This is a genomic window from Martinezella multihospitum, from assembly GCF_900094585.1.
GTDB lineage: Bacteria > Pseudomonadota > Alphaproteobacteria > Rhizobiales > Rhizobiaceae > Rhizobium > Rhizobium multihospitium.
The window spans coordinates 620,185-675,326 of sequence record NZ_FMAG01000003.1 but is presented as its reverse complement, the minus strand read 5'-3'; the positions used below and the strand labels follow the sequence as shown (position 1 = coordinate 675,326).

The 55,142-nt window shown below is 60.6% G+C and carries 58 protein-coding genes and 1 other RNA gene (2 of these 59 only partly in view); 33 read left to right on the top strand and 26 right to left on the bottom strand.

The window, feature by feature from the left end; all coding sequences use genetic code 11:
- The 4 genes from GA0061103_RS14895 to GA0061103_RS14880 form a co-directional block, all read right to left on the bottom strand.
- Positions 1–536, bottom strand: partial view of an RNA polymerase sigma factor gene (locus GA0061103_RS14895; RefSeq protein ID WP_092712350.1) — the 5' portion only. It extends 712 nt beyond the left edge of the window; the window shows 536 of its 1,248 coding nt (coding positions 1–536); it begins with the start codon at positions 534–536; its stop codon lies beyond the left edge, outside the window.
- A gap of 5 nt (positions 537–541) precedes the next feature.
- Positions 542–880, bottom strand: a complete 339-nt coding sequence (locus GA0061103_RS14890) for a YciI family protein (RefSeq protein ID WP_092712348.1) — start codon at positions 878–880, stop codon at positions 542–544.
- Between the two features lie 251 nt (positions 881–1,131).
- A complete protein-coding gene (locus GA0061103_RS14885) occupies positions 1,132–1,320 on the bottom strand; it encodes a YegP family protein (protein ID WP_068400257.1) in 189 nt (62 codons plus the stop codon).
- Positions 1,321–1,428: 108 nt separating this feature from the next.
- On the bottom strand, positions 1,429–3,249 hold the full coding sequence (locus GA0061103_RS14880; protein WP_425349507.1) for an ABC transporter transmembrane domain-containing protein: 1,821 nt from the start codon (positions 3,247–3,249) through the stop codon (positions 1,429–1,431).
- A gap of 175 nt (positions 3,250–3,424) precedes the next feature.
- On the opposite strand from GA0061103_RS14880, the gene rpmE reads away from it, so the two are divergent.
- Entirely contained in the window at positions 3,425–3,646 is a 222-nt protein-coding gene (gene rpmE / locus GA0061103_RS14875) for a 50S ribosomal protein L31 (protein WP_034503571.1), read from the top strand.
- A gap of 74 nt (positions 3,647–3,720) precedes the next feature.
- Here rpmE and GA0061103_RS14870 read toward each other — a convergent pair whose 3' ends face one another.
- The 4 genes from GA0061103_RS14870 to GA0061103_RS14855 form a co-directional block, all read right to left on the bottom strand.
- Positions 3,721–5,658 (bottom strand): elongation factor G, encoded by a 1,938-nt coding sequence (locus GA0061103_RS14870; RefSeq protein WP_092712344.1) that lies wholly within the window; start codon positions 5,656–5,658, stop codon positions 3,721–3,723.
- 275 nt (positions 5,659–5,933) lie between these two features.
- Positions 5,934–6,449: a protease adaptor protein RcdA gene (gene rcdA, locus GA0061103_RS14865; RefSeq protein WP_069611865.1), complete on the bottom strand. Its 516-nt coding sequence runs from the start codon at positions 6,447–6,449 to the stop codon at positions 5,934–5,936.
- Positions 6,450–6,833: 384 nt separating this feature from the next.
- A complete protein-coding gene (locus tag GA0061103_RS14860) occupies positions 6,834–7,025 on the bottom strand; it encodes a DUF1192 domain-containing protein (protein ID WP_092712342.1) in 192 nt (63 codons plus the stop codon).
- 29 nt (positions 7,026–7,054) lie between these two features.
- Positions 7,055–8,329: an MFS transporter gene (locus GA0061103_RS14855; RefSeq protein WP_092712340.1), complete on the bottom strand. Its 1,275-nt coding sequence runs from the start codon at positions 8,327–8,329 to the stop codon at positions 7,055–7,057.
- Between the two features lie 227 nt (positions 8,330–8,556).
- Here GA0061103_RS14855 and GA0061103_RS35040 point away from each other — a divergent pair, with 227 nt between their 5' ends.
- The gene (locus GA0061103_RS35040; RefSeq protein ID WP_092712338.1) at positions 8,557–8,718 is read left to right on the top strand and encodes a hypothetical protein; all 162 of its coding nucleotides are present in this window, start codon (positions 8,557–8,559) and stop codon (positions 8,716–8,718) included.
- 48 nt (positions 8,719–8,766) lie between these two features.
- Here the strand turns inward: GA0061103_RS35040 and GA0061103_RS14845 are convergent, their stop codons facing one another.
- From GA0061103_RS14845 to tkt, 8 genes are all read right to left on the bottom strand, one after another.
- Positions 8,767–9,684 carry a PhzF family phenazine biosynthesis protein gene (locus tag GA0061103_RS14845; RefSeq protein WP_092712336.1) on the bottom strand — a complete coding sequence of 306 codons (918 nt, stop codon included), beginning with the start codon at positions 9,682–9,684 and terminating at the stop codon, positions 8,767–8,769.
- 144 nt (positions 9,685–9,828) lie between these two features.
- Positions 9,829–11,013 carry a serine hydrolase domain-containing protein gene (locus GA0061103_RS14840; protein ID WP_245304753.1) on the bottom strand — a complete coding sequence of 395 codons (1,185 nt, stop codon included), beginning with the start codon at positions 11,011–11,013 and terminating at the stop codon, positions 9,829–9,831.
- Between the two features lie 516 nt (positions 11,014–11,529).
- A complete protein-coding gene (locus GA0061103_RS14835; protein WP_092712332.1) occupies positions 11,530–12,555 on the bottom strand; it encodes a class I fructose-bisphosphate aldolase in 1,026 nt (341 codons plus the stop codon).
- Positions 12,556–12,768: 213 nt separating this feature from the next.
- On the bottom strand, positions 12,769–13,971 hold the full coding sequence (locus tag GA0061103_RS14830) for a phosphoglycerate kinase (protein ID WP_092712330.1): 1,203 nt from the start codon (positions 13,969–13,971) through the stop codon (positions 12,769–12,771).
- A 71-nt stretch (positions 13,972–14,042) separates the two neighbouring features.
- Positions 14,043–15,893: a potassium/proton antiporter gene (locus tag GA0061103_RS14825; RefSeq protein WP_092712328.1), complete on the bottom strand. Its 1,851-nt coding sequence runs from the start codon at positions 15,891–15,893 to the stop codon at positions 14,043–14,045.
- 670 nt (positions 15,894–16,563) lie between these two features.
- The gene (locus GA0061103_RS14820) at positions 16,564–17,148 is read right to left on the bottom strand and encodes a putative glycolipid-binding domain-containing protein (protein WP_092712326.1); all 585 of its coding nucleotides are present in this window, start codon (positions 17,146–17,148) and stop codon (positions 16,564–16,566) included.
- A 2-nt stretch (positions 17,149–17,150) separates the two neighbouring features.
- On the bottom strand, positions 17,151–18,161 hold the full coding sequence (gene gap / locus GA0061103_RS14815) for a type I glyceraldehyde-3-phosphate dehydrogenase (RefSeq protein ID WP_092712324.1): 1,011 nt from the start codon (positions 18,159–18,161) through the stop codon (positions 17,151–17,153).
- Between the two features lie 63 nt (positions 18,162–18,224).
- Entirely contained in the window at positions 18,225–20,207 is a 1,983-nt protein-coding gene (gene tkt, locus GA0061103_RS14810; RefSeq protein ID WP_092712322.1) for a transketolase, read from the bottom strand.
- A 404-nt stretch (positions 20,208–20,611) separates the two neighbouring features.
- Here tkt and GA0061103_RS14805 point away from each other — a divergent pair, with 404 nt between their 5' ends.
- From GA0061103_RS14805 to ssrS, 3 genes are all read left to right on the top strand, one after another.
- Positions 20,612–20,887: a DUF4164 domain-containing protein gene (locus GA0061103_RS14805; protein ID WP_015341018.1), complete on the top strand. Its 276-nt coding sequence runs from the start codon at positions 20,612–20,614 to the stop codon at positions 20,885–20,887.
- A 47-nt stretch (positions 20,888–20,934) separates the two neighbouring features.
- Positions 20,935–21,312, top strand: coding sequence for a cell division protein ZapA (locus GA0061103_RS14800; RefSeq protein ID WP_092712320.1), 378 nt, complete (start codon positions 20,935–20,937; stop codon positions 21,310–21,312).
- 66 nt (positions 21,313–21,378) lie between these two features.
- Positions 21,379–21,537: non-coding RNA, 6S RNA (gene ssrS / locus GA0061103_RS14795), on the top strand.
- Between the two features lie 94 nt (positions 21,538–21,631).
- On the opposite strand, the gene GA0061103_RS14790 is transcribed toward ssrS, so the two are convergent.
- Complete coding sequence (locus GA0061103_RS14790; RefSeq protein ID WP_092712318.1) at positions 21,632–23,431, bottom strand: chloride channel protein; 1,800 nt, start codon at positions 23,429–23,431, stop codon at positions 21,632–21,634.
- Positions 23,432–23,659: 228 nt separating this feature from the next.
- On the opposite strand from GA0061103_RS14790, the gene GA0061103_RS14785 reads away from it, so the two are divergent.
- Positions 23,660–24,097 carry a MarR family winged helix-turn-helix transcriptional regulator gene (locus tag GA0061103_RS14785; protein ID WP_092712316.1) on the top strand — a complete coding sequence of 146 codons (438 nt, stop codon included), beginning with the start codon at positions 23,660–23,662 and terminating at the stop codon, positions 24,095–24,097.
- Between the two features lie 39 nt (positions 24,098–24,136).
- Here GA0061103_RS14785 and GA0061103_RS14780 read toward each other — a convergent pair whose 3' ends face one another.
- Together GA0061103_RS14780 and GA0061103_RS14775 are read right to left on the bottom strand one after the other, a co-directional pair.
- Positions 24,137–24,850, bottom strand: coding sequence for an SDR family oxidoreductase (locus tag GA0061103_RS14780; protein WP_092712314.1), 714 nt, complete (start codon positions 24,848–24,850; stop codon positions 24,137–24,139).
- A gap of 44 nt (positions 24,851–24,894) precedes the next feature.
- Positions 24,895–25,710 (bottom strand): SDR family NAD(P)-dependent oxidoreductase, encoded by an 816-nt coding sequence (locus tag GA0061103_RS14775; RefSeq protein WP_092712818.1) that lies wholly within the window; start codon positions 25,708–25,710, stop codon positions 24,895–24,897.
- A 101-nt stretch (positions 25,711–25,811) separates the two neighbouring features.
- Between GA0061103_RS14775 and GA0061103_RS14770 the strand changes: the two genes are divergently transcribed.
- Complete coding sequence (locus GA0061103_RS14770) at positions 25,812–26,675, top strand: helix-turn-helix transcriptional regulator (RefSeq protein ID WP_092712312.1); 864 nt, start codon at positions 25,812–25,814, stop codon at positions 26,673–26,675.
- Positions 26,676–26,709: 34 nt separating this feature from the next.
- Here the strand turns inward: GA0061103_RS14770 and GA0061103_RS14765 are convergent, their stop codons facing one another.
- On the bottom strand, positions 26,710–27,033 hold the full coding sequence (locus GA0061103_RS14765; RefSeq protein ID WP_092712309.1) for an ArsR/SmtB family transcription factor: 324 nt from the start codon (positions 27,031–27,033) through the stop codon (positions 26,710–26,712).
- A gap of 73 nt (positions 27,034–27,106) precedes the next feature.
- Between GA0061103_RS14765 and GA0061103_RS14760 the strand changes: the two genes are divergently transcribed.
- The 8 genes from GA0061103_RS14760 to GA0061103_RS14725 all read left to right on the top strand — a co-directional run bounded on the left by GA0061103_RS14760 (position 27,107) and on the right by GA0061103_RS14725 (position 36,309).
- Complete coding sequence (locus tag GA0061103_RS14760) at positions 27,107–27,589, top strand: SRPBCC domain-containing protein (RefSeq protein WP_092712307.1); 483 nt, start codon at positions 27,107–27,109, stop codon at positions 27,587–27,589.
- 468 nt (positions 27,590–28,057) lie between these two features.
- On the top strand, positions 28,058–30,667 hold the full coding sequence (gene mprF / locus GA0061103_RS14755; protein ID WP_092712305.1) for a bifunctional lysylphosphatidylglycerol flippase/synthetase MprF: 2,610 nt from the start codon (positions 28,058–28,060) through the stop codon (positions 30,665–30,667).
- Positions 30,664–32,061, top strand: coding sequence for a virulence factor (locus GA0061103_RS14750; protein WP_092712303.1), 1,398 nt, complete (start codon positions 30,664–30,666; stop codon positions 32,059–32,061). Before mprF ends, GA0061103_RS14750 begins: the two co-directional genes overlap by 4 nt.
- Before the next feature lie 191 nt (positions 32,062–32,252).
- Positions 32,253–32,927, top strand: coding sequence for an HAD family hydrolase (locus tag GA0061103_RS14745; RefSeq protein ID WP_092712302.1), 675 nt, complete (start codon positions 32,253–32,255; stop codon positions 32,925–32,927).
- Between the two features lie 105 nt (positions 32,928–33,032).
- Positions 33,033–33,620 carry a 5-formyltetrahydrofolate cyclo-ligase gene (locus GA0061103_RS14740; protein ID WP_092712300.1) on the top strand — a complete coding sequence of 196 codons (588 nt, stop codon included), beginning with the start codon at positions 33,033–33,035 and terminating at the stop codon, positions 33,618–33,620.
- Positions 33,621–33,623: 3 nt separating this feature from the next.
- Positions 33,624–34,448, top strand: a complete 825-nt coding sequence (locus GA0061103_RS14735; protein ID WP_069611843.1) for a TIGR00282 family metallophosphoesterase — start codon at positions 33,624–33,626, stop codon at positions 34,446–34,448.
- Between the two features lie 125 nt (positions 34,449–34,573).
- Entirely contained in the window at positions 34,574–35,428 is an 855-nt protein-coding gene (locus tag GA0061103_RS14730; RefSeq protein WP_092712298.1) for an MBL fold metallo-hydrolase, read from the top strand.
- Between the two features lie 134 nt (positions 35,429–35,562).
- Complete coding sequence (locus GA0061103_RS14725) at positions 35,563–36,309, top strand: YebC/PmpR family DNA-binding transcriptional regulator (protein WP_092712296.1); 747 nt, start codon at positions 35,563–35,565, stop codon at positions 36,307–36,309.
- A 54-nt stretch (positions 36,310–36,363) separates the two neighbouring features.
- On the opposite strand, the gene GA0061103_RS14720 is transcribed toward GA0061103_RS14725, so the two are convergent.
- Both GA0061103_RS14720 and GA0061103_RS14715 read right to left on the bottom strand, forming a co-directional pair.
- On the bottom strand, positions 36,364–37,167 hold the full coding sequence (locus GA0061103_RS14720; protein WP_092712294.1) for an anti-sigma factor family protein: 804 nt from the start codon (positions 37,165–37,167) through the stop codon (positions 36,364–36,366).
- The gene (locus GA0061103_RS14715) at positions 37,164–37,940 is read right to left on the bottom strand and encodes a sigma-70 family RNA polymerase sigma factor (protein WP_245304752.1); all 777 of its coding nucleotides are present in this window, start codon (positions 37,938–37,940) and stop codon (positions 37,164–37,166) included. The genes GA0061103_RS14720 and GA0061103_RS14715 overlap by 4 nt, the downstream gene beginning before the upstream one ends.
- 323 nt (positions 37,941–38,263) lie before the next feature.
- Between GA0061103_RS14715 and GA0061103_RS14710 the strand changes: the two genes are divergently transcribed.
- The 3 genes from GA0061103_RS14710 (at position 38,264) to GA0061103_RS14700 (ending at position 40,269) form a co-directional block, all read left to right on the top strand.
- Positions 38,264–39,238, top strand: a complete 975-nt coding sequence (locus tag GA0061103_RS14710; protein ID WP_092712290.1) for an MBL fold metallo-hydrolase — start codon at positions 38,264–38,266, stop codon at positions 39,236–39,238.
- Positions 39,239–39,263: 25 nt separating this feature from the next.
- The gene (locus GA0061103_RS14705; protein WP_092712288.1) at positions 39,264–39,725 is read left to right on the top strand and encodes a tetratricopeptide repeat protein; all 462 of its coding nucleotides are present in this window, start codon (positions 39,264–39,266) and stop codon (positions 39,723–39,725) included.
- Positions 39,726–39,831: 106 nt separating this feature from the next.
- Positions 39,832–40,269, top strand: coding sequence for a DoxX family protein (locus GA0061103_RS14700; RefSeq protein WP_092712287.1), 438 nt, complete (start codon positions 39,832–39,834; stop codon positions 40,267–40,269).
- A gap of 79 nt (positions 40,270–40,348) precedes the next feature.
- Here GA0061103_RS14700 and GA0061103_RS14695 read toward each other — a convergent pair whose 3' ends face one another.
- Positions 40,349–41,347: an LLM class flavin-dependent oxidoreductase gene (locus GA0061103_RS14695; RefSeq protein ID WP_092712817.1), complete on the bottom strand. Its 999-nt coding sequence runs from the start codon at positions 41,345–41,347 to the stop codon at positions 40,349–40,351.
- A gap of 191 nt (positions 41,348–41,538) precedes the next feature.
- Between GA0061103_RS14695 and ruvC the strand changes: the two genes are divergently transcribed.
- The 8 genes from ruvC to GA0061103_RS14655 all read left to right on the top strand — a co-directional run bounded on the left by ruvC (position 41,539) and on the right by GA0061103_RS14655 (position 46,584).
- The gene (gene ruvC / locus GA0061103_RS14690) at positions 41,539–42,051 is read left to right on the top strand and encodes a crossover junction endodeoxyribonuclease RuvC (RefSeq protein ID WP_092712285.1); all 513 of its coding nucleotides are present in this window, start codon (positions 41,539–41,541) and stop codon (positions 42,049–42,051) included.
- Between the two features lie 55 nt (positions 42,052–42,106).
- Positions 42,107–42,370, top strand: a complete 264-nt coding sequence (locus GA0061103_RS14685; RefSeq protein WP_092712283.1) for an AbrB/MazE/SpoVT family DNA-binding domain-containing protein — start codon at positions 42,107–42,109, stop codon at positions 42,368–42,370.
- On the top strand, positions 42,348–42,767 hold the full coding sequence (locus GA0061103_RS14680) for a type II toxin-antitoxin system VapC family toxin (protein ID WP_092712281.1): 420 nt from the start codon (positions 42,348–42,350) through the stop codon (positions 42,765–42,767). The genes GA0061103_RS14685 and GA0061103_RS14680 overlap by 23 nt, the downstream gene beginning before the upstream one ends.
- 12 nt (positions 42,768–42,779) lie before the next feature.
- On the top strand, positions 42,780–43,394 hold the full coding sequence (ruvA, locus tag GA0061103_RS14675; RefSeq protein WP_092712280.1) for a Holliday junction branch migration protein RuvA: 615 nt from the start codon (positions 42,780–42,782) through the stop codon (positions 43,392–43,394).
- A gap of 154 nt (positions 43,395–43,548) precedes the next feature.
- Positions 43,549–44,589 carry a Holliday junction branch migration DNA helicase RuvB gene (gene ruvB, locus GA0061103_RS14670; RefSeq protein ID WP_092712278.1) on the top strand — a complete coding sequence of 347 codons (1,041 nt, stop codon included), beginning with the start codon at positions 43,549–43,551 and terminating at the stop codon, positions 44,587–44,589.
- Positions 44,590–45,492: a metallophosphoesterase gene (locus tag GA0061103_RS14665; RefSeq protein WP_092712277.1), complete on the top strand. Its 903-nt coding sequence runs from the start codon at positions 44,590–44,592 to the stop codon at positions 45,490–45,492.
- 6 nt (positions 45,493–45,498) lie between these two features.
- Positions 45,499–46,008 carry an NUDIX hydrolase gene (locus GA0061103_RS14660; RefSeq protein WP_208603515.1) on the top strand — a complete coding sequence of 170 codons (510 nt, stop codon included), beginning with the start codon at positions 45,499–45,501 and terminating at the stop codon, positions 46,006–46,008.
- Between the two features lie 12 nt (positions 46,009–46,020).
- The gene (locus GA0061103_RS14655; RefSeq protein ID WP_092712276.1) at positions 46,021–46,584 is read left to right on the top strand and encodes a DinB family protein; all 564 of its coding nucleotides are present in this window, start codon (positions 46,021–46,023) and stop codon (positions 46,582–46,584) included.
- Here the strand turns inward: GA0061103_RS14655 and GA0061103_RS14650 are convergent.
- The 3 genes from GA0061103_RS14650 to GA0061103_RS14640 are packed head-to-tail and all read right to left on the bottom strand — an operon-like array spanning position 46,529 to position 49,562.
- On the bottom strand, positions 46,529–47,482 hold the full coding sequence (locus GA0061103_RS14650; RefSeq protein WP_092712275.1) for an NAD-dependent epimerase/dehydratase family protein: 954 nt from the start codon (positions 47,480–47,482) through the stop codon (positions 46,529–46,531). The genes GA0061103_RS14655 and GA0061103_RS14650 overlap by 56 nt on opposite strands.
- A complete protein-coding gene (locus tag GA0061103_RS14645; protein WP_245304762.1) occupies positions 47,479–48,342 on the bottom strand; it encodes a glycosyltransferase in 864 nt (287 codons plus the stop codon). Before GA0061103_RS14645 ends, GA0061103_RS14650 begins: the two co-directional genes overlap by 4 nt.
- Positions 48,342–49,562, bottom strand: a complete 1,221-nt coding sequence (locus GA0061103_RS14640) for an NAD-dependent epimerase/dehydratase family protein (RefSeq protein ID WP_092712274.1) — start codon at positions 49,560–49,562, stop codon at positions 48,342–48,344. The genes GA0061103_RS14645 and GA0061103_RS14640 overlap by 1 nt, the downstream gene beginning before the upstream one ends.
- 136 nt (positions 49,563–49,698) lie before the next feature.
- Between GA0061103_RS14640 and ybgC the strand changes: the two genes are divergently transcribed.
- The 7 genes from ybgC to pal all read left to right on the top strand — a co-directional run.
- Positions 49,699–50,154 carry a tol-pal system-associated acyl-CoA thioesterase gene (gene ybgC / locus GA0061103_RS14635; protein ID WP_092712811.1) on the top strand — a complete coding sequence of 152 codons (456 nt, stop codon included), beginning with the start codon at positions 49,699–49,701 and terminating at the stop codon, positions 50,152–50,154.
- A 417-nt stretch (positions 50,155–50,571) separates the two neighbouring features.
- The gene (gene tolQ, locus GA0061103_RS14630; protein ID WP_047629119.1) at positions 50,572–51,294 is read left to right on the top strand and encodes a protein TolQ; all 723 of its coding nucleotides are present in this window, start codon (positions 50,572–50,574) and stop codon (positions 51,292–51,294) included.
- A gap of 27 nt (positions 51,295–51,321) precedes the next feature.
- The gene (tolR, locus tag GA0061103_RS14625) at positions 51,322–51,780 is read left to right on the top strand and encodes a protein TolR (RefSeq protein ID WP_069611827.1); all 459 of its coding nucleotides are present in this window, start codon (positions 51,322–51,324) and stop codon (positions 51,778–51,780) included.
- Positions 51,781–51,789: 9 nt separating this feature from the next.
- On the top strand, positions 51,790–53,016 hold the full coding sequence (locus GA0061103_RS14620; protein WP_092712272.1) for a hypothetical protein: 1,227 nt from the start codon (positions 51,790–51,792) through the stop codon (positions 53,014–53,016).
- 17 nt (positions 53,017–53,033) lie between these two features.
- Positions 53,034–53,450: a TonB C-terminal domain-containing protein gene (locus GA0061103_RS14615; RefSeq protein ID WP_141694434.1), complete on the top strand. Its 417-nt coding sequence runs from the start codon at positions 53,034–53,036 to the stop codon at positions 53,448–53,450.
- Between the two features lie 20 nt (positions 53,451–53,470).
- Positions 53,471–54,775, top strand: coding sequence for a Tol-Pal system beta propeller repeat protein TolB (gene tolB, locus GA0061103_RS14610; RefSeq protein ID WP_092712809.1), 1,305 nt, complete (start codon positions 53,471–53,473; stop codon positions 54,773–54,775).
- 153 nt (positions 54,776–54,928) lie between these two features.
- Positions 54,929–55,142, top strand: the 5' end (the start) of a protein-coding gene (gene pal, locus GA0061103_RS14605; RefSeq protein ID WP_092712268.1) for a peptidoglycan-associated lipoprotein Pal. The gene runs 320 nt beyond the window's last position; the window shows 214 of its 534 coding nt (coding positions 1–214); its start codon is at positions 54,929–54,931; its stop codon lies off the right edge, out of view.

The following is a 55,142-nucleotide window of genomic DNA, read 5'->3' as shown; positions in this document are numbered from 1 at the left end:
AACACGGACCGCTCGGGAACGATAAACGGAATATGTGCGTCGCGGATCTTGATTTTTGCCCGCACCAGCCGCTGGCTCATGGCTTGCGGCGAAACGAGGAAGGCCTTGGCTATGGTTGCGGCATCGACGGCCAGCACGGACTGCAGCATCAGCGGTGTGTGAGACGAGCGATCCAAAGCCGGATGGGCGCAGACGAAGAGGAGCTTCAAGCGCTCATCCGGAAAGGTGGAATTGTCGGCATTCATGCGTTCCTCCGCTTCTTCGAAGGCCATCATGATTCTGTCGCGCGCTCCGGCCCTTACGTTCTCGTGCCGCACCCGGCGAAGGAGGTTACGCCTGGCCGCAACCAGCAGCCAGGCTTCTGGATTGTCGGGGATTCCGCGTTCCGGCCAGGTACTCAGCGCTGCCGCGATCGCATCGGACAAAGCATCCTCGGCCGCCGGCACGTCGCGGAAGCGCGCGGCGAGAAAAGCAATCAGCTTGCCGTAGGATTGACGCGCCGCTTGCTCGGCAGCGCGTCGGGCATCCGATGCCATGATGGCTACATCTGCAATCGCGGCCGTATCTCGACCGAGCCTTGCTGGGAGATCGGAATGCGCAGCGCCCATTCCAGCGCGGCATCGAGATCCGGCACCTCGATCAGGTAGAAGCCACCAAGCTGCTCCTTACCGTCAGGGAAGGGGCCGTCCTTTACCTCGTGGTCCTCGCCCTGGCGACGGACGACCGTTGCGGTCTCCGGCGCAGTCAATCCCGCGCCTCCCGTCATGATGCCGGCCTGGATCAGCGCCTGGGTGTAGGCAATCCAACCGTTCTTATAGGTCGGATCGGAGCGACGGCCAAAATCCTCGGCTGATTCACGAATGATCAAAGCATATTGCATGAGATAAGTCTCCCATTTGCAGTTTTGACGACGGCCGGACGGCGTAACCCCGGAAAGCTGAATTCCGGAATATACAACACCGCTGGCAAAACGGCTTCCTGCCGCTTCGACATAATGAACCGCGAGCCCGCGTGAATTCGACACTGGCGGAAAGATTTTTTGAAGCGCGTAGCTGAAAAACCAAAACGGCCGGCGTGCCCGATGGGCAGCCGGCCGTGAGTGGCTTTACAGCAAATACGTGACGCGAAGGATTATGCGGTGGCGATGGTCTGGTCGTCGATGACGGCACCGCCGACGTGAGCCTTGATCGACTCGATGGCATGCAGGGCCGAGGCCTTCGCCTTATAGCCTTCCGAACCGAACATGGTTTCGCCGTTCGAGGCCTTGAAGCGGAAGCGAAACTCGCCGGCCTTGTCCTTGTAGACTTCAAATTTATACATGGTTCTCGTCTCCTAGAATCGCGTCAGCGCGGGATAACGCTGAAAATCTAGCTCAACTTTGAAACTATTTCCACAAGGTTGTATTTGGCACGATTTGCCCGGTTATCGCTATTTCGCGATGAGCATATGTTCCTCGATGCCGGCATCGAATTGCAGGCGGGCGAGCTTCGCATAGATACCGCCGTGGCGGATCAGGCTCTGATGCGTGCCTTCCTCGACGATGCGGCCCTGATCCAGCACCAGAATGCGGTCGGCCTTGAGCACGGTCGCCAGGCGATGGGCGATGACGAGCGTCGTGCGCGCCTCCATCAAACCCTCCAGAGCCTTCTGAACAAGGGTCTCGCTTTCGGCATCGAGCGCGGAGGTTGCTTCGTCGAGCAGCAGGACCGGTGCGTTCTTCAGGATGGCGCGGGCAATGGCGACGCGCTGACGCTGGCCACCGGAAAGGGTGACGCCGCGCTCGCCGACCTCGGTGTCGTAGCCCTTTTCCAGGCGGGAAATGAATTCGTCCGCCTGTGCGGCGATGGCAGCGGCGCGCACGTCGTCGCGCGAGGCGCCAGGGCGACCGAAGGCGATGTTGTCATGGATGGAGGCGGCAAAGATCGTGGTGTCCTGAGGAACGATGGCGATGCGCTCGCGCAGCGCATCCGGCAGGACGTCGCGCGCATCGACGCCATCCAGGGCGACGCGGCCCTTCTGCGGATCGTAGAAGCGGAGCAGCAGCGAAAAGATGGTGCTCTTGCCGGCACCCGACGCGCCGACGATCGCGACCGTCTCCCCCGGCTTCACGGAGAAGGTGAGCCCATGCAGCGCCGATCTGTTTGGTCGCGACGGGTAAAAGAAGTGAACATCGGAGAATTCCACGCGGCCCTGCGCCGGCTGCGGCAAGGGCAGGGGATTGGCGGGGGCGGCGATGGGTGAGACTTCGGCAAGCAGCTCGCCCAGGCGGTCGGCAGCACCGGCAGCCTGCGACAGCTCGCCCCAGACTTCAGACAGCGATCCCAGCGACGAGCCGGCAATGACCGAATAGAGCAGGAACTGGCCGAGCGTGCCGGCCGACATTGTGCCGGCAAGCACGTTCTGCGCACCGACCCAGAGAACCGCGACGATGCTGCCGAAGACCATGGCAATGGCGAAGCCCGTCAGCAGCGAACGGGATTTGATCGCCGCGCGCGCCGCCTGATAGGCATCCTCGACGGCACTGCCATAGCGCTGCGCCGCAGCGTCCTCGCCGTTATAGGCTTGAATGGTGCGGTTGGCCGCGATGGTCTCGTTGGCATAGGCCGATGCCTGCGCCAGCGTCTCCTGTGCGGCGCGCGAGCGCTTGCGCACCGAACGGCCGAAACTGACCAGCGGCAGGACAATGATCGGGATTGCGATCAGGACGATGCTCGAGAGTTTCGGGCTGGTGACGATCATCATGATCACGGCGCCGAGACAGAGGATGAGGTTGCGCAGTGCGACGGAGGCCGTGGCGCCGACCGCGGACTTGATCTGTGTCGTATCGGCCGTCAGCCGCGAGACGATCTCGCCCGACTGGTTGACATCGAAGAAGGAGGGCGACAGGCGCGTCACGTGGTCGAAGACCTCGCGGCGCATGTCAGAGACGATGCGCTCGCCGATGGAGATGACGAAGTAATAGCGCAGCGCGCTCGCTGCCGCGAGCAGCAGGGCCATGATCATGATCGCCACGAAATAGCTGTCGATCAGACCGCGGTCGGCCTGATCGAAGCCGTGATCGATCATGCGGCGGACGGCGACCGGCAGAGCAAGCGAGGTAACGGCAGCGATGACGAGCGATATGATTGCCCCGGCCACCATGCCCCGATATCGTCTGAGGTATGGCGTCAGTCGTCCGAGAGGGCGGATCGAACGGTTTTTCTTTTCCTCAGCCTGGCCAGTCTCTGACAAGTCGTCTCCAATCCCCATATCAGCAAGGGGCTTGACGTTTTCGCCCCTTGTTATCGCCGCTGCCTTCATGTATAGGCACGCCATCTTAATTGGAAGCCGTGGCCTTTAACGGACTGCGGCTTCATTTATTCAATCGGTTCGGTTGCCGCAATGGCTTGCGACAAATGGACCCTGGCATGACAGGAAGATTGTTATGAAGGCCAACATCCATCCCGACTACCACACCATCAAGGTGGTCATGACCGACGGCACCGAATACGAAACCCGCTCGACCTGGGGTTCCGAAGGCGCTGTCATGAACCTCGAAATCGACTCCAAGTCCCATCCGGCCTGGACCGGCGGCAACCAGCAGATGATGGACCGTGCCGGCCGCGTTTCGAAGTTCAACAAGCGCTTCGGCGGTCTCGGCATCTAATCGCTCCGCGATTTGCTGTTTGAAAAGAGCCCGGCTTGGCCGGGCTTTTTTGCATTGATACAGTGTGCGGCACCTCATCGGATGCGCCGCAGGTAATCGGCACGGTCGAACGGATTTGCTGCTGCGCGCTCCCGTACATGGTGCGGACCCGATAGCGGCGCATAGTGATCGAAGGCGTGATCCAGGATCCCCGCTCCACCCGACAATCCCGGCAATTGCCTTTGGATGGTCTGGATCATCGATGATGCCACCGTGCCTTCCAGCCGGGCCAATCCATCATCGATCAGCGATTTTCTCATCGATGCGCCGGATTTCGCGAGCAGGCTGTGCACGCCAGCCAATGCCGTTGCCGGTATCTCGACGTGAAAATGCTCGATGGGCTCGCATAGGATCGTCTGCGCGGATGAAAGCGCGGATGCGAGCACCAGCGGCGTCAGCTTGCGGAAATCGACCGCCGTGCTCGCCGGCGAACTTTGCCGCGCCACCGTCATGGCAACATGGCAGTCGATAATCTGCCAGCCGAAAAGACCTTCCCTGAGCGTTTCGAACGTGGCTTCCTCGACCGCCCGGTAAAAGCTTGCAGGCATCTGGCCGACATCCACCTCCAGGGCAAAGCTGTTGCCGGCGCCTTCCGGCCGCGGCTCGACGCGCAAGCCGACCGTTGCGAGAAACGGATTGGGCTCCTTGAATATCAGCTCGACCGCGCTTCCCGTTCCAGCTAGCCTCTCGACATAGATGACGGTGCTTTCCTCGAAGGCGATGTCGAGGCCGAACTCACTTAAGAGGGTTGCCTGAATGACCTCCTTCTGCACCTCGCCGTAGAGCGAGACATATATGTCGCCCGTTTCCTCATTGGTGCGCAGGTTGATGAGCGGATCCTGCTCTGTGAGTTGACCCAGAGCCAGCCAGAGAGCTGCATTTTCCGAAAGGCGCATCGGGCGGATGCGGGTTTCCAGGGTGGGTGGCGCGAAGTGGCGGAGCGTACCGGGTGGGCTTTCGATGCCGATCCAATCGCCGATACGGACATTCGAGAGGCCGGCGACCTTGACGATCTGCCCCGCGTGGACCTGCGCCACCTTGTCCGCCCTGCCGTCCCTGAAAAGTTGAAGACTGCCGATCTTTGCCGGGCCGTGGCGAGTTTCGATGTCATCTCGAAGGTTGATCGTGCCCGATGCCAGATAGAGATAGGCGAGCTTCTCGCCGCCCCAGCCGCGTTCGATCTTGAAGATCGTCCCGGCAACCGGACCGTCATGGTTCGGTTGCCGGCTCGGCAGCAGGGTTTCGATTGCCGACATCAGGGCAGAGATCCCGAGACCCCGCGTCGCCGCACCGGCAAATGCCGGATGGATCGAGGACTTCGCTACCTGATCGGCTAAGGCTTGCTCCAACCTTTGCCGTGTCAGGCGCTCGGAAGCCAGAACGTAATCTTCCAGCAAAGCCTCGTCGTTGATTGAAAGTGCTTCGCACAGGCGCGAGAAGTGGGGATCGCTCCCGATATCGGCAGCTTCCACGCTAGCGAGTCGGCTGCCGGCGTCGCTGATATCTGACATTGCAATAGTGCGGACTGCCAGCTGGGTCGCAATATCCGCAAGCACCTCATCATAGCGTGCGCCGAGGCGATCGACCTTGTTGATGAAGAATAGGAAGGGTATGGCGAGGCGTCGCAAAGCCCTGACAAGCACGCGGGTCTGCGATTGCACGCCCTCGACTGCCGAGACGACGACCACGGCCGCATCGAGCAGCTGCAGCACCCGTTCGATCTCGGCAATGAAGTCCGGATGGCCCGGCGTGTCGATGAGGTTCACCGTCACACCGCCGATGGTAAAGGAAACCACCGCCGCGGCGATGGTGATGCCGCGTTGTCTTTCGAGTTCGAGACTATCGGTCTGCGTGTTGCCGGCGTCGACGCTGCCGAGCCTGTCGATTATGCCGGTATCAAAAAGGAGCCGTTCCGTAAGGCTAGTCTTGCCCGCGTCTACATGGGCGAGAATGCCCAGATTCAATGTGCGCATGGTTCATCATCTTCTCAGAATTTCGGATTTGATTTTCGTGAGAAGTGAGTCGGCGCATTGGGTCCTCCACGCACATTCGATATCGGCTTGCCCATCCCTTGAGAGAGACAGGCACTCTTTTTTACAGAGGTTTCGCGGAATTCGTCAAGTTTTGCCCGGCTTCAACTTCAGGCCTAACTCTGCACATGGCTTTTCTGAGGGCTGGACGATTGCTCAAAACAAAACCGGCCACGTCAGGCGCGGCCGGTTCAAATTCATTGCGGATTGTCTAAAGCTCAGTTGCCGCCAAATGCGGTCTGCAGCAGGGTCAGCTGCGCCTTGACGCTGTTCTGGTTGTCCGGAACGATGGCAGCTTCCGTCGGACGGTAGATTTCGCGATCGAGAATGGCGACGCGGTTCTGCAGGCGCAGCGAACGCTCGACGAGATCACGGAAGGATTCCGGCAGGTCATTCCAGCCTGGTGCTGTGCGGTCGACGTTGAAGCCGTCGAGGCGAACCTTGTTCTTTTCGGCCAATACCTGATCGCGCGACATTTCGCCGTTGTTGACGGCGCGCTGCAGCAGCAACCAGGAGGCCATCTGCATGAGGCGGGTGGTCAGCCGCATGGATTCGGCGGCGTAGAGTACGGAGGCCATGCGCGGCAGAACCTTGGAAGCGGCGCGGCCCTGACCATCAAGATAACCGGCAGTTTCCTCGACCAGCGACATGCCTTCAGAATACAGTGCCCTGAACTGCGCCGACGATGCGGCGTGGCCAGCAAAGCTGATCGTGTTCAACCCAAGTTCCGACATCGAATAAATCCCTGCTTCACGCAACACTTTTGTTCAGGAAAAGCCGGTCAAGTCCCTAAGAGCTTTCGGCATCCGCTTTTATGACTTTAAGATGGTTGTTTTAACTGAAATTCGCAAGGCGATTCTTAAGAAAGGGTTAATCTCCACAGTTTCGGCGAGGTCCGCGATACAGGACAAAAAAGAAGAGCCGCAAAAGCGGCTCTCAAGGTAAAACAGGGAGAAAAATCAGACCAATTCGCCAAGTGGAGGAACTGTCTGAGTCCAGAGCGAATCTGGATGGTCATAGTAATATGTCGTAAAGCTTAATATTCGGTTGAGCATGCCTTAATCCTGGACTGCACCGCACAGATTTTGTGCTGCGGCCAAGCACCTTGGAACAGCGCTTCAGAAGCGGAAAAGACTATCCGCCGCCTTTCGGCCGGAGGCCTTGGTGGCGATTTCCTCTTCCAGCCGGGCGATCTCGCCCTGGAGCAGTGCTACGCGGCTTTTCAGCTCGTCCACGGATAGCAGCGACAGATCGCTGCCGATCTCGTGGGCAGATGGCTGCTTGGGACGATCATCGTCGAAAATGCTCATTTCGGCTCCTCCTTTCCCTTGTCGAGGGATCAGGTGCCGTAATTTACAGTTATATCGTCCTTTTTTGAAGTCTCGCTTCGCGCAAGCGCCATGCTCTCCGGCGTGATCATCTGCGCATTGGCCGACGGCATGGTCGTATAGGAATCGCGATCGCCTGCCGGCTTGGCGGCGCGGCGGCGGCTGCGGAAGATCGAATAGGACGTAATCAGCACATGGGCGATGGCGGTGACGAAGAACAGCGAGTAGGGGCCGATGGAGGACATGACCGGGCCGCTCAGCGTCGGGCCGATGATCGTGCCGATACCGTAGAGCAGCAGCAGGCCGCCCGACACCTTGACGAAATCCTCCGGCGCGGCGAAGTCATTGGCATGGGCGACGGCGATCGGATAGAGCGTGTTGGCGACGGCGCCATAGACGACGACCATGCCGATGAGGAAGACGGGGCTGCCGGGCTTCAAAAGAAAAAGCAGAATGCCATCGATCGCTGCGATCGCGGCCATGCCGGCTAGCACGTAGCGGCGGTCGATGCGATCGGACAGGCGGCCGGCCGGCAGCTGCATGACGGCGCCGGCAAAGATGGTCAAGCTCATCATCAGCGCGATATCGCTCTCGGAAAGGCCGGCATTGGCGCCAAAGACGGCGCCGAGCGTGCCGTATGCGCCGTTAGCGATGCCGACGAGCAGGATGCCGATCGAGGCGACCGGCGAATTGCGGTAGAGCGCCTTCAGATCGAGGCTGACCGCCTTTAGCGGCTGTGGGGAGGCGGCGGTCGACAGCGTGGTCGGCAGCATGGCGACGCAATAGCAGATGCCGCACATCATGAAGAGGATGGGCGTGTGAATGTCGGCGAAAGGCACCATCATCTGGCCGGCGACGGCGCCGATGAGGGTGATGCCGATATAGAGCGAGAAGATCGCGCCGCGGCTTTCGTTGGTGGCACGTTCGTTGAGCCAGCTCTCGATAATCATCGAGGTGCCGGCGGTGCAGAAGCCGGTCACGGCACGCAGCACCACCCACCAGGTCGCATCGACGATGATGCCTGTCAAAAGCGCGATGATGGCGATGACGGAGATGAAGCCTGAAAAGGCCCGGACATGGCCGATGCGTCTGACGAGCTTCGGCGCGGTCAGGCAGCCGAGCACGAATCCGGTCGCCCAGGTGGTGCCGAGCAGGCCGAGCGTTGTCGTCGCATAGCCTTCCGCCGTGCCGCGTACTGGCAGCAGCAGGCTGTGCAGGCCGTTGCCCGTAAACAGGAACAGCGTGCCGAACAGCAGAGCGAGTACCGGCAATATGTTTCTTTTCATGCTCCCCACCTTCATGCGGCTCCATTTTTGGGAGCCGATAAGACAGGATCCCGCCCTGCCTGTTTTCGCTATTGATTGTGTCCCGGATTGCCGCTATCGGCCTGTAGAAACAGTCTGTTGGCGCGGAAAAATGTCCGTCCTATGACGATTAGAGCATGATCGCGAAAGCCGTGCAGCGGTTTTTGGTCGCGGCTGCCCTCACTCTTGCATAAACGGGGAAAAATAGCGTGACAAAAGCCATAGCGCTGCTGCTCCTGCTCGCCATGGCGGTGCATATCATCAAGCCTTTGGGGCTGCCGGGCCTGAAGCGCAGGGCCGATTTCTGGAAGATCGCCATCTTCGCCTTCGCCATCTGGACCGTGGCGCTTGTCATCAACGAGGCGTTTTAGCGCATTTCAGGCTGGATTCAGGGCTTCAGCGCCGCCACACGCGGATGCCTAAAGTTGGATCTCTCCGCGCATGACGGAGACGCTGCTGCCCGACAGCAAGACTTCGTTTACCGTGCCGGCAGATTTCCTGACATCAACGCCGATAAGGCTGCGTCTTCCCATCTCCACGCCCTGTTCGATGGTGATCTTTACCCCCGCATCCTGCGCCGGCAGCAGGGAAGTCAGATAGGCGCTGATCGCGGCGGAGGCGCTGCCTGTCGCCGGGTCTTCCGTCACATTGTCGAGCGGGGCAAACATGCGGGCGCGGATATGCCAGGGATTTTCCGTCGAGCGGACGTAGAGGAAAAGTGAGAAGCCGGTCTTGTCTTCCTTGTGCCGGGCTGCCGCCTCGCTGAAAATGGCCGCATTCGGCCACGCCTTGCCAAGCGTTTCGAGGCTGTCCAGCTCGGCAAAGGCGAAGGGCAGGCCGACGGATGCGAAGGTCGGCACATGGGTTGTGTGGCGGATCGATCGCGGATCGATCTGCACGCAAGCGGCAATCAGTTCGTCGGCAATGGTCTCGCCGATCGTAAGCCTGCCCGGTGCGCGGATGCTTGCGCCGGAGACGCCGCCACCGTCGCGCAACAAAGTGACCTCCACGAGCCCGGCTTCCTCTTCGAAGATCAGCCTGTCGCCTGTCGGTTTTCCGAAGATCGCTTGCTGCTGGCCGAGAACGAAAGCGGTGCCGACATTGGGATGACCGGCAAAGGGGATTTCGGCCGTGGGCGTGAAGATGCGGACGCGCGCCGTATGGCTGGGATTCTCTGGCGGCAACACGAAGGTCGTTTCCGAATAGCAGAATTCAGTTGCAATCTTCTGCATGGCGTCGCTGCTGAGACCGCGGGCATCAGGGATGACAGCCAGGGGATTGCCGACGAAGCGTTCGGATGTGAAGACGTCAACGGTGACGTAGGCGACGGCGTTCATGGTGGCTCCCGGCAGCTTTGATGGAACTACCAGGATTTAGCCGTTGCTTGACCAGGCATGAAAGCTGGAACTTGTGCCCCTGACAAGTTTACCGGCGACCTTTACCCCCCGCCTTGCGAGTTTGCGGCCTTCATGGTGATCGCTTCAATTGCTCTGGAACTGCTTGAGCACGCCGGACCAAAGTTCGACGAGCTCGGCACTGCCGACATCGCCGGGCTTCGCACGTACCGCAGTGTGTACGAGGACCAGATGTGTTGTTGGATCGACCAGGATGCGCTGGCCGGCTTTGCCGTCCAGGAAAAACGTTCGGCGCGGACCGGGCATCAGCCAGGTTTGATAGCCGTAGCCCCAGGGGTTCGTTTCGTGATTGACCGCAAGAAACGAGCCCTGCTTGACCGGCTGCGTCGCATCGAGCAGCCATTGGCGGGGTATGATCTGCCGGCCGTTCAAGGCACCGTCATGCGCGAGCAGCAGGCCAAAGCGGGCATAATCGCGGAGTGTCGCGCTGAAGCAGCAGTAGCCGACCTCCTGGCCGGTGCTGTCGACCTGCCAGTTCGCGCTGGCTTCCGCCCCCATCGGCTGCCATATCCGGGACTGGAGATAGTCCGACATGCTCATATGTGTGGCATGGGTCAGGACCAGGCTCAGCCCTTCGGTATCAAGATTGCTATAGTGCCAGACCGTATCGGGAGGTGCGACCCGCTTGTTGAACCGCGATATGGCCATAATGGGGTCGAGCTTTTCAGGGCCGAGCAATGAATTGCTGAGCCGAACGTTATCGTCGGGATTGCCGAAGTTCTCGGTGAAGGCAATGCCGGAGGCCATATGCAGCAATGCGCGGATCGGCGTGACGCCCATCTCTGTGCCCTTCAGCTCCGGCACATAGGTCTCAACCGTATCGTCGATCGAATGGATGGCGCCCTCGGAAATCGCGATCCCGATCATCATGCCGGTCAAGGTTTTCGCCATGGATTGCGAGACAAGGTGGTCGCGGTCGGTGCGGCCATATTGGTAATGTTCGAACAGGATCGTGTCGTTGTGGGCAATCAGCAGGCCCGTGGTGGGATTGGTGTCGAGATATTTCGACAAGGAGCCGGTTTCAGTGCCGAAGGTGAACTTGACCGAAATCTCGGATGGGGCGCGCAAGAGCGGTAGCGGATGCTCGGCGGCGGCGATCGTATGAGTTGGCGCAAGCTTATCGGCGTGACTGAAGTTGCCGATCATGTTGCGTTGTTCGCTCAGCGGCAGACCGACGGGGTAGCCGAGCTTCTCACCGTAAGCCTCTGCGTCCGGTCCGGTTGAGGAAAAGACGGGAACGGCCGTCTGCAACTGTTGGGCGCGAGCAATGTCTGTTTGAGCAACTAAGACTACAGATAGAACAGCAACAAAACTGCGCCAAGCAAGCATATGGCAACCCCTCTATTTAGCCCCTTTTATTATAAGTGGGACAACCTAGTGCCGTGTTTTCGTAACATCCATTTGACATGGCTTGTTTTCCGATATCACAGCAAACCTATTCTTGTCATTGTGACAGATGTGACTTGCTCTGTTCTGAATGCTCGGCTGGCTAGAGCATTTCCGCTTTTCTTCGAATCGCGAAAACGCTCTATCTTCTTGTTTATTTACGCATTCCGGACGAGAAGCCGCCGCGCATTTTTCCTGGAACTACTCTATTGTCCAAAAGCAAAAAGCCCTGGTCACATCGCGACCAGGGCTTTTCGTTCATTCGAATACTCGAGCAGCTCAGCTTTTCACGGAGTCATTGAACTGCTCCATCCTCTTGTTTCCACGCAATTCCGGACGGAAAATTGCAGTGCGCTTTTCCTGGAATTGCTCCAGCTGATATCAGGCGGCCTGCTCGCGATCCTTCGTCCAGCTGCCCTTGGCGGCGAGATAGTTCATCTCGGCGCGATGGGTGAAGGCGCGCTGGCCGGCGGCGACGTTTTCCGGCTTGCCGCCCCATGCCTTCAGCGCGCTGTCCTGCAGAGCGCGGCCGTAGGAGAAGGTCACCTTCCAGGGCAGGTCATAGCCGGAGTTGATCGCGGAGAGATGGGCGGTCGCTTCTTCGGTGGACTGGCCGCCGGAGAGGAAGGCGATGCCGGGAACGGCTGACGGGACGGTTTCCTTCAGTACCTTGACGGTGCGCTCGGCGACCTGCTCGACCGAGGCCTTGCGGACCTTTTTGCCGTCGATGACCATGCTCGGCTTCAGGATCATGCCTTCGAGCTTGATGCGGGCTTCTGCGAGTTCCTGGAAGACGATCTGCAGCGTCCAGCGGGTGACTTCCTCGCTGCGGTCGAGGCTCTGCGTGCCGGGTTCGCCATCCATCAGCACTTCCGGCTCGACGATCGGAACGATCTTGGCCTGCTGGCAAAGGGCGGCATAACGGGCGAGTGCGTGGGCGTTGGCCTTGATGGCGCCATAGGTAGGCAGCGTATCGGAAACGGCGATCACGCCGCGCCACTTGGCGAAGCGGGCACCGGCGTCATAATATTTGGCCAGGCGGTCGGCGAGGCCGTCGAGGCCTTCGGTGACGGTTTCGCCGGGGAAGCCGGCGAGCGGCTTGGCGCCGACATCGACCTTGATGCCGGGAATGCTGTCGGCAGCCTTGATGATATCGACGAAGGGAGTGCCGTCCGCGGCCTTCTGGAAGAGGGTTTCCTCATAGAGGATGACGCCGGAGATGTACTTCTTCATTGCGTCGTCGGAGCGGAAGAGCATTTCGCGATAGTCGCGGCGGCTCTCTTCCGTTGACACGAGAGAGATGGCGTCGAAGCGCTTCTTGATCGTGGCGGTGGATTCGTCCGCCGCCAGGAGGCCCTTGCCACCAGCAACCATCTTTACGGCAATGTCTTCAATTCGTTCGCTCATTTTGTTTCTCCAAGGCGATTTCATTCGGCGACAAGAACAATATAGATCGGCGATAACAGAAGTGTAGAAGGAGGGAAATGGCAGGCTAACTAATTGAAACGATTGAAATGATTTCAACCGTTTGAAAGTCTTTCATGTAATCCTAGCACTCATGGAAAAGCCGCGAAAGCTTTAGCTTTCGCGGCCCGTATCATTCATGGCGATAAGGCTTGATTACTTGCTGGCCTGCAGAACTGCGACACCCGGCAGGACCTTGCCTTCCATCCATTCGAGGAATGCGCCGCCAGCCGTCGAGACATAGGTGAAGTCGTCGGCAACGCCGGTATGGTTGAGCGCTGAAACCGTGTCGCCGCCGCCGGCAACCGAGGTCAGCTTGCCGGTCTTGGTGCATTCGGCGGCATATTTGGCGACTGCGACGGTCGCGGCGTCGAAAGGCGCGATTTCGAAAGCGCCGAGCGGGCCGTTCCAGACCAGCGTCGTGGCACGGCCGATCCAGCCGTTGATCGCTTCGACCGACTTCGGGCCGACATCGAGCACCATGGCATCGGCGGGGATCGCTTCGATCGCGACGACTTCGTTGTCGGCACCGGCCTTGAATTCGCGGGCGACGACGCCGTCCTCAGGCAGCACGATCGCGCAACCGGCTGTGGCGGCTTCGATCATGATCTGCTTGGCGGTATCCGCAAGGTCATGCTCGCAGAGCGATTTGCCGACATTGGTGCCGCGGGCGGCGAGGAAGGTGTTGGCCATGCCGCCGCCGATGACAAGCGCGTCGACCTTCTTCACCAGGTTGGTCAGGAGATCGATCTTGGTGGAGACCTTGGCGCCGCCGACGATGGCAACGACCGGGCGGACCGGATTGCCGAGGCCCTTTTCCAAAGCTTCAAGCTCGGCCTGCATCGTGCGGCCTGCATAGGCCGGCAGCAGGTGGGCAAGGCCCTCGGTCGAGGAATGGGCGCGATGGGCGGCCGAGAAGGCGTCGTTGACGTAGATATCGCCATTGGCGGCGAGCGCCTTGGTGAAGGCCGCGTCGTTCTTTTCCTCTTCCTTGTGGAAGCGGGTGTTTTCCAGCAGCAGGATATCGCCGTTGTTCATCTTGGCAACGGCGTCGGCGGCCGGAGCGCCGATGCAATCGGAGGCGAAGAGAACCGCGTGGTCCAGAACTTCCTCGACGGCCGGCACGATGAGGCCGAGGGAGAGGTCCGGGGAAGGGCCGTCCTTCGGGCGGCCGAAATGGGCAAGCAGAATGACCTTGGCGCCCTTTTCGGACAATTCGAGAATCGTCGGGGCGACACGCTCGATGCGGGTCGCATCGGTGACCTTGCCATCCTTGACCGGCACATTGAGGTCGACACGCACGAGCACGCGCTTGCCGGAGATGTCGGTGAGATCGTCGAGAGTTTTGAAGGTTGCCATGGGAGGGTCCAATGTTGTTGGTGGCGAAAATCGCGCCGACCATACTACGGATGATCGGAGACGCAAGGCGTTCAGACGTCGTTTTTGCCTGTACTTGAATCGTCCGAAACAGCTTCATGCGCGCGCTCGCGACGCTTCTGAAGATAGGCATGGATGCTCTTCAAAATATCATGGAGATTGATGAAGATCGGCATGATGACAGGCGGTTCCACGGCCTCCAGCGACATTCCGACAGATTGGATATGGTCGTTCTCGTCGAGATCGCGGACGATGAGGATGATCTCGCCCAAGCGAACGCGGTCGGCATAATCGGCCTTGCCGCCAAGGCGATGGCGCATGAGCTCGGCGATGGTGAGGCCCTTTTCCTGTTCGGTCAGCAGGCCAGGCCCATAGGCGGCATCGAGATCGGCGGCGGGGCGCAGCGGCGAGATCGAGAAGGCGCCGAAGAATTCGGCGTCCTCGGGATCAACCGGCGCGCGGCTGGCGAAAAGGCGGTCGAGCAAGCGCGAATAATTGGGGGAGACGAAAAGATAGACGATATCGTTTTCGCGCAAGCGGCCGGCATATTGATAGCGCATGGATTTACCATCGCGAACGATGAGCGATGGTGTCGCCCAGCGCGGGATGCGTTCGCCACGCAGAACCGGGCTGTCTTTCACAACGCGATAGGAGAGGAGTTCGTGGTTGACGGTGCCCGGCAGGTCGACTTCGACCTTGTCGATCGCTCCCATGCGCGGGGGAACGATGAGGCCCAGGCGGCGCGCCATCGGCTTGATGGTCCAGCCCTGAACGAGCAGCGAGACCAGCACGACGATGAAGGCGACGTTGAAATAGGTTTGGCCGGCCTGCAGGCCGCCGAGGATCGGCATGATCGCCAGAAGAATGGAGACCGCGCCGCGCAGGCCGACCCAGGCGACGAAGCCGGTCTCCCGCTGCGTATAGTCGAAAGGCAGGACGCAGAGCCACACGGCGATCGGTCGTGCAATGAAGATCAGGAACAGTGCCAGCGCGACGGCGGGAATGGCGATCGCCGGAAATTCCGATGGGGTCGCAAGCAGGCCGAGCACGAGGAACATGATGATCTGCGCCAGCCAGGTCATGCCGTCCTGGAAACGCTTGATCGAGGCGGATGCGGGCAGCTTGCGGTTGCCGGCATAGATGCCTGCGACATAGACGGCCAGGAAGCCGCTGCCGCCGACGGCGCCGGTAAACGAGAAGACGAGGAGTGCCAGCGCCAGCACGAAGATAGGCGTCAGGCCGCGATCCGTTTCCAGGCGGCTGACGATGAGGACGATCATCATGCCGCCGAGCAGGCCGAGGATGACACCCAGTCCCATCTGCTGGACGAAGGTCGCAAGCATGGCAAGGTTGATGCCGGCATAGCCTTCACCACTTGCCAATAGCTCGACCAGGGCGAGGGTCAGGAAGATCGCCATCGGGTCATTGGTGCCGGATTCGACTTCCAGCGTCGAACGCACCTTGTCGCGGATATTGATGCCGCCGATGCGCAGCAGGAAGAAGACGGCGGCCGCATCCGTCGAGGCGACGATGGAGCCGAGCAGCAGGCCCTGCAGCCAGGTGAAGCCGAGCAGCCAGGTGGCGGCGAGGCCGAACAATGCGGCCGTTACGATGACGCCGACGGAAGCGATGGTCAGCGCGGGTGCTGCAGCAAGCTTGAAGGCCTGGATCGGCGTGCCATAGCCGGAATCGAAGAGGATGATGGCTAGCGCCAGGGAGCCGAGAATGTAGGCGAGATAATTGTTGGAGAATTCAATGCCGAGCCCGTCCGTGCCAGCGGCAAGGCCGATCATGAGGAAGAGCAGCAGCAGGGGTGCGCCGAAGCGGAAAGCAAGAAGGCTGGAGAAAGCCGCAATGAGAATGAGAACCGTGCTGATCAGCACGATGACGTAAAATGCCTCCACCTTTTCTTCCCCTTTTTCCGTGCGCCGCTGCTGGGGCCAAAAAGCCCGGAATGCGGAAATCCCTTCGTCATCCCATCATGCAGTCCTGCCGGCCATATTGGCAAATATGGCCTTAATCAGAGGAGAGCTTTACGACTGAGCCCGCCCTGACGATTGCAACAGCATGGTGTGATGCGCTTTTGCCAGAACGGCGAAGCGGCTTGGAATACACTGGGAGACTTCCTGCTCAAAATTTATTGGTAAATCTGGACCATAGCAGGGCAGGGAGAGCAAAGATTGGGGCTTTTGAAGGGCAGTTGCGATGGGGCTACTGAAACCCCAGAATGCATTTCAAAATCGACAATAAGTTGTCCTACCATCCGAAACCGTAGAGAGAGAATGAAGTGCTCATAATGCCTCCGGGCCACACCGAAGGGCTTGTGTGTGGATCCTCGGGTCAAGCCCGAGGATGACAGCTCTTGAGGATGGGTTAAAGACACAGCGACTTTGGAGATGTATTTCGCTGATTAACCGCGTGGGGATAGTGAATTTTTGTCTAAGAAAACTATCGTTTGCCCGCGGCCTACCCCAAAACACCGTCATCCTCGGGCTTGACCCGAGGATCCATGCACAAGCGCGCATGATTTCATGCAAGGCATAAATGGGTAGGAGCCGTCAGCATGGGCGAAGCTCAAACATCCACGCGCCTGAAATAGATCGGGTAGTCGATCACCAGCCCATCTTCGTCGACCGGAAGATCGACGGTGAAATCCCGGTCTTCGGCCGCGTATCGATAAAGTTTCTCCGGCACGATGCAGGTATAGTGCTGACGGTCGCGCACCGGCTCGAAGGTGTCGAACGGGATATAGAGCATGGAGAGCTTGGCGGTTCCGTCCTTTGGCATCATCTCCAGCCGGCGGATCGGTAGGCTGTTGGTGAAGGGCGAGCCATAGAGATCGATATCGACGCAGCCATCGAACTGCGGAAGGGCCACGCCATCCTCGGTGCGCCAATGTCCCTTGCCGTCCGACCTCAGCGCCAGGCGGCGGCCGTCGGTGGTTTCGACGGAGAAGGAAAGAACAGCCCAGCCGGCGGAGCAATCGATGCGGTAGGAGACGCCATAGGGCGTGCCGCCGCGGGCACCAATGATAATGCCGGCGGCGCGGATGACCGCAGCGCCGGCATTGTCGATAGGAGCGATCGTGAGGTGCTCCAGCCCGTCTCCTTCCATGGGACGCCAGCGGACTGTCGTCGGAAGGAGCGGGCGGAAGGCCATGATCAGATCAGCTTGGCGAAGGCGACTGCCGTGTCCGACATGCGGCTGGAGAAGCCCCATTCGTTGTCGTACCAGGACAGGACGCGCACGAAGTTGCCTTCCATGACCTTGGTCTGGTCGGTCGCGAAGATCGACGAGTGGCTGTCATGGTTGAAGTCGCGGGAAACCAGCGGCTCGTCGGTATAGCCGAGGATGCCCTTCAGCTTGCCGTTCGATGCAGCCTTGATGGCTTCGTTGATTTCGCCAACCGTCGTTGCCTTCTTGGCCACGAACTTGAAGTCGACAACCGAGACGTTCGGCGTGGGAACGCGGATCGACGTGCCGTCGAGCTTGCCCTTGAGGTGCGGCAGAACGAGGCCAACGGCCTTTGCGGCGCCGGTCGACGTCGGGATCATGGACAGGGCTGCGGCGCGGGCGCGATACAGGTCCTTGTGCATGGTGTCGAGTGTCGGCTGGTCACCGGTGTAGGAGTGGATGGTCGTCATGAAACCGTGGTCGATGCCGACGGCGTCATCGAGAACCTTCACGACCGGCACCAGGCAGTTCGTGGTGCAGGACGCGTTGGAGATGACCAGGTGCTCCTTGGTGAGCTGGTCGTGGTTGACGCCGAAGACGACGGTCAGGTCGGCACCGTCGGCCGGGGCCGAAACGATGACGCGCTTTGCGCCGGCCGTCAGGTGAGCGGCGGCCTTGTCGCGGGCGGTGAAGATGCCCGTGCATTCCATGGCGATGTCGACGCCGAGATCGCGGTGCGGCAGGGTTGCCGGGTCCTTGATGGCGGTGACCTTGATCGGCTTGCCGCCGCCAACGATGATCGTGTCGCCTTCGACCTTCACTTCGGCCGGGAACTTGCCGTGGATGGAATCGTAACGCAGCAGGTGCGCGTTGGTTTCGACCGGGCCGAGGTCGTTGATGGCAACGACTTCGATATCGGTGCGGCCGGATTCGACGATTGCGCGCAGAACGTTACGGCCGATACGGCCAAAGCCGTTGATGGCTACTTTTACAGTCATGAATGTCACTCCCTTTCACTCAGGGTGTTTATCTATTGGATTTGAGAGCGCTTGTCAGCGCCCTCAGGAAAGCTTTGCCTCAGCGGCGGCGACAACAGCCTCGGTGGTGATGCCGAAATGCTTGTAGACGTCCTTGTACGGAGCGGAAGCGCCGAAGCCCTTCATGCCGATAAAGGCGCCTTCCGGTCCGATGAAGGCATCCCAGCCTTCGCGAACGCCGGCTTCGACGGCGACCTTGACCGGCGAGTTGCCGATGACTTCCTTGCGGTAGGCGTCCGGCTGCTCGAAGAAGAGTTCGGTGCAGGGGACGGAAACGACGCGCGTGGAGACGCCCTTGCCTTCGAGAACGGTGCGGGCGGCAACAGCAAGTTCGACTTCAGAGCCCGAAGCAAAGATCGTCACCTTGGCATCGGCATTGCCGGCCAGCGTATAGGCGCCGAGTTCGCAGAGGTTCTTCTCGCTGTATTCGGTACGAGCGGCCAGCAGGTTCTGACGGGTCAGCGCAAGGCCGGACGGACGGTTGGTCGTCTTGATGGCGATCTGCCAGCATTCGGCCGTTTCCGTGGCGTCCGCCGGGCGGAACAGCTGGAAATTCGGGATGGCACGCAGGCTGGCGACCTGCTCGACCGGCTGGTGGGTCGGGCCGTCTTCGCCGACGCCGATGGAATCATGCGTCAGAACGTGGATGGCGCGGATGCCCATCAGGGCGGCGAGGCGGAGCGGCGGACGGCAATAATCCGAGAAGATCAGGAAGCCGCCCGAATAGGGGATGAGACCACCGTGGAGCGCGATACCGTTCATGGCAGCAGCCATGCCGTGCTCGCGGATGCCCCAGTGCATATAGCGGCCGGAGAAATCGGTCGGGGTGATCGACTTCATCTGGCTGGTCTTGGTGTTGTTCGACGGCGTCAGGTCGGCGGAGCCGCCGAGCGTTTCCGGAATGAAGCCGTTGATGACTTCAAGCGCGTCTTCCGAAGCCTTGCGGGTTGCGACCGTCGGCTTGGTTTCGGCGAGCTTCTTCTTGTAGTCGCTGATGGCGGCGTCGAAGCCGGCAGGCAGCTTGTGATCGAAGCGGCGGGTGAACTCGGCCTTCTTGGCAGCGTCGGCTGCGGCGAGGCGGCCTTCCCAGGCTTCGCGGATGCCGATGGAGCGTTCGCCGGCAGCGCGCCATTCACCGAGGACGTCGTTCGGGATGACGAAGGGTTCGTAGGGCCAGTTGAGCGCAACGCGGGTCGCGGCAATTTCCTCGGCGCCGAGCGGCGAGCCGTGGACCTTGTGGGTGCCCTGCTTGTTCGGAGCGCCGAAGCCGATGATCGTCTTGCAGGCGATCAGCGTCGGGCGGTCGGACTTGTGAGCGGCTTCGATGGCGGCGCTGATGGCGGCTTGGTCGTGACCGTCGACTTCGATCGTGTTCCAGTGAACGGCCTTGAAGCGCATGATCTGGTCGGTCGAGTCCGAAAGCGAGACGGCGCCGTCGATGGTGATGGAGTTGTTGTCCCAGAACAGGATCAGCTTGTTGAGCTTGAGGTGGCCGGCAAGGGCGATCGCCTCATGGCTGATGCCTTCCATCAGGCAGCCGTCGCCGCACATGGCGTAGGTGTAGTGATCCTGAAGTTCCGAGCCGAATTCCTCGCGCAGCTTGCGTTCGGCGATCGCCATGCCGACGGCATTGGCAATGCCCTGGCCAAGCGGGCCGGTGGTGGTTTCGATGCCGGTGGCGTGGCCATATTCCGGATGGCCTGCGGTCTTGGAACCGAGCTGGCGGAAGCGCTGGAGCTCTTCGACCGTCATGTCCGGATAGCCGGTGAGGTAGAGAACCGAGTAAAGCAGCATCGAGCCGTGGCCGGCCGACAAGACGAAACGGTCACGGTCCGGCCAAAGCGGGTTCTTCGGGTCGAAACGCAGATATTTGCTAAAGAGAACGGTGGCGACATCAGCCATCCCCATCGGCAAACCGGGGTGACCGGAATTGGCCTTCTCGACAGCATCCATGGCAAGGAAACGGATCGCATTCGCCATCCGGTCGTGTTGTTCGCGAGAGTTCATGGGTTTTTCCGCAGTGTTCCGGGTTCTCGGGGGATGGCCACACGCCTGGGAGGGAGGGCCATCGGTTGAAAGGCGGGTGAAGGGGAGACGCTCTTCCGAACGCCATTTTCAACGTCGCCTCAGGCGGTCGAGACATAGCAGTTAGGGCGAGCAAGTCAATAAATCGAGGACCCAATACGGGCCTCTCGGGGCAATTTTTTGACATTTGCCCGTTCACTTTTACAAAAGACGACAATCATGCGACAAGGCCTGTGGGATCGGCAAAGGCGGCATTCATCCACAGAATAGGGGGGCTGCCACATGACAGCCTTTATTGACGTGCTGTTGCCGAGTTGAATATTGTTGCGAAATCAGACAAGTGGCCGGATGTTTTGATTCGGGCCTTGCGCGGAGATGCGAAGGGTATGACACCTTCAGGCAAAACGGTGGACGCGGCGCTCGCCCAATTGCGCCAGGCGCTTTCGACGTTGGAGAGCGCGGTTGACGGACGGTTCGAGCGGGAACGGGCGCAGAGCGATATAGAAGGCGAGGTCCGCAGGGTTCACGCCGATCGGTCCCGTCTTGCCCAGGAGTTGGACCAGGCCGAGTTCCGCGCGAACCGGCTGGAAGAGGTCAATCGCGAAGTGTCGCGCCGGCTCGTCACGGCGATGGAAACCATAAGAGCCGTGCTGGACCGCTGATCCCTCGGGAAGCAGCCGTCGCAGCGCGGCAATGATCGGAAAGTCGAATGGCACAAGTAACGGTAACGATCGACGGCAAAGCCTACCGGATGGCCTGCGAAGAGGGTCAGGAAGACCATCTGACGGATCTCGCCAATCGTTTCGACCGCTACGTCATGCATTTGAAAAGCCAGTTCGGCGAGATCGGCGATCTCCGGGTCACCGTCATGGCCGGCATCATGATCATGGACGAGGTGAGCGAATTGACGCGGCGCGTGTCCTCGCTGGAGGCCGAGCTGGAAACCCTGACCAGCACCCGTGATACGACCGTGGCAGCCAATGCGCGGGCTGAGGAAACGCTGGCAAGCGTCATCGACGAGGTGACGATGCGAATTCACGGCATTACCGAAAAGCTACTGGAGCGGCCGGGCGTCGAGCAGGCTTGAGTTTATTTCTGCGGATGCCCGTGAGCGCCCTCTGGTAGAAAGCTTCAAAGCTCTTTATATAGTTCAGGCGGTCTGCGCTTCCCGACAGGAACCACAATCCCTGGGGCCATACTCGATCCAAAGGGAGCTGTCCCTGACCAGGCCCGTGGGCCTGGACACACGGTGCCCACCTACGTTTGTAGGCACCCAGGATCGTAAACATCCATCGGTCGTCGTGGATCGCTCTTAAATCTTCCTGGCTGATTGCCAATTTTCTGACAGTTGGCCAAGGAAGGCGCCGCGCAGTTCTTCCGCCGCGCTGACGCCACTCCTCCTCCCCTTAACTTTTCGACCGTAGGTAAGCACCGCGTTCGAGCTCGGCGCGGTTGGTCGCGCTGCGCAGCCGCAGCAGGTCCTTGCGGGCGATGAGGCCGATGAGGCGGCCGGTCTGTGGCTCGACGACGGGAACACGTCCCGTATCGGCATGGATCATGATATCGGCAACACGTCCCACAGTATCTTCGGCATGGGCAACCGGAAGAGACGTATCCGAGATCACGTCATAGAGCGATTGATCCATGAGGTCCGGTTCGCTCTGCCAGCGCAGGGCATCGGCGCGCGAGATCATGCCGACGAGACGGTCATTCTCGCCGACGACGGGATAGAAGCGGTGCGCATCCGGCCGATCCGTCATCTGCTGCAGCGCTTCCGACAGGCGCATGGAGGCTGGCAGCGTGTCCACCTTGGCGATCATGATGTCGCGGGCGCGGGTCAGCTCGAACGGGTCGATGCCATATTCGCGGGTAATGTGCTGGCCGCGACGGGCGATCTTTTCGGTCAGAATCGATCGTTTCAAGAGCAACACGGTGACGGCATAGGCCGCGACGGTTGCCGCCAGCAGCGGCACCAGCGCACTCGTGTCTCCCGTCAGCTCCACGGCGAAGAAGGTGCCCGTCAGCGGAGCACGCATGGTGCCGCCCATCATCGCCGCCATGCCGAGCATCGCCCAGAAGCCGGGATCGCCTGGCAAGGCAAGGCCGACGAGCCAGCCGAGTGCGCCGCCGAGAATGAGCAACGGCGCCAGGACGCCGCCCGAGGTGCCGGAGGACAGCGCCACCAGCCAGATGCCCGCCTTGACCAGCAGGATCGCCAGGACAGCGCCGACAGCGATGCGGCTATGCAGGAGATCGGCGATGATGTCGTAACCGACGCCAAGCGCACGCGGCTCGATCAGGCCGCCGAGCCCGACGACGAGGCCGCCGAGCGCGGGCCACCACATCCAGTGGATGGGCAGTTTTTCGAAGGCATCTTCGATCTTATAGAGCAAAGTCGTCAGCAAGCCGGATTGCAGGCCGGAGACGATGCCGAGGCCGGCGGCGAGCAGAATGCCCCACCAGGAGAGCGACATCTCGAAATGCGCGGGGAAGAGCGCACCGCTGCCGATCAGCAGCGGTCGCCAGATAACGGAAACGCAGGCTGCGACCGCGACCGGAATGAAGCTGCGCGGCTTCCATTCGAAGAGCAGCAGTTCGACGGCAAGCATGACGGCCGCGATCGGCGTGCCGAAGACCGCGGTCATGCCGGCTGCCGCGCCAGCGACGAGCAGGGTCTTTCGTTCGGCGGCGCTCAGGTGGAAGAGCTGGGCGAAGAGCGAGCCGATGGCGCCGCCGGTCATGATGATCGGACCTTCCGCGCCGAACGGTCCGCCGGAGCCGATCGAGATCGCCGATGACAGGGGCTTCAGCACCGCCACCTTCGGCGACATGCGGCTGCCGCCGATCAGGATCGCCTCGATGGCTTCAGGGATGCCGTGGCCGCGGATCTTCTCCGAGCCGAAGCGTGCCATCAGGCCGATCACGATGCCGCCGAGAATGGGCGCCGCCACCATCCATGGCGAGCGCGCTATCATGGTGAAGGAGAGCGGCTCGGTGCTGATCTTGAACAGCCAGACGGCGTTGCTGACGAGCGCGATGAGATTGATGAGCACCCAGGCGGCGAAGGCGCCGCCGGTGCCGACGACGAGCGCCATGGCAATCAGCATTAGGACGCGCTTGTCCGTGGTGAAATCGCCATTGTCCTTGCGGGAAGCCCCGCCGGAGAAATCGTGACTGTGACTTTGTGAGGTGCTGGTGTCCTGCATGGGAGGCCTTCTGTTCCAAGCGTGCGCGGCAGTTCTTCAGCCGGTCCCCGCTTCGAGATGGCAAATATATCGTAATGCGATATAAATCAACTGACGCGCATTGCGATCTGCAAGATTCGTTTTCGGCACTTTTGGTCCTTGATCCGGAGCATGGGGTTGCCGCAAAACCGCTGAAGATTTTGCGCGACATGCTTTAGGACCGCGAACAGCGGCAATGGGGACGATTTGATGGTGCGACGTTTGGATGAAGCTCTTTCGCAGGCTGACTATGAGGCGCTGGCGACGCTGCGCTACACCCTGCGCAAGTTCATGGATTTCAGCACGTCGGCCGCGCAGGAGGCAGGCCTGCCGCCGCAACAGCATCAGGCGCTGCTGGCGATCAAGGGCAATGGCGTCGCCGAGGCGATGACGATCGGCATGCTCGCGGAAAAGCTGCTGATCGCACCGCATACGGCGACGGAACTCGCGGGACGGCTGATCGACGGTGGCTATGCGACCCGCCATCCCGATCCAACGGACAAGCGCCGGCAGACGCTGCAGTTGACCGAAAAATCCGAAGAGGTTCTGCAAACATTGAGCTCGATCCATCTGGTGGAAATCCGCGAGATGGCGCCGCGACTGATCGAGATCCTGACCCAGCTTCAGGCTGAGGTCCGCAATGACTGAGGGCGCCATTGCCTGGTGATACCAGCAATGGCGCGGGGATTATTGGCCCAAGCGGATGCCGCCGTCGCAGATCAGCGTGTGACCGCTGGTGAAGCCGTTACCGATCAGGAAGGCGATGGCTTCCGCAATCTCCAACGGGCGGCCGACGCGGCCAACGGGGGTGCGTGCCGCGAATCCGGCAAAGGTCTGCTCTCTTTGCTCCGCGGTGAAATCCCACCAAGGGGTATCGACGACGCCGGGGGACACGCAATTCACCCGGATCGGCTTGAGCTCGACGGCGAGAATCGGGGCCAAGGCGGCGATGGCGGCGTTGATGGCTCCGAGCCCTGCGGTTCCGGGCATTGCCGCCTGCGCCGATACGGCGGAGACGAAGGTGATGCTGCCCTCTCTCGAAAGATGCGGAAGACAGGCCTGGGCACAGGCAAAATGCGCCATGGTCTTCTGCTCGAAACCTTTCCTTAGATCGGCGAGGTCGACGGTGGCGAAGGGGCCTGCGCCATTGCCACCGCCCAATGCCAGGACGAGATGATCGACCGGTCCGATTGCTCGGAAGACGTCGCCAAGGCTGGCAAAGTCGGCAGCATCCATGGTGACGGTGGCAATATCACCGTTGAGGCTTTGCCCGGCCGCCTGAAGTTTGGCGGCATCGCGACCCGTGATGGTGACGCGATATCCTTTTTCGAGTAGATGGGCGGCGGTCGCAAGACCGATGCCGGAGGAGCCGCCGATAATGGCGACGTGTTGAGACGACATAGGTGTCTCCTTTCTGGGGTAGGGGAGTGGTGGGAGGTGACGGTTCAGGAGAGGCCGGTAAGGCTTTGGCTGAGTGTTCGCAGGTGCTGTCGCGCGGCCGCATCATAGGCTTGGGCGGCAGCGCGGGACGGACGCAGGCCGTCGTAATAGAGGCCGGTGTGCCCCTCCAAGGCAGTGCCGGCGGCAAGATTGAGGATAGCGTCGGCACCTTGCTCGACGGAGCTTATGGGTGCGACGCCCGCCTGGCGCACCATGGTCGTGTCCATATAGGTCGCCGGGTGCAGGCAGTTGGCGGTGACGCCGGAGCCGGCAAGCTCCTCCGCCAGATCGAAGGTGAACATGATCTGCGCCAGCTTGCTCTGGCAATAGGCGCGCACGCCGCTATAGCCGCGCGTCAGCATGACATCGGAGAAATCGATCGCCTGTTGGCCGACAGAGGACACGTTGACGATGCGGGCGGGCGCGCTTGCCTTCAATAGCGGCAGCAGGCGGCGCGTCAGTAGAAAACCGGCGAGATAGTTCACTGCAAAGCGCAGCTCGTGCCCGTCTTGGCTTACCTGGCGCCCAGCGCCGCCACTGGTGCCGATGCCGGCATTATTGATCAGGAGATCGAGGCGATCATGATCGCGCTCGATGGCGTCGGCCAGGGTGCGAACCTCGTCCAGTGAGGAGAGGTCGGCAAGATAATAGGTTGTTTTGCCACCATTGTCCCGGATTCGGGAGACCAGTTCCTCGGCGCGGGCCTTGTCGCGGCCGTGAACGATCACCGTCGCACCTGCCGCGGCAAGTCGCTCCGCAACCCGGCGTCCGACACCGTCCGTCGAGCCTGTAATTAGGACTGTCTTGCCGTTCATATCCATAGCAACCGCCTTCTCGTTGTCTGCATGGCGATATTTGACAGCTTGCGGAAATGCCAAACAGTTCCGACTTTATCCTAGTATTGATCCTGCTATGATAGGTCATGACCATCAATCAGAGCCAGACCATCCTTGAGGCCAGGCGTCGCGAGTTCGGCGCGTTCCTGCGCTCCCGCCGGGAAAAGCTGACGCCAGCCGGTGTCGGACTTCCGGACGGATTTCGGCGGCGGACGCCGGGGCTCAGGCGCGAAGAGGTGGCGCTTCTCGCCGGCGTCGGCACCACCTGGTACACATGGCTGGAGCAGGGCCGGGACGTCCGCCCCTCCGCAGAGGTTCTGTCGGCGCTGGCTGATGCGCTGCGCCTCGATCCGGCGGAGCGGCGGCATCTCTTCACCCTCAGCGATCGGCCATCTGTTGACGCCCCGTCGCGCGGGCCTGAGGAGGTGCCGGAGGCTCTGCTGCGCATGCTTGCAAGCCTCGCCGGCCAACCGGCCTATGTTCTCGGAAGGCGTTGGGATGTGCTGGCCTGGAATGCCGCCGCGGTCGCACTTTTCGGCGATTATGCCCTGTTGCAGGGGGATGCGCGCAACAGCGTCCATCGGGTGTTTACCGACCTTGCGCATCGGCAGCTGCTCGTCGATTGGGAGATCGTGGCCGCGAATTCGCTGGCGATGTTCCGCGCCGACAGTGCCCGTTATGCCGGCGATCCCGATTTCGAACGGCTGATCGCCACCTTGACGCAGGCGAGCCCAGAATTTCGTGCCTGGTGGCCGAGGCAGGATGTGCTGCGGCCGCTGACAGGTCACAAGCGTCTGCGCCATCCGGAGGGCGGCTTGATGACGTTTGAATATACAGCCCTTGCCGTCATGGATCGCGCCGACATGAAGCTGGTGGTCTATACGCCGCTCGAAGAGGACGGGACGAGCGACAGGCTGAAACGGCTGTTGGGCCACGCCGGTACGGCTTGATGCGGCCTCCTTCGGCTGCAGTCATCCCTTTCTTTTAGTCTTCCAGATCGTTCTTCAACTGATCGAGAATGGAGAGGGCGTGGCCGGCATAAGCGCTGATCCAGCGATCATGGATCTGCTTGATCGGCAGGCTGTTCAGATGGTTCCAGCGCTCGCGCCCTTCCTTTTTGGCGATCACGAGGTCTGCGTCTTCAAGCACTTTCAGATGCTGCATCACGGTGCAGCGGTCCATATCCACGAAAGTCTCGCAGAGCATGCCGGTCGTGCGCGGTGCATCCTTGAGCATGTCCAGGATTTCGCGCCGGCGACGATGCGCGAGAGCCTTGAAAATGAGGTCGCTGTCTGATTCGTTTGACATGTTATATTTTTATAACATAATAGGTGCATTCGCAATGGAGCGATAACGGCAGACAAATGATGGAGGAGACACCATGGCATTGAATGTTCGGATTTCAGGACGGATCGGCCGCAAGGTCGATGAAGTCTTCGATGCGGTCGTCAACCCGAAGAAGCTTTCGAGCTATTTCACGACAGTCGGCGGCGCGAGCGCGCCCCTTGTGGCGGGAACGACCGTCATCTGGTGGAAGAACGCCCCCGTCGAGGTCAATGAAGTGGAGGAAAACAAGCGCATCGTCTTTCACTGGGAAGGGGGCACCGGCGAGGACGGTATCCGCTACAGGACCAAGGTGGAGATGACCTTCGACGCGCTGGAGGATGGCGGTACGCTCGTCATCATCGAGGAATCGGGCTGGCGCGAGGACGAGGCTGGCCGCCGCGGCACCTATCTGAACTGCGAGGGCTGGACGCAGATGCTCTGCTGCATGAAGGCCTTCGTCGAATACGGCATCAACCTGCGCGAAGGGTTCTTCCTGAGCGAGATGCGTGGCGAGCCGGCGGAGGCGCCGGATCGCTGAGTCCCATCAATCCGTATCGACGGTCAGAGCCTTCCCGATCACATTGTTTGATATCATTTGGTGGCCCGGTGCCGATTTCGGCGTCGGGCCTATCGGCTTTCGGATTCAGCCACTCAGAGACGCGGTTGATGCCGCGCGATGGATATCCATCTCACGTTGTAGTAGGCTTCGGATAATCGGAAGAGGCGCAGTCTCGGGGGTGGGGCATTCAAGATGGGATGGGAAGATCACTTTTGTGTGTGGATAAGCTCAAAAGCCGGGTGAATGACAAAATCCTTTAAATAATAACAGATTCATTGCTGGCGAGACGGGGCCTGCGCCAAAATTGCCTAAATTCAGAACGATGGGAGCGCGCGTCACAACGGGCTTGTCGAAAGAAGTGTATACGGCAATTCGAAGACGCGTCGTCGATATTACTGAAGATCCGAACAGTCGGAACCGGCGAAGATCACTATAAACAGGTAGAGCATGTCGAGCCCAATCGATCTGGAAAATGCCGATGAGGAATTGGAAGAACGTGGCGGTATCGTCGGTCTGTTGAACCGCTACCGGGCGCTGATCGTCGCTCTCCTCACCGTCGCCGTCTTCTGCATCGCCGCCTATGCGATCTACGACCTGACGACCGAGGTGCGCTATGACGACGTCGTCCACGCCCTGACGACGACGAAGATCTCCTCGGTGCTGCTGGCTCTGCTGTTTACAGGCCTGAGCTTCGCCTCGCTGATCTTCTACGATCAGAATGCACTCGAATATATCGGCAAGCGGCTGCCGTTTCCGCATGTGGCGTTGACCTCCTTCAGCGCCTATGCGGTCGGCAACACAGCCGGCTTCGGCGCGCTCAGCGCCGGTGCGATCCGTTATCGCGCGTATACCCGGCTCGGGCTGTCGCCCGACGACATCACCCGTGTCATCGCTTTCGTCACGCTCGCCTTCGGTCTCGGCCTGGCCGCCGTCGGCGCTATCGCGCTTCTGGTCATTGCCGACGAGATCGGCCCGCTGATCGGCGTCGATGGCTTGTGGCTGCGGCTGATTGCCATCGCCATTCTCGCGGCGCTTGCTTTCGTGGTCTATGCCGGCCGCAACGGCCGTGAGGTGCGCATCGGGCCGGTCGAAGTTCGGCTGCCGGATTCGCGTACATGGTCGCGGCAGTTCCTGGTTACCGCATTCGATATCGCCGCCTCGGCCTCCGTGCTCTATGTGCTGCTGCCGGAAACCTCGATCGGATGGCCGGGCTTCTTTGCCATCTATGCCATCGCTGTCGGCCTCGGCGTGCTCAGCCACGTTCCAGCAGGCTTCGGTGTCTTCGAGACGATTATCATCGCCTGGCTCGGCAGCTCCGTGAATGAAGACGCCGTCCTGAGCTCGCTGGTCCTCTATCGCGTCATTTATAACGTCATCCCGCTCGTCATCGCGATCGCCGCGATCTCGGTGGCGGAGCTGCGTCGCTTCGTCGATCATCCGGTAGCTTCCAGCATGCGCCGCATCGGCGCCCGCGTCATGCCGCAGCTGCTTTCGGCCTTCGCGCTGCTGCTCGGCATGATGCTGGTCTTCTCGAGCGTCACGCCGACGCCGGATCAGAACCTGATCGTGCTGTCCGACTATCTGCCGCTCTCGCTGGTCGAAAGTGCGCATTTCCTCTCGAGTCTTCTCGGGTTAGCGATCATCGTGGCCGCGCGCGGCCTCAGCCAGCGCCTGGACGGCGCCTGGTGGGTATCGAGCTTTTCGGCGCTGCTTGCCCTGTTCCTGTCGCTGCTGAAGGCCATTGCCATCGTTGAGGCGGGGTTGCTGGCCTTCTTCGTGTTCAGCCTCGTCGTCAGCCGCCGCCTGTTCAAGCGGCCGGCCTCGCTGCTCAACCAGACGCTGACGGCCGGATGGCTGACGGCCATCGCCGTCATCTGCATCGGTGCGATCGTGGTGCTGTTCTTCGTCTATCGCGACGTTGGATACAGCAATCAGCTCTGGTGGCAGTTCGAATTCGCCGACGAGGCGCCGCGCGGGCTTCGCGCAGCCCTCGGCATTTCCATCCTGTCGTCGGCGATCGCGATCTTCAGCCTTCTGCGTCCCGCGACGAAGCGGCTGGAGCCGGTGTCCGACGATGCGGTGACGCGTGCCGTCGAGATCGTCCGCAGGCAAGGCATCGCCGATGCCAATCTGGTGCGCATGGGCGACAAGAACATCATGTTCTCGGAAAAGGGCGATGCCTTCATCATGTACGGCAAGCAGGGCCGCTCGTGGATCGCATTGTTCGATCCTGTCGGTCCGCGTCAGGCGCTGCCCGATCTCATCTGGCGTTTTGTCGAGGCGGCGCGGGCGGCGGGTTGCCGCTCGGTGTTCTACCAGATCTCGCCGGCGCTTCTGTCCTACTGCGCCGATGCGGGCCTGCGTGCCTACAAGCTCGGAGAATTGGCCGTGGTCAATCTTGCCAATTTCGAGCTCAAGGGCGGGAAATGGGCCAACCTCAGACAGACGGCCAGCCGCGCGGTTCGCGATGGACTAGAATTTGCCGTTATCGAACCTCAAGATATACCCGAAGTCATGGATCAGCTTGCCCATGTGTCCGACACATGGCTTGCCGATCACAATGCCAAGGAAAAGAGCTTCTCGCTTGGCGCGTTCGATCCGGACTACGTGTGCTCGCAGCCGATCGGCGTGTTGAAAAAGGATGGTAATATCGTCGCTTTTGCGAATATCCTGATGACGGAGACCAAGGAGGAGGGGTCCGTCGACCTGATGCGTTTTTCGCCCGATGCCCCGAAGGGTTCGATGGATTTTCTGTTCGTGCAGATCCTCGAATACCTCAAGGGCCAGGGCTTTCAGCGTTTTAACCTCGGCATGGCACCGCTATCGGGCATGTCGAGACGGGAATCGGCGCCGGTTTGGGACAGGGTCGGGGGGACTGTCTTCGAACACGGCGAACGTTTCTATAACTTCAAAGGGCTTCGTGCCTTCAAATCCAAGTTCCATCCCGAATGGCAGCCGCGCTACCTGGCTGTTTCGGGAGGTGTAAGTCCAATGATCGCGTTGATGGATGCCACATTCCTCATCGGGGGCGGACTTAAGGGGGTCGTGAGGAAATGATCTTGAAATACGCAATGTCATTGGCTTTCGCAGGCATGGTGTCGATGGGCCTGCTGGTGTCGGGTCCGGCACGGGCGGAAGCCGACGACGCCAAATACGATCTGGGCATGATCCCGGCGCCGCATATCATGCGCCCGCAGGGTAAGGTTTCGAACGAGGTCGTGCTGATTTCCGATCTCGCCGGCTGGGGCGACAAGGAAAAGGCAGTTGCCGACAAGCTGGTCGCCAACGGTTCGCTCGTGATCGGCATCGACTATCCGTCCTTGCTGGATTCGCTCAACAAATACGACGTCAAGCAGAACGACGGCTGCATCTATATCGTCTCGGATCTGGAATCGCTGAGCCAGCAGGTGCAGCGCTCCTTTGCCGACAGCACCTATCAGCTGCCCATCATCGCTGGCGTCGGTGCCGGTGGTGCCATGGCGCTGACGATCGCCGCGCAGACCCCGGATGCGACGGTTGCCGGTACGCTGGCCGTCGATCCGACTGCCGGCATCGGCTTGAAGCAGGAACTCTGCACGCCGGCTGAGAAGAAGACCGATGGCGATATGGTGTCCTTCGGCCTGCAGGAAGGCGCCTTGCCGAACCCGATCCTCGTGACCTTCACGGCCAATGCGCCGAAGGACGGACGCGACCATGTCGAGGAGATCCAGAAGGACCATCCTGAAGTTCAGACCACGGATTCGGACAATGCCGATACCTATGCGACGCTTGAGGCATCACTCGCCGATCTGATGAAGACGATCGACAGCTCCAAGTCGCCGCTTGGGCTGCCCGTCGACATCATGGAGACGACGCCGACCGAGGATACGCTTGCAATCGTCTATTCGGGCGATGGCGGCTGGCGCGACATCGACAAGGAAGTCGGCAGCTATCTGCAGGATCAGGGCATTCCGGTCGTGGGCGTCGATACCCTGCATTATTTCTGGACCGAGAAGGATCCGCAGCAGACTGCGAACGACCTCGGCCGGATCATCGACTTCTACACCAAGCGCTTCAAGGTCAAGCATGTGGTGCTGGTCGGCTATTCCTTCGGCGCCGATGTGCTGCCGGCGAGTTACAATCGCTTGCCGCAGTCTGAAAAAGACAAGATCGTGCAGATGTCGCTGCTGTCCCTTTCGCAGAAGGTCGACTACGTGATTTCGGTCATGGGCTGGCTCGGCGCTTCGAGTGAGGGTAAGGGCGGCAATCCCGTCAACGACCTCAAGTCGATCAATCCGAAAATGGTGCAATGCGTCTATGGCAAGGACGACGACGAGGATGTTGCCTGCCCGCTGCTGAAGGGCACCGGTGCGGAAGTCATCGCCATGGATGGCGGTCACCATTTCGACGACGACTATGAAGCGCTGGCGAACCACATCATCAATGGTCTGAAGAGCCGCCTCGGCGAATAACTGCAAGCGACGCGCGGCACATTGCTGCCGCGCGTCGTCCGCCCTTGCCTTCGGCGCAATGTCTTTTCCCCCGCAGTCAAACCCAGCATTCGTTTGCTTCTTGTCGCGACTGCCGTTAGTCGGGGGAAGGCTCGTATCGTGAGGCCGCGTCTTGCGGCTGATCTCGTCTGTTTATCCAGAAAGGTTCTTCCTTGTCCGCTGCATCGTCTTCCGCCTTCACCAAGACCTATTCCGGCTTCCTGTTCGACATGGACGGCACGATCATCAATTCGATCGCCGCCGCTGAGCGCGTCTGGGGCAACTGGGCACGGGCTCAGGGTCTTGATGTCGAGAAGTTCATGCCGACGATGCATGGCAAGCGTGGTGTTGATACGATCGGCCAGTTGAACCTGCCTGGCGTCGATCCGGTCGCGGAGGCGCTGAAGATCACGGAGGCCGAGATTGCCGATGTCGAGGGTGTCGTCGCGCTGCCGGGCGCTGTCGATTTCCTGGCTTCCCTGCCGCCGGAACGCTGGGCGATCGTTACCTCATCGCCCTATCGGCTGGCGCTGGCGCGGCTGGATGCCGCCGGGATCCCGGTTCCGCGCTTCATGGTCACCGCTGAAGACGTGAAGGTCGGCAAGCCTGATCCGCAGGGCTATATCCTCGGCGCGCAGCGCCTTGGCCTCAGCCCTTCGGAATGCCTGGTGTTTGAAGACGTCTTGGCCGGTGTCAAGGCTGGCGAAGCGGCCGGTGCCGATGTGGTGGTCATCACCGCGACGCATTCGCATCCGATCGAAACCGATCACACGATGCTGCGAAATTACGAAAATGTCCGCGCGCATGTGAATGGCGAGGGAAAATTGTCGATCATCCGCAAGGACTGAAAGAGCGGACTTCTTTCTGCGACGGCTGGATGTCGCTTTCGCGCTTTGCAACGGGCGGCCGGCTCATTATGTTTTCGTGATATCATAGATATTTGCGAAGATCCGATGAGCCTCAAAGAGCTGAAAGCCCAATATCGCAGCGAGCGTCTGGCGGCGCGCGACGCTATTCCAGCGGAAGATCGTATCGAAAAAGCCCTCGCTATGGCGACGCATGGCGGCCAGGCAATCGATGTCGAACCAGGGGAGATCATCTCCGGCTTCCTGCCGATCCGCTCCGAAGTGGATATAAGGCCGTTGATGGCGCGGTTGCGGGAGCGCGGCGCGCGGCTTTGCGTGCCTGTCATTCTTGATCGCAACACCATTGTCTTTCGCGAGCTTGTCGCAGGCGCGACTTTGGTTCCGGTCGGATTCGGAACCTTCGGACCAGGGCCTGAAGCGGCTGAGCTGGACCCCGACGTCATGCTGGTGCCGCTTTCCGCTTTCGACAGAAGCGGCCATCGTATCGGCTACGGAGCGGGCCACTACGACCGCGCAATCGAGCGGCTGCATCAAAAAGGCTTGAATCCGCGGCTGATCGGCATTGCATTCGATTGCCAAGAAGTGCCATCAGTACCGGCTGAGCCGCATGATGTCCGTCTTGACGCGATTTTGACCGAGAGCGGACTCAATTTCGTTTCGGAAGTGATTGGATAGCGAATGCGGCTGCTTTTTCTGGGTGACATGGTCGGCAAGACGGGACGGACCGCGGTGTGGGAACGCCTGCCGGGCCTCGTATCCGACCTGAAGCTCGATTTCGTCATCGTCAACGGCGAGAATGCCGCCGGCGGATTCGGCATCACCGAGGACATCTTCCTCGAGACGATTAATGCCGGCGCCGATGTGGTGACGACGGGCAACCATGTCTGGGACCAGAAGGAAGCCGTCGTTTTTTGCGAACGCCACGACCAGTTCCTGCGCCCCGCGAACTATCCGGCCGGCACGCCCGGCCGCGGCTCAGGCCTCTATTATGCCCGTAACGGCGCCCGCGTGCTCGTCGCCAACATCATGGGCCGCGTCTTCATGCATCCGGAGCTGGACGATCCCTTCAAGTCGGCAGAGGCCATTCTCGATGCCTGTCCGCTGAAGGAACAAGCCGATGCGATCGTCTTCGATTTTCATGCGGAAGCGACGAGCGAAAAGCAATGCTTCGGCCATTTCGTCGATGGCCGCGCAAGCTTCGTCGTCGGCACGCATACGCATGTGCCGACTGCCGACGCGCAGATCCTGAACGGTGGCACCGCCTACATGTCGGATGCCGGCATGTGCGGCGATTACGACTCTTCCCTGGGCATGGAGAAGGAGGAGCCGCTCAACCGCTTCATCTCGAAGATGCCGAAGGGACGCTTCGAGGCGGCTTCGGGGCCTGCCACCATCTGCGGCGTCGGCGTCGAGATCTCCGACGCGACGGGATTGGCCGAAAAGATCGCGCCGCTGCGGCTTGGTCCGAGGCTTGCGGAGACCATTCCGGATTTCTGGCGCTGATCGCTGCACGATAATTCATCATTGTCCGATGATGACGCGATTGTGAGCAATCGCGTCTGATTGTTGCTGGACCTGTGTCCGCTCATACCGCATCCTCTCGCCACTATCGGGCTTGAGGGGATGGCATGTTACAGCGATTTCCTATCCTTGCCGCGTTTTTCCTATCGTTGATCCTCTGCTGGAGCACGGCAAATGCCCAGCAAAAGCCTATGCGTACGCAACCCAGCCAATGCCAGGCCATTGCGCAATCCCTGCCCAAGGCGACATTCGCCAGCTTTTCTCCTCCCGGTCCGACGCTCGCCAATGATCCCGTGAATGGCCCCAATAGCGGCGACGTGAAGATCACCTTCCTCGGGCACGCCACGCTCTTCATCGAAACGCCGGGCGGTGTTTCCATCGCCACGGATTATAGCGGCGCCTATCCGCCGCCCTATACGCCCGAAGTCGTGACGATGAACAAGGCGCATCCGAGCCACTATACGCTGACACCCGATCCGGCGATCAAATATGTGCTGCATGGCTGGAGCGATATGCCCGGCGAGCCGGCAAAGATCCGCATGACTGTGGGTGACACGCTGATCCGCAACGTCGTCACCGATATCCGCTCCTGGGGCGGCGGCATCGAGGCCAACGGCAATTCGATCTTCATCTTCGAGGTGGCGGGCCTCTGCATCGGCCATCTCGGACATCTGCATTTCGAGCTCACCGACCAGCAATATGCCGAGATCGGCCGCCTCGATGTCGTGATGGTGCCGGTCGACGGCGGCCTGACCATGGGGGCGGACAGCATGAGCCGCGTGGTGAAAAGGCTGCGTTCCTCGCTGATCCTGCCCATGCATCGCTGGGGTCCGCCGATCGACCAGTTCCTGGCCTTGTTCGGTCCCGATTTTGATGTCGCCTATGCGCCGACGCCGAGCGTCACGGTGTCGGTGAAGAGCTTGCCGCACAAGCCGCTGATCTATGTGCTCAAGGGGCTTTGATTGCGGCGAACGCCTCCTCGATCCTTTTGATGAGCGGTGTCCTGCATCCCCATTATCCGGCTTTTTACTTGAATGAAGGCCGCTTCGCTCTTATAAGGCGGCCATTCCCAACAAAAGACGTGAACAGGGGTGCCATGGCTGGCCATTCACAGTTTAAAAACATCATGCACCGCAAGGGCCGTCAGGACTCGGTGCGTTCGAAAATGTTCTCGAAGCTGGCGCGTGAAATCACGGTCGCTGCCAAGGCGGGCCTGCCTGACCCGACCATGAACGCGAGCCTGCGCCTGGCGATCCAGAACGCCAAGGCCCAGTCGATGCCGAAGGACAATATCGACCGCGCCATCAAGAAGGCTTCCGGTGCCGACACCGAGAATTACGATGCGATCCGTTACGAAGGCTACGGTCCAGGCGGCACGGCGATCATCGTCGAAGCGCTGACCGACAATCGTAACCGCACGGCGTCCAACGTCCGCTCGATCTTCACGAAGGCCGGTGGTGCGCTCGGCGAAACCGGTTCGGTGTCCTTCTCCTTCGACCATGTCGGTGAAATCACCTACAAGCCTTCCGCCGGCGATGCCGACAAGGTCATGGAAGCGGCGATCGAAGCCGGTGCCGATGACGTCGAAAGCGACGAAGAAGGCCATGTGATCATCTGCGCCTTCGAATCCCTCGGCGAAGTCGCCAAGGCGCTCGAAGCGACGCTCGGCGAGGCCGAAACGGTCAAGGCGATCTGGCGCGCACAGAACAATGTGCCGGTCGACGAAGAAAAGGCCCAGTCGCTGATGAAGCTCATCGAAAACCTCGAAGACGACGACGACGTTCAGAACGTCTACTCGAACTTCGAAGTTTCGGAAGAAGTTCTGGCCAAGCTCTCGGCCTGATCCTTTGCAATTATTCAAGAAAGCCGGCCACAGCGATGCGGTCGGCTTTCTGCGTTATGGGTTTGTCGCGCGCGTGAAATCGTCGCGGAAGGTGGAAAGATCGGGCGCTGCGACATCGGAGACGGCCCAAAAGACCAGCCCGTCCGCGTGCCATTCGACGAAATTGTAGCCATCCTTTTCAGCGCTGCCATGAGCGCCCGATGTGCCCGGCCAGATGAAGAGATTGATGACATGGCCGTGCCGGCGATAGATCAGCGCCGCCACGACCCGGCCGTCGAGATAATCCACCCGGCCTCCGACCAAGGGGAAGCCCTGGGTCGCCAGATCGACCACGGGCGGCGAAAAATCGATCTTGCCGTTGAACCATGGCTTGACCGTGTGCTGATCGGAGGTCAGCACGTCGGTCAGATGATCTGCCAGCATCGAGCGGACATGACTGGCCAGAAGCTGATCCTCGATGGTCTGGCTTTGCTGCGGCAGGTTGAGCACCAGCATGAGGCTTGCTGCGAGCACGGCGAGCGATGGCACGAAGCTCCATTCGCGCACGAGCCGCCAGACGCGCTGCCACGAGCTCTCCGTTTGGTTCGCAGCCGTGCTAGCGCGCCTCATCATGGATTGCTCCAGCGAGAGTGCAGCCTGCACGCGGGCGTGTACAGCCTCCGGTGCTTGCCATTTGACGCCTTCGCGTGTGGACAGGCGCTTGACCATCATGGCATTCTCCATCTCGCCAGCACATTCCCGGCAGGTGGCGAGATGCGCCTCGAAGCGCGCGGCATTGTCTTCGTCCAGTTCGCCGTCGATGAAGCCGTGCAGCAGATCGTTCCATTCGCCGTGGTCATTATTGTCTCCGCCGCTCATCGCGCCGCCTCCCGTCCTTCGAGGCTGCGCCAGACCTCGCCGAAATCGCGGCGGGCGCGGGCGAGGCGCGACATGACGGTACCGATGGGCGCATCGATGATCTCGGCGATCTCCTTGTAGGAGAGGTCCTCCAGCTCACGCAGCACCAGGACTTCGCGCATGGCATCGGGCAGCCGGTTGATGACCTCGCGCACGCGCTGCGTTTCCGACTTGCGGATGAAGGCCGTCTCGGGCGTATCCTCCTCGGAGGCGGGGTCGGAAGAGGGCGAGCCTTCATCCGAATCCCGTTCGTCCGTCATCGGCTGCTCATAACGGGTCTTGCGCCGTCCTTCCTGCAGCCAGGCGCGATAGCAGTTGCGGACGATGGTGAAGGTCCAGGCTCGGGCATCACCGTCGCGAAAGCCGCCGAAGCCGCGATAAGCGCGCAGATAGGCCTCCTGCACGATATCTTGGGCGGCATCGGCATCCCGGCTGAGGAAGCGCGCGAAATTATAGGCGGCATCCAGATGCGGGATGATCGTTTGCTGGAAGCGGCGCATGCTCTCGTCGGGAGACGCGATCGCGCCCTTCAATGGCTCCGCGCTGGCTGCGGATTGAGCGACCGCCATCTGGACAACGCGATTGCCGGGCTTCGCCTCGGCAATGAAGCTACGCAGGCGAGTCAGAAATCGCGCCACCCTGCTGATCGTGGTGTTTTGTGGCGAGCGCCATATCCATGGGTGGAGCTGGCCGCCGAGCGTCATCGAATTCATAAGTCGGGCGTCTGTCATCATGATCCCCGCAAAACGCCGATGCCGACTGTAAGCTTCGGATAAGGCGCTTGCAATGTTGCCTGAAAGGCTAGATCGCACTCGCGCGGGGTTTATTCCCGATTGGATGAAAAAATCGAGCGTGGGAGGGTGCGGAATGTCCGTCATTCCATCCGTTCAATCTCCAATTGTTAAAATAATCGAATGAATTTCAATGACTTGTAAGAAATTTTCGGCCGACTGGGAATAAGTACCCATGACCGTCGATCTTCTTCCTCAGTGGATGGCCGCAATTGCTTGCGACCTCCGCCTGGCCCGAAAAGCCATAACCCTGAGGAGATATTGCGATGTTTGATATGACCCGCCGCGCCGTGCTTGGCACGGCCGCTGCCGCGGCAGCCTTCGGGCTGTCGTCGAAGCTCGAATTCATCCCGCAAGCCTATGCCGCAACCCCGCTGGAGCCGACGGTCGGCTTCTATAAATACAAGGTCGGTTCGATCGAGGTCACGGCCATCTATGACGGCATCTGGCGCAAGCCGCATGATCCGGCCTTCATCAAGAACGCGTCCGTCGACGACACCAAGGAGGCGCTTTCCAAGGCCGGTCTGACCACCGACTTCATGCCGATTCCGCTGACCGTCGTCGTTCTCGATATCGGCGGCCGCAAGATCATGATGGATGCGGGTTCGGGTGTCGGGCAATGGCAGACCAATGCCACGCACCTGCCAGCCAACATGGCCGCCGCCGGCATCGACTACAAGAAGATCGATACGATCATGATCTCGCATTTCCATCCGGACCACGTCTGGGGCCTTATGGAAAAGGGAACGAATGCGGCCGTTTTCCCGAATGCCGAGCTGATCGTCAACGCCGCCGAGTACAATTGGTGGACCGATCCCGGCCGTGTCGACAAGCTGGCGGAGGGCCGCAAGGAAGCCGGCCGACGCATCGCCTCCGTCTTCCCGACGTGGAAGAACTGGAAGCTGGTCGAGGATAATGCCGAAGTGGCGCCCGGCGTGCACATGCTGGCCGCCTATGGCCATACACCGGGCCATTCCGTCTTCCTCATCGATGGCGGCAGTGAGCAGCTGATGGTCTCAGCCGACATCATGTATGTGCCGGCGTTGCTTGCACCCCATCCGGAATGGGAAGGCGCTTACGACCAGGACGGCCCGATGGCCGTTACCACCCGCCGCAGGCTGATCGATCGCGTCATTGCCGACAAGATCAGGATCTGCGGTTCGCATTTCCCGTTCCCCGGCTCCGGCACCTTCGTCAAGGACGGCAATGCCTACGGATTTACCCCCACCATCCAGGCCTGAACGGCCAGAAAGAGGAGCAACTACCATGTTCAGACATGCCATTTTCGCGGTCGCCGCCTTGAGCGCCGTCGCCATCCTTCCGGCCGCCACGGCAGGCGTCGCCTTTGCCGTCGACAATATGGAGTCGACCGATGCGCCGGACCTTACCTCGGTCCGCGCCAAGATTGACGCGAAGGACTATGCCGGCGCGCTCGCCGAGCTTCGCGATATCGCCGAGGAGCACCAGCAGGCCGATGTCTACAATCTGATGGGCTTCACCCTGCGCAAGACCGGCGATTTCAAGACGTCGCTCACCTACTACACCAAGGCGCTGGAACTGCAGCCGGACCACAAGGGCGCGCATGAATATCTCGGCGAACTCTATGTCGAGACCGGCGATATGCCCAAGGCCCGCGAGCAGCTGGCAGCACTCACCAAGCTTTGCCCGGCGGGGTGCGAGGAGCTTGAGGATCTGACCAAGGCGATATCAGCCAAGGCCAGCAACTGAGGCCCGATCTCCATCGTTCCGGCGGCATTTCTTTTGACCATGTCACGGAGATGCCGCCGGCGACGATCGGAGCTTCGCCGAATTCATGATGGGAAGGAGAAAGACCATGGAATTCGAAGAGGAGAATGCCATTCTGGTCAATTTCGCCGATATGGCACTGCTGTTCGGCCGCATCCTGCTGTCGCTGCTCTTTCTGGAAGAGGGCATCGAACTCGCCAGCAACTTCGACACTGCCCTGGAGGCCATGGCCAAGCTCGGCGTATCAGCCCCGATCGCGATCGCAACCATCGTGCTGCAGCTCGCCGCCGGCATTGCCATTGCGTTGGGGTTGATGACCCGCCTGGCGGCGTTCGGCCTCGGCGTGTTCTGCCTGCTGACAGCGACGCTCTTTCACACGAACTTCGCCAGCCACAACGAATTGCTGCATTTCGAAAAGGACCTGGCGATTGCAGGCGGCATGTTTGCCCTGATCGTCTCCGGCGCCGGCAAGCTGTCGCTGGATATGCTCGTCCGGCGTCATTGGAAGACGAGGCTTGTCGCTTGAGCTTGTCGATAATCTGGTGGGCGATCCTCCGGTGAGCCGCACGCAGAGTTCGGCTCACCGGTTATTATTTTCCCGATAATCAGGAGACTTTCTGGAAGCTCGGAAGCGTTGCGAAGAGCTCCACCGATTTCAGCCGCGCTTCGATGTCATGGATCGGCATCGATATGATGACTTCGTTAGCCTCGGTATCCCTAATGAACTGCGAGAGCTTCGTTTCGGCCGTCGCAGGCGAGCCGACCACAGCGTAGCGCAGCGTATTTTCTACGTTCAGCTTTTCCATCGGCGTCCAGAAATCGTCCATGTCGCTGCGCGGGCGCGGGAAGGGACCGCGCACGTTGCGGCGGAGATTGACGAATTGCTGCTGTGCCGAGGTGAAGTGATACTGCGCCTCTTCATCCGTCTCCGCCACCGCGCCCATGACGCCGACCATGACATAGGGCTTGCCGAGCGTGGCCGAAGGCGTGAAGCGCTCGCGATAGATGGCGATGGCATCCATCAGGGCTTCCGGCGCGAAATGCGAGGCGAAGGCATAGGGCAGGCCGAGCATGGCGGCGAGATGGGCGCTGTAAAGGCTCGAACCAAGCAGCCAGATCGGCACATTGGCGCCATGGCCGGGAACGGCAAGGATGATCTGGCCCTCATCGGCCGGGCTGAAGAGATGCTGCAGTTCGACGATATCCTGGGGGAAGTTTTGCGCGCCTGCATCGATATTGCGGCGCAACGCCTGCGCCGTGCGCATGTCCGTGCCCGGCGCGCGGCCAAGACCAAGATCGACACGGCCGGGAAACAGGGCTTCCAGCGTGCCGAACTGTTCGGCAATGACAAGCGGAGAGTGGTTCGGCAGCATGACGCCGCCAGAACCGATGCGGATGCGCGAGGTTGCCGCGCCGATATGGCCGATGACGACCGACGTCGCAGCGCTCGCGACGCCCGGCATGCCGTGATGTTCGGCCAGCCAGAACCTGTTGTAGCCAAGCTCTTCCGCCTTTTGCGCCATGCGCTTCGAACTGTCGAAGGACTGGCGGATGGTGCTGCCTTCGGCAACGGGCGAAAGATCGAGGATGGAAAAGGGAACCATGGCAAGAACCTGCGTGGTGGAAAGGAGGGGTTGCTTGCACATGTAGGAGTGCTGCTCCCTCATTCCAAACCCTGTCGCCGCAATTTCGTCACGATGTTTTCAGCGCGGCTCCGGCAATCGCAATCTGTGCGTTGTTTTTGTTTTGTTCACATTTTGCTGGCACATGTCGGGCCTGAAAGATAGGTTGACCCATGCAAAATACGATTCGCATCATCGGCATCGATCCGGGCTTGCGCCGCACCGGCTGGGGCATCATCGATACGCTTGGCAATTCCCTGCGCTTCGTGGCGTCCGGAACCGTGACGTCGGATGGCGACATGGATCTGGCATCCCGTCTTTGCCAACTGCATGACGGTCTTGCCGAGATCGTTCACAGCTACCAGCCGGATGAGGCGGCCGTCGAGCAGACCTTCGTCAACAAGGATGCTGTGGCGACTTTGAAGCTCGGCCAGGCGCGTGGCGTCGTCATGCTGGTGCCGGCGCGCGCCGGCCTGCCGGTCTCGGAATATGCGCCGAATGCGGTCAAGAAGGCCGTCATCGGCGTCGGCCACGGCGAGAAGCAGCAGATCCACATGATGCTGAAGATCCTGATGCCCAAGGTCGAGTTCAAGGGCAGCGACGCAGCCGATGCGCTCGCCATCGCCATATGCCATGCCCATAACCGCGGCGCCAGCCGGCTGCGGCAGGCAGCGCTCGCCGGGTAGTATGTTCTTGACTTGTTCTTGTTGGGCCGCTAGGTATTACTGAAGAGGTATTACCATGCGTGTGACGGAAAAAGGTCAGGTGACCATCCCAAAGGAAATTCGAGACCGGCTCGGCATTGGTCCAGGTTCGGAGGTTGATTTCATCGCCTCCGGCGGCGGTGCGATGCTCGTAAAAATCGCTGAGGCATCCGATCCAGCCATTCGGGATTTCGACGATTGGGCAGAGCGGGTCAGAGGTACGATCGACCTCGGTGGCATGACGACCGACGAATTCATTGAGTTTCTAAGAGGTCCGCGTGACGACGTCGACCCTCGTTGATACCAATATCTTCATCGATATTCTCGGCCCGGCTTCGGTCCAGCGGCAGTGGTCGGCAAAGCTGTTGAAACAATGTGTCGGCGAGGGCGACCTTGTCATCAGCCCGGTGGTCTGGTCCGAACTTGCCGCCTCGTCTTTGGGCGAGGACGAATTGACGGTCGCCTTGTCCTGGCTCGATATGAAGCGTGAGACCATACCATTCGAGGCTGCGTTTCGAGCCGGCAAGGCGCATCGCCTCTATCGGCTTGCCGGCGGCCAACGGGACAGAACGCTTCCGGACTTCCTGATCGGGGCGCATGCCGAGTGGCGAAGGCACAGGCTGTTGACACGGGATGCCTCCCGCTACCGGTCCTATTTTCCCACCGTTGACCTCATTTCCCCCGAAACCCATCCTTGACGGACGCAATTCATGATCGGCAAGCTGAAAGGCACAATCGAAGAAATCGGCGAGGACTATGTGCTCGTGGATGTGCATGGCGTCTGCTACGTCGCCTATTGTTCGGCCCGGACGCTGTCGAAGCTCGGTTCCGTCGGCGAGGCCTGCATCCTCTTCATCGAGACCTATGTACGTGAGGACCAGATCCGGCTTTTCGGCTTCATGACGGCGCTGGAGCGCGAGTGGTTCAACATCGTGCAGACGGTTCAGGGTGTCGGCGCGAAAGTGGCGCTGGCGTTGCTGTCGACGCTGACGCCGGCCGAGCTTGCCAATGCGATCGCCCTGCAGGATCGCGCCGCCGTTTCGCGGGCGCCGGGCGTCGGCCCGAAGGTCGCGATGCGCATCGTGACGGAACTGAAGAACAAGGCGCCGGCCTTTGCTGGCGATGCCGCCAATATCGGGCTGAAACAGGAGCTCGGGGAAGGCGTTGCCGCAGCGCCCGTTGCCGATGCCGTTTCGGCGCTTACCAATCTCGGCTACTCCCGCGATCAGGCGGCCAACGCCGTTGCCGCGGCATTGAAGACGGCCGGCGAGGGGGCGGACAGCGCCAAGTTGATCCGTTTCGGCTTGAAGGAACTGTCGCGGTGAGGCTTTGCACCTTCCGCAATCCTTACTATTGTCGCAAAGTCGAGAGATCGACGTGTGGCGCTTCGTTGTCGAAGACTATTTTTGAGTGCGGCAGAGCAAGTGCCGCCTTCGGCGCAGGGCCTGCGAAACGCATACCGGGAATGGAACCTCTGACATGAGTGAAGCCGCACGTCTGATATCGCCAGAAAAGCGGGGCGAAGACATCGATGCGACGCTCAGGCCGCAATCGCTGGACGAATTCACCGGCCAGGCGGAGGCGCGCGCCAATCTGAAGGTCTTCATCGAAGCGGCCAAGGGGCGCGGCGAGGCGCTGGATCACGTGCTGTTCGTTGGCCCGCCCGGCCTCGGCAAGACGACTTTGGCGCAGATCATGGCCAAGGAACTTGGCGTCAATTTCCGCTCGACCTCCGGCCCGGTCATCGCCAAGGCGGGCGATCTGGCCGCACTGCTCACCAATCTCGAAGAGCGCGACGTGCTCTTCATCGACGAAATCCATCGTCTCAATCCGGCGGTCGAAGAAATCCTCTATCCGGCCATGGAGGATTTCCAGCTCGATCTCATCATCGGCGAGGGGCCTGCTGCCCGTTCGGTCAAGATCGATCTCGCCAAATTCACGCTGGTTGCCGCGACCACCCGTCTCGGGCTGCTGACGACGCCGCTGCGCGACCGCTTCGGCATCCCCGTCCGGCTGAGCTTCTATACCGTCGAGGAACTGGAGCTGATCGTCCGGCGCGGTGCACGGTTGATGGGCCTTGCCATGACCGACGAGGGTGCGCGCGAGATTGCGCGTCGCGCGCGTGGAACGCCGCGCATCGCTGGCCGCCTGCTGCGCCGTGTGCGCGATTTTGCCGAGGTTGCCAAGGTCGAGGCGGTGACACGGGAGATCGCCGACGAGGCGCTGACGCGGCTTCTGGTCGACAATGTCGGCTTTGATCAGCTCGACAAGCGTTATCTCAACATGATCGCGGTCAATTTCGGCGGCGGGCCTGTCGGCATCGAAACCATTGCCGCCGGCCTTTCCGAACCGCGGGATGCGATCGAGGATATTATCGAACCCTACATGATCCAGCAGGGTTTCATTCAGAGGACGCCGCGCGGCCGTGTTCTGACCGCGATTGCCTGGAAGCATCTCGGCCTGCAGCCGCCCAAGGACTTGGAGGCCGCGCAGTTCGGGTTGTTCCGGGAGGAAGATTGAATGCTCGGCCGTCGTGCCTTTCTGAAGCTTTTCGGCGGCAGCGTTTTCGGTTTGATGGCTCTCGGAGGATATGCCCTCGGATATGAGCCGGTCGTTCGTCTGAATGTCACCCGCTACGCGTTGAACCCGCCGGGATGGACGCCGGGGCTCAAGCTCAGGGTCGTGGCGCTGGCCGACTTCCATGCCTGCGAACCGTGGATGAACCGCGAGCGCATCGCCTCGATCTGCGCCCGCGCCAATGAGCTCGGCGGCGATATCATCGTTCTGCTCGGCGACTATACCTCGGGGACGGACCTGATCACCGCCCGCGTCGATCATCGTATCTGGGCGGCGGAACTGGCAAAGCTGAAAGCGCCGCTCGGCGTCCACGCCATCATCGGCAACCACGACTGGTGGCATGATTCCGCGGCACAAAGAACCGGCCACGGGCCGACCTTCAGCCACCGGGCACTGGCAGCCGTCGGCATAGAGGTTTATTCCAACCGCGCGGCGCGTCTGGAGAAGGACGGGCAGGCGTTCTGGCTCGCCGGTGTCGAGGATCAGCTGGCCTTGCGCCGCAGCATGCGATGGAAGCGTCCGTTCACCAGGGGGCTCGACGATCTCGGAGGGACCATGGCGCAGGTGAGCGATGCCGCGCCGGTGATCCTTCTTGCCCATGAGCCCGATATCTTTCCCGCTGTTCCGTCACGCGTGTCGCTCACCCTGTCGGGACACACCCATGGCGGGCAGGTCAGGGTTTTCGGCTGGTCGCCCTATTCACCATCGCGCTATGGTGACAGGTATGTCTACGGCCATATCGTCGAGGAAGAGCGACATATCATCGTTTCCGGCGGCCTTGGTTGCTCCATCGCGCCGGTGCGCTTTGGTGTTCCGCCGGAGATCGTCGTGATCGACGTAGGATAGGGGATTATGTCGAAACGCAAACTCATCAGATTGAACGCCGGTCCTCAGCGCTTCCAGATGCGCGTCGCGGGTCTTGGATTTCGAGACGGATATGTCCTGGTGCATCGTGCCGTGCATGAAAGCTTCTGGACGTTTCCGGGCGGCCGGGCCGAGATCGGCGAGACCTCGGAAGAGACGTTGCGGCGGGAGATGGTGGAGGAACTTGGCGTCGATATAACGGTCGGGCGCCTGCTCTGGTCGGTCGAGAATTTCTTTCATTACGAAGAGATGGATTGGCACGAGCTTGGTCTTTACTACCTGATGGATATCCCTGCGGATTTTCCCTTCGACCCCGGTGAGATCGTGCATCGCATCCAGGATGGCGACAATGATCTGGAATTCAAATGGGTGCAGGCGACGCGGGAAGCGCTGGTAGCCCTCGACATCCCGCCCTATTTCATTGCCGAGGAAATCGAAAATCTGCCGGCAACGTCGCGCCATCTGGTCTGGCGGGATGGCGATCTCGACAAGGCTTGAGGGGGAGGCTTCATGTCCGCTTTCGATCCGGTGCGCAGCTTTCGCAAGCTCGCCTATAACAATGCCCTGGCGAATGTCCGGCTTTATCGGGCCTGTACCCTGTTACAGCCCGGCGAATTCGAGGCCAAGCGTGTCAGCTTCTTTCCGTCGATCAAGGCGACCCTCAACCACATCCTGACGGTGGACTGGTTCTATGTCGACGCGTTGGAAGGCGGGACGCTAGGCCTGAAGGCCTTCGACATCGAGGAGCCGTATGATCGGCTGGATGAATTGACCCGGCAGCAGGCGGATGTCGACCGCCGGCTGGTGGCGTTCTGCGAGGCGCTGACGCCGGAGAACGGGATGCGGATCGTCGATATTCAACGCGGCGGCCGCATCCAGCGCGAGAGGGCGGATGATGTGCTGAACCATCTGTTCCAGCACCAGACGCATCATCGTGGGCAGGTGCATGCCATGCTGGCCGGAACAAGCGTTGCACCGCCGCAGCTCGATGAGTTCGTCGTCGCCGACGATGCGCGGTTCAGGGGCGACGAACTGGCGACGCTTGGCTGGGACGAGACAAAATTGATGCGTTGATGTCGGCTCGCACGGGCATCGATTTAGCCAGTGTCTCGATCGTTTGCCCGAGCAGGGCCTTTCCGCCGCCTTGCCATCCAAGGGCTTCGATCTTCGACGTGTTCATGGCGTTGACGGCACTTTGTGGGGCACGCGCGGGTAGGGCGTGCGGACAGTGTGTGACGCTCTGAAGATGCCCGAGGATCTCGTGCGTATCCGTCAAGATATCCGAAAGATTGAAGGCCTCGCCATCGATGCGGCCGGCTTCCGTTTCCAGCAAGAGACGGACGGCGCGGCCAAGGTCGCGGCCGTGAACTTCTGTCCCGGCGCGAGAGGGAACCGGCCTGCCGTTGAGATAATCGTCGAACAGGTCGTCCCATTTATTGGGGCGCAGGTCGCCATAGACGCCCGTCGCCCTCAGGCTTGCGGTCGCGAAGTCGGGCGCGGACAGGGAAAACAGGGCGTGCTCCGCGTCGCGCTTCACCTCGCCATAGAGCGTGTTCGGCACTGGTTTGGTCGCCTCGGTCAGTTCCTCTCCGGCAATGCCGTCGCCATAGACGGCGCGGGAGGAGAGAAAGATGCAACGCCGTATGCCGGCCTTTCTCGCAGTCTCGAACAGCTTGACCGTGCCGTCGAGATTGAGGCGGCGAAAACCGTCCGGATCTTCGCCTTCGCCGCCGCGATATTTGCCGGCAACATGGCTGAAGGCCGCGTGCACGAAGAAATAGGCGTCGTCGAAGGCGCAACTTTGGTTTTCCGCCGGGTCGAGGCTCAGGGGCACAAAGGAGGTAGGCAGCGGGAAGAGGCCTGATGGAGGCGGGTTGCGTCCGCCGATCGCAACCTTGTACCCGGCCGATAACAGCTCCTCGGCGATGTATCGACCGACAAGGCCCGTTCCGCCTGATATGAGGACTTTCATGCCGCGGCTCGCGGATTTGAGAGCGTGGCGATATCGGGCATATTCCGACCGGCATGGAAGCTATGCCATAGCTCGATCAGCGGCCTCAGCTGCTCGGCCTTGGGATGGTTTTCCTCCCAGGGCTTTTCATACTGATAGTGCAGGATTGAGACACTGTTCCAGTTCCAGAGCTCGGGCATGCTGAACCAGACATATTGCAGCATGTTCATGAAGATTGGCAGTCCGTGCCAATCCGGGAAAAAGTCCTCAAGGAAGGTCTGGTCCGTGCGGCGCCAGAAGACGTCGGGGCGGTCGAGCCGCTCGAGCATGTGCTGAAAGGTCGCAAGCGACGGCTTGGCGACGAAAACGCCGGAATTCAGCCGGTGGAAATCGGCGAGGCTTTCATAGACGTTCGGGGCTGCCGAAAACTCCGGATAATCGAAGAGCCTATCGACGTTCCGCAGCACCAGCGCGTCCGCATCGATGAAGACGCAGGTATCGTATTCGATCAGCTGCCAGAGCCGCAGCTTGCAGAAATTGTCGAGCGGCGTGTGGAAGGAGGGCTTGCGGCCCTTGGTGAAGGGAGCGGCGCTGTGCAGGTTGCTTCGGGCATGGCGCTCGTTGAAGGCATCCGACAGCGGAAGATGCTCGACTTCGACCAGCCGGCAGTCGAGCGCTGCGAGCGGGGCGAGGTCGGCATCACCAACCCCTTCCGTATGCAGCACGACGATATCGGCCTTGGTACCGCTGTGAACGATCGAGCGCGCCAATGCCACTGCGCCCATCGCGTAATCGGCATTCGTGACGAGTGTCACGAATGCCTGGCCGGCGCGGGGCCGGGTTTGCGGGCGCAATCCCTGCAGCATTTCGCTACCCGGCATCATGACACGGATTTCAACCTCTTGCCCTCGGGATCGTGGTTGACCGTTGCGGCGAGATCCTTGGTCCAGGCCGAGACGGCCGGAACGCGCGAGCGGTCGACGCGATAGGCGTATTTCTTGGCGACATCGACGATTTCGCTGAGAAGACCCGCCTCCAGCGTGATCGGCGCCAGGCCGAGATCGAGGAACTTGTCGTTCTTGACGATCAGCTCGTTTTCCGGGGCTTCCTTCCGCGGATTGGGCAGGCGCACGACTTCGGCTCCGCTCATCTTGGCGATCATCTCGGCGAGATCGCGCACGCGATGCGTTTCCGTCATCTGGTTGAAAATCTCGACGCGGGCGCCGCGAGCCGGCGGGTTCTTTAAGGCCAGCTCGATGCAGCGTACGGAGTCCTGGATATGGATGAAGGCGCGGGTCTGGCCGCCGGTGCCGTGCACGGTCAGCGGATAGCCGATCGCCGCCTGGATGAGGAAGCGGTTGAGGACGGTGCCATAGTCGCCATCATAGTCGAAACGGTTGATCAATTGTTCGTGACGGCGCGTCTGTTCCGTGTGCGTGCCCCACACGATGCCCTGATGCAGGTCGGTGATCCTGAGGCCATCATTCTTGGCGTAGAACTGGAAGAGCAGCTGATCGAGGCATTTCGTCATGTGATAGATCGAGCCGGGGTTGGCAGGGTAGAGGATCTCCTGGCTCACCGTGCGGCCGTCCGTCGTGTCGATGCCGACGGGCAGATAGCCTTCGGGGATAGCGGCGCCGATCGTCGAATAGCCATAGACGCCCATCGTGCCGAGATGCACGAGATGCGTGTCGAGATTGAGTTCGACGAGCGCGTTCAGGAGATTGTGCGTGGCGTTGACGTTGTTGTTGACCGTGTAGTTTTTGTGACGGTCGCTCTTCATCGAATAGGGGGCCGCGCGCTGCTCGGCGAAGTGCACGATGGCATCGGGGCGGTGCTCGGCCAGCCACTTCTTCAGGAGCTCATAGTCCTTGGCGAGATCGATGAGATTGAAATGGATGCGGCGTCCGGTTTCGGCGTGCCAGATGCGGGTGCGTTCCTGGATCGAATCCATCGGTGTCAGGGATTGCACGCCCAATTCCGTATCGATCCAGCGGCGGGAGAGATTATCGAGGATATGGACCTCATGACCAGCGTCGGAGAGATGGAGCGAGGTTGGCCAACCGATGAATCCGTCGCCGCCCATAACCGCTATTTTCATGAGATTTTTCCTTCTGCGCCGATCCGCTAGCCGGCACCATTCCGGATAGTCGGAGTTTATGACAATTGTTCAAAGCTTGCTTGATGGCAGAACTTCGGCCAAAGAGGTGCCGGACATTCAAGGAGATGCGGCAACGATGAACAGCCCCTTTCTGATAGCTGGGGAACTGGAAGCCGGCAGCCACCGGCTGGTGCAGCGAGTCTATTATGAGGATACGGATTTTTCCGGCCTCGTCTATCACGCGCGCTACCTGCATTTCCTCGAGCGGGGGCGTACGGATTACCTGCGTTGTCTCGGCGTGGAGCAGCGCGAGCTCCTGAATGCCGACCAGGAAGGGCTTGTTTTTGTTGTCCATCGTATGGAGATCGACTTCAAGGGACCGGCGCGTATGGATGACGTGCTGACGATCCGCACCGTCACCGAAAAGGCCGGCGGCGCCAAGATGGTGCTGTCCCAGGAAATCAGGCGCGACGATATGTTGCTGATCGCAGCCAAGGTCATCATCGCGGTCATCAATGCAAAGGGACGCCCACGCCGGCTACCGGAAAAGCTCGCCGCGCAGATGTTGTCAGCGTCCGAAAATGCCGGCTAGGCGGGAGTTCGGCTTGCCCTCGGTGACGACGTTTCGTCGAGGGCGACGGTGGCTGGCAACTGGCAGCTTGCAATAACTTGAGTTTTATGTGAAGGAATTTGCCGCGCAAGCTTTGTCTGCGTTTGCCGCCGGTTTCGTCCGGTCAGTTCTTCCCTGGAGCTAGAATAACCTTCGCTGCCGTAAAAATCCTTCATGGTTTGACGCTAACATTCTTTTAACCATAATAGTGTCTTACTGGTTTAGTCGGAGTTTGTGCGGTGCACGCCTTCCTTTGACCAAATTTGACGGCAAGAAGGCAGTTGTAAGCTTGGAAGGCTTGACCAGGGCGTTCAGCGGCGGCTGCCAAACAATTCTTGTGAGATCACTTTTAGCCGCCCGGTCTAGCGCCGGGCGTTTGGATTCGGGGATTTTGGATCAATGGAACAAGTAGCATTGGCAGCGGCCACCACACCGGACATCACCCTCTGGTCGCTCTTCATGCAGGCAGGCTTGGTCGTCAAGCTCGTCATGATCGGCCTGCTGGCAGCGTCCGTATGGACCTGGGCGATCGTCATCGACAAATATCTGAGCTACGCGCGAGCGCGGCGGCAGTTCGATCACTTCGAGCAGGTCTTCTGGTCTGGCCAGTCGCTCGAAGAACTCTACCGCACGCTTTCGGAGCGCAACAATACCGGCCTCAGCGCCATCTTCGTGGCCGCCATGCGCGAATGGAAGAAATCCTTCGAGCGCGGCGCCCGTTCGCCGATCGGCCTGCAGATGCGTATCGACCGCGCCATGGATGTGACGCTGGCGCGCGAATCGGAACATCTGGTTGCCCGTCTCGGTTCGCTTGCGACCATCGGCTCTGCCGGCCCGTTCATCGGTCTCTTCGGTACGGTCGTCGGTATCATGACCTCGTTCCAGGCGATCGCCGGCTCGAAGTCGACCAACCTCGCCGTCGTGGCGCCGGGTATCGCCGAAGCGCTGCTCGCGACCGCCATCGGTCTGGTTGCCGCTATTCCCGCGGTTATCGCCTACAACAAGTTCTCGGCCGATGCCGGCAAGCTCTCGGGTCGCATGGAAGGTTTCGCGGATGAATTCTCTGCCATTCTTTCGCGCCAGATCGATGAGAAGCTGCAGCCGCGTCAGGCAGCGCAGTAAGTAGCGGACAGAACCGGAGTAATTCACATGGCAATGTCTGTTGGAGGCAAGGGTGGCGGCGGTGGCCGCCGAGGCGGTCGTCGCGGCGGAGGCCGGGGCGGCCCGATCGCCGATATTAACGTGACGCCGCTGGTTGACGTCATGCTCGTGCTGCTTATCATCTTCATGGTTGCGGCGCCGATGATGACGTCGGGCGTGCCGATCGATCTGCCGCAAACGCAGGCCGGTGCACTGAATGCCCAGACCCAGCCGATCACCATCTCGATCAAGGCCGATGGCCAGGTGTTCCTGCAGGAAACGCAGATCGACGTCGCCGAAATCGCCGCAAAGCTGCAGGCGATCGCGACCACGGGCTACAACGAACGCATTTTCGTGCGTGGCGACGGCAAGGCGCCTTACGGTGTGATCGCCGACGTCATGTCGCGTATCCAGGAAGCCGGTTACAAGAATATCGGCCTGGTCACGCAGCAGATAACGGATCACTGACGGATCGACATGAAGCGCAGTCTTGCCACATCTGCGGTTGTTCACATCCTGGTGCTGATCGGCGCCATGGTGACGCTGAGTGCGCCGGCGCCGCTTGAGACGCCGGAAAGCACGGCGATGGATGTCGACATCGTGACTGCAGACCAGCTCCAGCAGGGCGAGAAGAAAGCGCCGGTGACGGATCACGCCGCGCGCAAGCCAACGACCAAGCAAGATCAGGTCGCAAACGCCCAGAATACCGGCGAGAACAAGGTCGACATCAAGAATCCGGTGGTGCCCACGCAACGGCCGGAGAGCGAGACTGCGGCTCTGGCGCCCAAGAAGGTGGATGCGCCCGTTCCGCAAGACGATCCGAAGCCGAACGACGTCAAGACGATCGAGCAGAAGGAAACCGAGGCTGCGCCCAAGGAAGTGGCTGCCATTCCGCAGCAGAAGCCGGACGTAGTGCCGACGCCGAAGCCCGATCCCACGCCGCCGACCCCGAAGGCCGACGCCACGCCCACTCCGCCGCCGACGCCGCAGCCGACCGAGCAGGCGGAAATTCAGTTGCCGAACAATGTTCCGGTGCCGGATGTGAAGCCGCAGCCGACGCCACCGAAGGCGGCCGAGCAGAAGCCGGAAGTAAAGCCGACGCCGAAGCCGGATGTGAAGGTGGCCGACGCCAAGCCGACGGACAAGACGACGACGCAGAGCACCAGCAAAACCACGTCGGCTGATGACGGCAAGAAGGACGCGGACAAGAAGCGCCAGACTCCAAAGGCGTCCAGCAAGGGCCTCGACGATGGTCTCGCCGATCAGATCAACGATCTTCTCAACAACACCTCGTCGAAAGGCGGCGCGAAGCGCTCATCGCAGCAGGCTTCCGCAGGCGCCGATACCCAGGTCGCTTCGCTTGGCGGCAAGAAGTCGCTTGGCGCCGGCAAGCTCAGCCAGAGCCAGCAGGACGGTTTGCGCGATCTGATCCAGAAGTACTGGAACCTCCCTCCCGGTCTTGAAGGCGCCGGCGACGTGCGAATCAAAGTGCACTTCAAGCTCGACAAATCCGGGCAGATCGTCGGTCAGCCGGAAGCGACGACGAGCGGCGGGCCGGCTTCAACGCAGGGCGCCATGCAGTCCGCCGCGGTCCGCGCCGTCCTTCGCGCGCAATCGGAGTTCATGACGATTCTTCCGGCGGATAAGTATGACGACTGGCAGGAAGTCGTCGTCAACTTCAGCGCAGCAGATCTGGGGATGTGATGCGGGGAGCGCAGCTTTTGACGAACCACTGTCCCGGTATCGGCCTGCCTTTAGCCGTGGGCCTGGGGATCATGCTGGCGGGTTCCGCGTCAGCGCAGACTGCGAATGTGGCCGCGGATGAGAATCGCCTGAGGCATTCTGCCATTGAAAGTATTCGCAACGACATCACGGCAAATTGGCTGGCCCCTGCTGATCTCACTGGCATTCGAGAGGTCCACGTTCGGATCCAGTTTAGACTGGACCATACCGGAACGATTATGGGCAAGCCGAAGGTAACAATGACTGGCGGTCCCGAAAAGGCCCAGAAAGCTGTCGCGGCAAGCGCGCTGCGAGCTGTGGTTAGGGCAGCTCCTTTCAAAAAACTGCCAATGGATAAGTATGACGTCTGGAAAGAAGTCATCATCAACTTCGATGCCAGCGATCCGGCGAATTAATGCTGAAAGGCTTGATACATATGATCAGAAAATCCCTCGTTCGTCTCCTGCTGGTGCTGGCAGGCCTGACGGCAGTTCTCGCTACCCCGGCCTATGCCGTTGTCGAGCTCAACATCAACAAGGGCAACGTCCAGCCGATGCCGATCGCCATCACCGACCTTCTGTCGAATGATACGCTCGGCCCGCAGATTTCGGGGGTGATTGCCGCGGACCTGCAGCGTTCCGGATTGTTCGCTCCGATCAACAAGCAGGCCTTCATCGAAAAGATCACCAATCCGGATTCGACCCCGCGCTTCCAGGACTGGACATCGATCAACGCGCAGGCGCTGGTAACAGGCCGCGTGACGCAGGAAGGCGGCCGCCTTCGCGCTGAATTCCGCCTTTGGGATACGTTCGGCAACAGCCAGATGCTCGGTCAGCAGTTCTATGCCCAGCCGGACAACTGGCGGCGCGTCGCTCATATCATCGCGGATGCGATCTACGAGAAGATCACCGGCGAGAAGGGTTATTTCGATACCCGCGTCGTCTTCGTTGCCGAAAGCGGACCGAAGACCGCCCGCAAGACGCAGCTCGGCATCATGGACCAGGACGGCGCCAACGTCCGCATGCTGACCGACGGCAGCGACCTCGTGCTGACTCCGCGCTTCTCGCCGAACCGGCAGGAAGTGACCTACATGTCCTTCGCCAACCAGCAGCCGCGCGTTTATCTGCTGCAGTTGCAGACAGGCCAGCGCGAGCTGGTGGGTAACTTCCCCGGCATGACCTTCTCGCCGCGCTTCTCGCCGGACGGGCAGCGCGTGATCATGAGCCTGCAGCAGGAAGGCAATGCCAACATCTATACGATGGACCTGCGCTCGCGCACCACGACGCGCCTGACGTCGACGGCCGCGATCGATACCTCACCATCCTATTCGCCCGACGGCACGCAGGTTGCCTTCGAAAGCGACCGAGGTGGCCAGCCGCAGATCTATGTGATGAATGCCGACGGTTCAAACCAGCGTCGCATCTCGTTCGGCAACGGCTCTTATTCCACGCCGGTCTGGTCTCCGCGCGGGGATCTCATCGCCTTCACCAAGCGTGCCGGCGGCAATTTTTCCATCGGCGTCATGAAGCCGGACGGTTCCGGTGAGCGGATCCTGACCTCCGGCTCTTATAGCGAGGGACCGACCTGGGCGCCGAACGGCCGCGTCATCATGTTCTTCCGCGCGCCGTCCGGCGCGAGCGGGCCGCAGATTTATTCGATCGACCTGACCGGTTATAACGAACAGAAGATCCCGACGCCGGGCTTCGCTTCGGACCCCGCATGGTCGCCGCTTCTCGAGTAATGAAGGGCTTGCCACGTTATCGCCGCAAAGTCCTGTGACTGGACCGTTTCCGGACAATTTTAGGACATCATTAACCATACTTGTTGGAATCGGATTAACCGAACCCGGTTACAGTCTGGCAACCCTGATAGAGACTTATAGGAGAGATCGGCCATGAGCCGCACCGCAACCCAGGCCGTTGGCCACATGCAAAACCTCGCACGCAACCCGATCATGATCGCGCTTTTCGTCGGCCTTTCGCTGGCTGGCTGCGCCTCCAAGAAGGGTCTGCCGAACGATGCCAACGGTCTCGGCTTGAACGGTGCCGGCAATGCCACTCCGGGCTCGCCGCAGGACTTCACGGTCAATGTCGGCGACCGCGTTTTCT

Excerpts from the sequence above, each read along its gene's own strand:
- GA0061103_RS14790 (WP_092712318.1), bottom strand. The coding sequence starts at position 23,431 with ATGCAGGACACCAGCACCTCACAAAGTCACAGTCACGATTTCTCCGGC.
- GA0061103_RS14835 (WP_092712332.1), bottom strand. The coding sequence starts at position 12,555 with ATGAGCGAACGAATTGAAGACATTGCCGTAAAGATGGTTGCTGGTGGC.
- ybgC (WP_092712811.1), top strand. The coding sequence starts at position 49,699 with ATGAACAGCCCCTTTCTGATAGCTGGGGAACTGGAAGCCGGCAGCCAC.
- tolQ (WP_047629119.1), top strand. The coding sequence starts at position 50,572 with ATGGAACAAGTAGCATTGGCAGCGGCCACCACACCGGACATCACCCTC.
- GA0061103_RS14665 (WP_092712277.1), top strand. The coding sequence starts at position 44,590 with ATGCTCGGCCGTCGTGCCTTTCTGAAGCTTTTCGGCGGCAGCGTTTTC.
- GA0061103_RS14655 (WP_092712276.1), top strand. The coding sequence starts at position 46,021 with ATGTCCGCTTTCGATCCGGTGCGCAGCTTTCGCAAGCTCGCCTATAAC.
- GA0061103_RS14705 (WP_092712288.1), top strand. The coding sequence starts at position 39,264 with ATGTTCAGACATGCCATTTTCGCGGTCGCCGCCTTGAGCGCCGTCGCC.
- GA0061103_RS14830 (WP_092712330.1), bottom strand. The coding sequence starts at position 13,971 with ATGGCAACCTTCAAAACTCTCGACGATCTCACCGACATCTCCGGCAAG.
- GA0061103_RS14735 (WP_069611843.1), top strand. The coding sequence starts at position 33,624 with ATGCGGCTGCTTTTTCTGGGTGACATGGTCGGCAAGACGGGACGGACC.
- GA0061103_RS14710 (WP_092712290.1), top strand. The coding sequence starts at position 38,264 with ATGTTTGATATGACCCGCCGCGCCGTGCTTGGCACGGCCGCTGCCGCG.
- GA0061103_RS14890 (WP_092712348.1), bottom strand. The coding sequence starts at position 880 with ATGCAATATGCTTTGATCATTCGTGAATCAGCCGAGGATTTTGGCCGT.
- GA0061103_RS14700 (WP_092712287.1), top strand. The coding sequence starts at position 39,832 with ATGGAATTCGAAGAGGAGAATGCCATTCTGGTCAATTTCGCCGATATG.
- GA0061103_RS14620 (WP_092712272.1), top strand. The coding sequence starts at position 51,790 with ATGAAGCGCAGTCTTGCCACATCTGCGGTTGTTCACATCCTGGTGCTG.
- GA0061103_RS14845 (WP_092712336.1), bottom strand. The coding sequence starts at position 9,684 with ATGAACGCCGTCGCCTACGTCACCGTTGACGTCTTCACATCCGAACGC.
- GA0061103_RS14740 (WP_092712300.1), top strand. The coding sequence starts at position 33,033 with ATGAGCCTCAAAGAGCTGAAAGCCCAATATCGCAGCGAGCGTCTGGCG.
- ruvB (WP_092712278.1), top strand. The coding sequence starts at position 43,549 with ATGAGTGAAGCCGCACGTCTGATATCGCCAGAAAAGCGGGGCGAAGAC.
- GA0061103_RS14870 (WP_092712344.1), bottom strand. The coding sequence starts at position 5,658 with ATGCGCACATTGAATCTGGGCATTCTCGCCCATGTAGACGCGGGCAAG.
- rpmE (WP_034503571.1), top strand. The coding sequence starts at position 3,425 with ATGAAGGCCAACATCCATCCCGACTACCACACCATCAAGGTGGTCATG.
- GA0061103_RS14760 (WP_092712307.1), top strand. The coding sequence starts at position 27,107 with ATGGCATTGAATGTTCGGATTTCAGGACGGATCGGCCGCAAGGTCGAT.
- GA0061103_RS14660 (WP_208603515.1), top strand. The coding sequence starts at position 45,499 with ATGTCGAAACGCAAACTCATCAGATTGAACGCCGGTCCTCAGCGCTTC.
- tolB (WP_092712809.1), top strand. The coding sequence starts at position 53,471 with ATGATCAGAAAATCCCTCGTTCGTCTCCTGCTGGTGCTGGCAGGCCTG.
- GA0061103_RS14640 (WP_092712274.1), bottom strand. The coding sequence starts at position 49,562 with ATGAAAATAGCGGTTATGGGCGGCGACGGATTCATCGGTTGGCCAACC.
- mprF (WP_092712305.1), top strand. The coding sequence starts at position 28,058 with ATGTCGAGCCCAATCGATCTGGAAAATGCCGATGAGGAATTGGAAGAA.
- tolR (WP_069611827.1), top strand. The coding sequence starts at position 51,322 with ATGGCAATGTCTGTTGGAGGCAAGGGTGGCGGCGGTGGCCGCCGAGGC.
- GA0061103_RS14685 (WP_092712283.1), top strand. The coding sequence starts at position 42,107 with ATGCGTGTGACGGAAAAAGGTCAGGTGACCATCCCAAAGGAAATTCGA.
- GA0061103_RS14715 (WP_245304752.1), bottom strand. The coding sequence starts at position 37,940 with ATGATGACAGACGCCCGACTTATGAATTCGATGACGCTCGGCGGCCAG.
- GA0061103_RS14785 (WP_092712316.1), top strand. The coding sequence starts at position 23,660 with ATGGTGCGACGTTTGGATGAAGCTCTTTCGCAGGCTGACTATGAGGCG.
- ruvA (WP_092712280.1), top strand. The coding sequence starts at position 42,780 with ATGATCGGCAAGCTGAAAGGCACAATCGAAGAAATCGGCGAGGACTAT.
- GA0061103_RS14730 (WP_092712298.1), top strand. The coding sequence starts at position 34,574 with ATGTTACAGCGATTTCCTATCCTTGCCGCGTTTTTCCTATCGTTGATC.
- GA0061103_RS14820 (WP_092712326.1), bottom strand. The coding sequence starts at position 17,148 with ATGGCCTTCCGCCCGCTCCTTCCGACGACAGTCCGCTGGCGTCCCATG.
- GA0061103_RS14805 (WP_015341018.1), top strand. The coding sequence starts at position 20,612 with ATGACACCTTCAGGCAAAACGGTGGACGCGGCGCTCGCCCAATTGCGC.
- gap (WP_092712324.1), bottom strand. The coding sequence starts at position 18,161 with ATGACTGTAAAAGTAGCCATCAACGGCTTTGGCCGTATCGGCCGTAAC.
- GA0061103_RS14645 (WP_245304762.1), bottom strand. The coding sequence starts at position 48,342 with ATGCCGGGTAGCGAAATGCTGCAGGGATTGCGCCCGCAAACCCGGCCC.
- GA0061103_RS14720 (WP_092712294.1), bottom strand. The coding sequence starts at position 37,167 with ATGAGCGGCGGAGACAATAATGACCACGGCGAATGGAACGATCTGCTG.
- GA0061103_RS14885 (WP_068400257.1), bottom strand. The coding sequence starts at position 1,320 with ATGTATAAATTTGAAGTCTACAAGGACAAGGCCGGCGAGTTTCGCTTC.
- GA0061103_RS14800 (WP_092712320.1), top strand. The coding sequence starts at position 20,935 with ATGGCACAAGTAACGGTAACGATCGACGGCAAAGCCTACCGGATGGCC.
- GA0061103_RS14880 (WP_425349507.1), bottom strand. The coding sequence starts at position 3,249 with ATGGGGATTGGAGACGACTTGTCAGAGACTGGCCAGGCTGAGGAAAAG.
- rcdA (WP_069611865.1), bottom strand. The coding sequence starts at position 6,449 with ATGTCGGAACTTGGGTTGAACACGATCAGCTTTGCTGGCCACGCCGCA.
- GA0061103_RS14750 (WP_092712303.1), top strand. The coding sequence starts at position 30,664 with ATGATCTTGAAATACGCAATGTCATTGGCTTTCGCAGGCATGGTGTCG.
- tkt (WP_092712322.1), bottom strand. The coding sequence starts at position 20,207 with ATGAACTCTCGCGAACAACACGACCGGATGGCGAATGCGATCCGTTTC.
- GA0061103_RS14695 (WP_092712817.1), bottom strand. The coding sequence starts at position 41,347 with ATGGTTCCCTTTTCCATCCTCGATCTTTCGCCCGTTGCCGAAGGCAGC.
- GA0061103_RS14775 (WP_092712818.1), bottom strand. The coding sequence starts at position 25,710 with ATGGATATGAACGGCAAGACAGTCCTAATTACAGGCTCGACGGACGGT.
- GA0061103_RS14860 (WP_092712342.1), bottom strand. The coding sequence starts at position 7,025 with ATGAGCATTTTCGACGATGATCGTCCCAAGCAGCCATCTGCCCACGAG.
- GA0061103_RS14855 (WP_092712340.1), bottom strand. The coding sequence starts at position 8,329 with ATGAAAAGAAACATATTGCCGGTACTCGCTCTGCTGTTCGGCACGCTG.
- GA0061103_RS14780 (WP_092712314.1), bottom strand. The coding sequence starts at position 24,850 with ATGTCGTCTCAACACGTCGCCATTATCGGCGGCTCCTCCGGCATCGGT.
- GA0061103_RS14770 (WP_092712312.1), top strand. The coding sequence starts at position 25,812 with ATGACCATCAATCAGAGCCAGACCATCCTTGAGGCCAGGCGTCGCGAG.
- GA0061103_RS14650 (WP_092712275.1), bottom strand. The coding sequence starts at position 47,482 with ATGAAAGTCCTCATATCAGGCGGAACGGGCCTTGTCGGTCGATACATC.
- GA0061103_RS14765 (WP_092712309.1), bottom strand. The coding sequence starts at position 27,033 with ATGTCAAACGAATCAGACAGCGACCTCATTTTCAAGGCTCTCGCGCAT.
- GA0061103_RS14725 (WP_092712296.1), top strand. The coding sequence starts at position 35,563 with ATGGCTGGCCATTCACAGTTTAAAAACATCATGCACCGCAAGGGCCGT.
- ruvC (WP_092712285.1), top strand. The coding sequence starts at position 41,539 with ATGCAAAATACGATTCGCATCATCGGCATCGATCCGGGCTTGCGCCGC.